Annotated in this window: 56 protein-coding genes and 2 pseudogenes (2 of these 58 running past the window's edge); 26 read left to right on the top strand and 32 right to left on the bottom strand. The window is 58.6% G+C overall.

Annotated elements, in window-relative coordinates:
* Both sbcC and sbcD read right to left on the bottom strand, forming a co-directional pair.
* Window positions 1-1,407: the 5' end (the start) of an exonuclease subunit SbcC gene (sbcC, locus tag ACR809_RS19850; protein ID WP_122051525.1), read on the bottom strand. The gene continues 1,731 nt to the left of window position 1, outside the view; only the first 1,407 of its 3,138 coding nucleotides appear in the window; its start codon is at window positions 1,405-1,407; its stop codon lies beyond the left edge, outside the window.
* Window positions 1,404-2,609 carry an exonuclease subunit SbcD gene (sbcD, locus tag ACR809_RS19845; protein WP_023284724.1) on the bottom strand — a complete coding sequence of 402 codons (1,206 nt, stop codon included), beginning with the start codon at window positions 2,607-2,609 and terminating at the stop codon, window positions 1,404-1,406. Before sbcD ends, sbcC begins: the two co-directional genes overlap by 4 nt.
* Before the next feature lie 182 nt (window positions 2,610-2,791).
* Here sbcD and phoB point away from each other — a divergent pair, with 182 nt between their 5' ends.
* The 5 genes from phoB to malZ all read left to right on the top strand — a co-directional run bounded on the left by phoB (window position 2,792) and on the right by malZ (window position 9,960).
* Window positions 2,792-3,481, top strand: coding sequence for a phosphate response regulator transcription factor PhoB (gene phoB, locus ACR809_RS19840; RefSeq protein ID WP_002890343.1), 690 nt, complete (start codon window positions 2,792-2,794; stop codon window positions 3,479-3,481).
* A gap of 21 nt (window positions 3,482-3,502) precedes the next feature.
* Window positions 3,503-4,798, top strand: a complete 1,296-nt coding sequence (gene phoR / locus ACR809_RS19835) for a phosphate regulon sensor histidine kinase PhoR (protein WP_002890344.1) — start codon at window positions 3,503-3,505, stop codon at window positions 4,796-4,798.
* A gap of 413 nt (window positions 4,799-5,211) precedes the next feature.
* Complete coding sequence (brnQ, locus tag ACR809_RS19830; protein ID WP_004144627.1) at window positions 5,212-6,531, top strand: branched-chain amino acid transporter carrier protein BrnQ; 1,320 nt, start codon at window positions 5,212-5,214, stop codon at window positions 6,529-6,531.
* A gap of 86 nt (window positions 6,532-6,617) precedes the next feature.
* Window positions 6,618-7,991 carry a proline-specific permease ProY gene (gene proY, locus ACR809_RS19825; RefSeq protein WP_002890348.1) on the top strand — a complete coding sequence of 458 codons (1,374 nt, stop codon included), beginning with the start codon at window positions 6,618-6,620 and terminating at the stop codon, window positions 7,989-7,991.
* Between the two features lie 151 nt (window positions 7,992-8,142).
* Window positions 8,143-9,960, top strand: coding sequence for a maltodextrin glucosidase (malZ, locus tag ACR809_RS19820; protein WP_122051524.1), 1,818 nt, complete (start codon window positions 8,143-8,145; stop codon window positions 9,958-9,960).
* On the opposite strand, the gene ACR809_RS19815 is transcribed toward malZ, so the two are convergent.
* Complete coding sequence (locus ACR809_RS19815) at window positions 9,957-10,859, bottom strand: LysR substrate-binding domain-containing protein (RefSeq protein WP_002890353.1); 903 nt, start codon at window positions 10,857-10,859, stop codon at window positions 9,957-9,959. The two genes, malZ and ACR809_RS19815, sit on opposite strands and share 4 nt — an antisense overlap.
* Before the next feature lie 266 nt (window positions 10,860-11,125).
* Between ACR809_RS19815 and ACR809_RS19810 the strand changes: the two genes are divergently transcribed.
* From ACR809_RS19810 to ACR809_RS19800, 3 genes are all read left to right on the top strand, one after another.
* The gene (locus ACR809_RS19810) at window positions 11,126-11,767 is read left to right on the top strand and encodes a hydrolase (protein ID WP_002890357.1); all 642 of its coding nucleotides are present in this window, start codon (window positions 11,126-11,128) and stop codon (window positions 11,765-11,767) included.
* 186 nt (window positions 11,768-11,953) lie between these two features.
* Entirely contained in the window at window positions 11,954-12,499 is a 546-nt protein-coding gene (locus ACR809_RS19805; RefSeq protein WP_122051523.1) for an antibiotic biosynthesis monooxygenase, read from the top strand.
* A gap of 24 nt (window positions 12,500-12,523) precedes the next feature.
* Window positions 12,524-14,392, top strand: coding sequence for an amidohydrolase (locus ACR809_RS19800; RefSeq protein WP_002890368.1), 1,869 nt, complete (start codon window positions 12,524-12,526; stop codon window positions 14,390-14,392).
* A gap of 58 nt (window positions 14,393-14,450) precedes the next feature.
* Here ACR809_RS19800 and fba read toward each other — a convergent pair whose 3' ends face one another.
* The 5 genes from fba to ACR809_RS19775 all read right to left on the bottom strand — a co-directional run bounded on the left by fba (window position 14,451) and on the right by ACR809_RS19775 (window position 18,517).
* Entirely contained in the window at window positions 14,451-15,305 is an 855-nt protein-coding gene (fba, locus tag ACR809_RS19795) for a class II fructose-1,6-bisphosphate aldolase (RefSeq protein WP_004218830.1), read from the bottom strand.
* Window positions 15,306-15,340: 35 nt separating this feature from the next.
* The gene (locus ACR809_RS19790) at window positions 15,341-16,303 is read right to left on the bottom strand and encodes a carbohydrate kinase family protein (RefSeq protein WP_002890372.1); all 963 of its coding nucleotides are present in this window, start codon (window positions 16,301-16,303) and stop codon (window positions 15,341-15,343) included.
* 65 nt (window positions 16,304-16,368) lie between these two features.
* The gene (locus ACR809_RS19785; protein ID WP_004151345.1) at window positions 16,369-17,760 is read right to left on the bottom strand and encodes a PTS ascorbate transporter subunit IIC; all 1,392 of its coding nucleotides are present in this window, start codon (window positions 17,758-17,760) and stop codon (window positions 16,369-16,371) included.
* Between the two features lie 20 nt (window positions 17,761-17,780).
* Window positions 17,781-18,068 (bottom strand): PTS sugar transporter subunit IIB, encoded by a 288-nt coding sequence (locus ACR809_RS19780; protein ID WP_002890376.1) that lies wholly within the window; start codon window positions 18,066-18,068, stop codon window positions 17,781-17,783.
* Between the two features lie 5 nt (window positions 18,069-18,073).
* Window positions 18,074-18,517, bottom strand: coding sequence for a PTS sugar transporter subunit IIA (locus tag ACR809_RS19775; protein WP_122051522.1), 444 nt, complete (start codon window positions 18,515-18,517; stop codon window positions 18,074-18,076).
* Between the two features lie 55 nt (window positions 18,518-18,572).
* Between ACR809_RS19775 and ACR809_RS19770 the strand changes: the two genes are divergently transcribed.
* Complete coding sequence (locus ACR809_RS19770) at window positions 18,573-18,740, top strand: hypothetical protein (RefSeq protein WP_014907982.1); 168 nt, start codon at window positions 18,573-18,575, stop codon at window positions 18,738-18,740.
* Between the two features lie 123 nt (window positions 18,741-18,863).
* Here ACR809_RS19770 and ACR809_RS19765 read toward each other — a convergent pair whose 3' ends face one another.
* Window positions 18,864-19,466, bottom strand: a complete 603-nt coding sequence (locus ACR809_RS19765) for a peroxiredoxin (protein ID WP_002890386.1) — start codon at window positions 19,464-19,466, stop codon at window positions 18,864-18,866.
* A gap of 127 nt (window positions 19,467-19,593) precedes the next feature.
* A complete protein-coding gene (gene acpH, locus ACR809_RS19760) occupies window positions 19,594-20,175 on the bottom strand; it encodes an ACP phosphodiesterase (protein WP_122051521.1) in 582 nt (193 codons plus the stop codon).
* A 74-nt stretch (window positions 20,176-20,249) separates the two neighbouring features.
* On the opposite strand from acpH, the gene ACR809_RS19755 reads away from it, so the two are divergent.
* The 8 genes from ACR809_RS19755 to ACR809_RS19720 all read left to right on the top strand — a co-directional run bounded on the left by ACR809_RS19755 (window position 20,250) and on the right by ACR809_RS19720 (window position 27,163).
* On the top strand, window positions 20,250-20,366 hold the full coding sequence (locus ACR809_RS19755; protein ID WP_004218831.1) for a hypothetical protein: 117 nt from the start codon (window positions 20,250-20,252) through the stop codon (window positions 20,364-20,366).
* A 64-nt stretch (window positions 20,367-20,430) separates the two neighbouring features.
* Window positions 20,431-21,495, top strand: coding sequence for a tRNA preQ1(34) S-adenosylmethionine ribosyltransferase-isomerase QueA (gene queA / locus ACR809_RS19750; RefSeq protein ID WP_002890390.1), 1,065 nt, complete (start codon window positions 20,431-20,433; stop codon window positions 21,493-21,495).
* 108 nt (window positions 21,496-21,603) lie between these two features.
* Window positions 21,604-22,731: a tRNA guanosine(34) transglycosylase Tgt gene (gene tgt / locus ACR809_RS19745; RefSeq protein ID WP_002890395.1), complete on the top strand. Its 1,128-nt coding sequence runs from the start codon at window positions 21,604-21,606 to the stop codon at window positions 22,729-22,731.
* A gap of 22 nt (window positions 22,732-22,753) precedes the next feature.
* Entirely contained in the window at window positions 22,754-23,086 is a 333-nt protein-coding gene (yajC, locus tag ACR809_RS19740; protein WP_002890398.1) for a preprotein translocase subunit YajC, read from the top strand.
* A gap of 26 nt (window positions 23,087-23,112) precedes the next feature.
* Window positions 23,113-24,960, top strand: a complete 1,848-nt coding sequence (gene secD, locus ACR809_RS19735; protein WP_002890400.1) for a protein translocase subunit SecD — start codon at window positions 23,113-23,115, stop codon at window positions 24,958-24,960.
* A 10-nt stretch (window positions 24,961-24,970) separates the two neighbouring features.
* Window positions 24,971-25,942 (top strand): protein translocase subunit SecF, encoded by a 972-nt coding sequence (secF, locus tag ACR809_RS19730; RefSeq protein ID WP_122051520.1) that lies wholly within the window; start codon window positions 24,971-24,973, stop codon window positions 25,940-25,942.
* 136 nt (window positions 25,943-26,078) lie between these two features.
* Complete coding sequence (locus tag ACR809_RS19725) at window positions 26,079-26,444, top strand: VOC family protein (RefSeq protein ID WP_002890404.1); 366 nt, start codon at window positions 26,079-26,081, stop codon at window positions 26,442-26,444.
* A gap of 23 nt (window positions 26,445-26,467) precedes the next feature.
* Window positions 26,468-27,163, top strand: a complete 696-nt coding sequence (locus tag ACR809_RS19720; protein ID WP_122051519.1) for a helix-turn-helix transcriptional regulator — start codon at window positions 26,468-26,470, stop codon at window positions 27,161-27,163.
* Between the two features lie 54 nt (window positions 27,164-27,217).
* Here ACR809_RS19720 and ACR809_RS19715 read toward each other — a convergent pair whose 3' ends face one another.
* The gene (locus ACR809_RS19715) at window positions 27,218-28,102 is read right to left on the bottom strand and encodes a nucleoside-specific channel-forming protein Tsx (protein ID WP_002890412.1); all 885 of its coding nucleotides are present in this window, start codon (window positions 28,100-28,102) and stop codon (window positions 27,218-27,220) included.
* Between the two features lie 298 nt (window positions 28,103-28,400).
* Window positions 28,401-28,940 (bottom strand): DUF3251 domain-containing protein, encoded by a 540-nt coding sequence (locus ACR809_RS19710; RefSeq protein WP_002890414.1) that lies wholly within the window; start codon window positions 28,938-28,940, stop codon window positions 28,401-28,403.
* A 147-nt stretch (window positions 28,941-29,087) separates the two neighbouring features.
* Between ACR809_RS19710 and nrdR the strand changes: the two genes are divergently transcribed.
* From nrdR to pgpA, 6 genes are all read left to right on the top strand, one after another.
* On the top strand, window positions 29,088-29,537 hold the full coding sequence (gene nrdR / locus ACR809_RS19705) for a transcriptional regulator NrdR (RefSeq protein WP_002890417.1): 450 nt from the start codon (window positions 29,088-29,090) through the stop codon (window positions 29,535-29,537).
* A gap of 3 nt (window positions 29,538-29,540) precedes the next feature.
* Window positions 29,541-30,644 (top strand): bifunctional diaminohydroxyphosphoribosylaminopyrimidine deaminase/5-amino-6-(5-phosphoribosylamino)uracil reductase RibD, encoded by a 1,104-nt coding sequence (ribD, locus tag ACR809_RS19700; protein WP_004144650.1) that lies wholly within the window; start codon window positions 29,541-29,543, stop codon window positions 30,642-30,644.
* Window positions 30,645-30,731: 87 nt separating this feature from the next.
* On the top strand, window positions 30,732-31,202 hold the full coding sequence (gene ribH, locus ACR809_RS19695) for a 6,7-dimethyl-8-ribityllumazine synthase (RefSeq protein WP_001021161.1): 471 nt from the start codon (window positions 30,732-30,734) through the stop codon (window positions 31,200-31,202).
* Between the two features lie 19 nt (window positions 31,203-31,221).
* A complete protein-coding gene (nusB, locus tag ACR809_RS19690; protein ID WP_002891356.1) occupies window positions 31,222-31,641 on the top strand; it encodes a transcription antitermination factor NusB in 420 nt (139 codons plus the stop codon).
* 71 nt (window positions 31,642-31,712) lie between these two features.
* Window positions 31,713-32,684 carry a thiamine-phosphate kinase gene (thiL, locus tag ACR809_RS19685; protein WP_004144652.1) on the top strand — a complete coding sequence of 324 codons (972 nt, stop codon included), beginning with the start codon at window positions 31,713-31,715 and terminating at the stop codon, window positions 32,682-32,684.
* The gene (gene pgpA, locus ACR809_RS19680; protein WP_004177266.1) at window positions 32,677-33,180 is read left to right on the top strand and encodes a phosphatidylglycerophosphatase A; all 504 of its coding nucleotides are present in this window, start codon (window positions 32,677-32,679) and stop codon (window positions 33,178-33,180) included. Before thiL ends, pgpA begins: the two co-directional genes overlap by 8 nt.
* A 45-nt stretch (window positions 33,181-33,225) precedes the next feature.
* Here the strand turns inward: pgpA and ACR809_RS19675 are convergent, their stop codons facing one another.
* From ACR809_RS19675 to xseB, 4 genes are read right to left on the bottom strand one after another with little or no spacing between them, the layout of a single operon-like run.
* The gene (locus ACR809_RS19675; protein WP_004147313.1) at window positions 33,226-34,200 is read right to left on the bottom strand and encodes an aldo/keto reductase; all 975 of its coding nucleotides are present in this window, start codon (window positions 34,198-34,200) and stop codon (window positions 33,226-33,228) included.
* Between the two features lie 60 nt (window positions 34,201-34,260).
* Window positions 34,261-36,123 carry a 1-deoxy-D-xylulose-5-phosphate synthase gene (dxs, locus tag ACR809_RS19670; RefSeq protein ID WP_004144655.1) on the bottom strand — a complete coding sequence of 621 codons (1,863 nt, stop codon included), beginning with the start codon at window positions 36,121-36,123 and terminating at the stop codon, window positions 34,261-34,263.
* An 18-nt stretch (window positions 36,124-36,141) separates the two neighbouring features.
* A complete protein-coding gene (gene ispA / locus ACR809_RS19665) occupies window positions 36,142-37,041 on the bottom strand; it encodes a (2E,6E)-farnesyl diphosphate synthase (RefSeq protein WP_004144656.1) in 900 nt (299 codons plus the stop codon).
* The gene (xseB, locus tag ACR809_RS19660) at window positions 37,042-37,284 is read right to left on the bottom strand and encodes an exodeoxyribonuclease VII small subunit (protein WP_122051518.1); all 243 of its coding nucleotides are present in this window, start codon (window positions 37,282-37,284) and stop codon (window positions 37,042-37,044) included. It abuts the gene before it with no gap.
* A 181-nt stretch (window positions 37,285-37,465) separates the two neighbouring features.
* On the opposite strand from xseB, the gene thiI reads away from it, so the two are divergent.
* A complete protein-coding gene (thiI, locus tag ACR809_RS19655) occupies window positions 37,466-38,914 on the top strand; it encodes a tRNA uracil 4-sulfurtransferase ThiI (RefSeq protein WP_004151340.1) in 1,449 nt (482 codons plus the stop codon).
* 66 nt (window positions 38,915-38,980) lie between these two features.
* Here thiI and ACR809_RS19650 read toward each other — a convergent pair.
* The 3 genes and pseudogenes from ACR809_RS19650 to panE form a co-directional block, all read right to left on the bottom strand.
* Window positions 38,981-39,457: pseudogene (locus tag ACR809_RS19650) on the bottom strand (SRPBCC family protein).
* Between the two features lie 50 nt (window positions 39,458-39,507).
* On the bottom strand, window positions 39,508-40,101 hold the full coding sequence (gene yajL, locus ACR809_RS19645; RefSeq protein WP_002891460.1) for a protein deglycase YajL: 594 nt from the start codon (window positions 40,099-40,101) through the stop codon (window positions 39,508-39,510).
* The gene (gene panE, locus ACR809_RS19640) at window positions 40,064-40,975 is read right to left on the bottom strand and encodes a 2-dehydropantoate 2-reductase (RefSeq protein ID WP_122051517.1); all 912 of its coding nucleotides are present in this window, start codon (window positions 40,973-40,975) and stop codon (window positions 40,064-40,066) included. Before panE ends, yajL begins: the two co-directional genes overlap by 38 nt.
* A 191-nt stretch (window positions 40,976-41,166) precedes the next feature.
* On the opposite strand from panE, the gene ACR809_RS19635 reads away from it, so the two are divergent.
* On the top strand, window positions 41,167-41,658 hold the full coding sequence (locus ACR809_RS19635; RefSeq protein WP_002891465.1) for a YajQ family cyclic di-GMP-binding protein: 492 nt from the start codon (window positions 41,167-41,169) through the stop codon (window positions 41,656-41,658).
* A gap of 42 nt (window positions 41,659-41,700) precedes the next feature.
* Here the strand turns inward: ACR809_RS19635 and ACR809_RS19630 are convergent, their stop codons facing one another.
* From ACR809_RS19630 to ACR809_RS19595, 8 genes and pseudogenes are all read right to left on the bottom strand, one after another.
* On the bottom strand, window positions 41,701-43,065 hold the full coding sequence (locus tag ACR809_RS19630) for an MFS transporter (protein ID WP_004144660.1): 1,365 nt from the start codon (window positions 43,063-43,065) through the stop codon (window positions 41,701-41,703).
* 159 nt (window positions 43,066-43,224) lie between these two features.
* Complete coding sequence (locus tag ACR809_RS19625; protein WP_117076830.1) at window positions 43,225-44,403, bottom strand: Gfo/Idh/MocA family protein; 1,179 nt, start codon at window positions 44,401-44,403, stop codon at window positions 43,225-43,227.
* Between the two features lie 331 nt (window positions 44,404-44,734).
* Window positions 44,735-46,099 (bottom strand): MFS transporter, encoded by a 1,365-nt coding sequence (locus tag ACR809_RS19620; protein ID WP_004144662.1) that lies wholly within the window; start codon window positions 46,097-46,099, stop codon window positions 44,735-44,737.
* Between the two features lie 10 nt (window positions 46,100-46,109).
* Entirely contained in the window at window positions 46,110-46,928 is an 819-nt protein-coding gene (locus tag ACR809_RS19615) for a sugar phosphate isomerase/epimerase family protein (protein WP_002891476.1), read from the bottom strand.
* A gap of 57 nt (window positions 46,929-46,985) precedes the next feature.
* Window positions 46,986-48,633: pseudogene (locus ACR809_RS19610) on the bottom strand (FAD-dependent oxidoreductase).
* Between the two features lie 10 nt (window positions 48,634-48,643).
* Entirely contained in the window at window positions 48,644-48,964 is a 321-nt protein-coding gene (locus tag ACR809_RS19605) for an NIPSNAP family protein (RefSeq protein WP_002891541.1), read from the bottom strand.
* 13 nt (window positions 48,965-48,977) lie between these two features.
* Window positions 48,978-50,654 (bottom strand): FAD-dependent oxidoreductase, encoded by a 1,677-nt coding sequence (locus tag ACR809_RS19600; RefSeq protein WP_094644802.1) that lies wholly within the window; start codon window positions 50,652-50,654, stop codon window positions 48,978-48,980.
* Window positions 50,651-51,472: a shikimate dehydrogenase family protein gene (locus ACR809_RS19595; RefSeq protein WP_122051516.1), complete on the bottom strand. Its 822-nt coding sequence runs from the start codon at window positions 51,470-51,472 to the stop codon at window positions 50,651-50,653. The genes ACR809_RS19600 and ACR809_RS19595 overlap by 4 nt, the downstream gene beginning before the upstream one ends.
* Before the next feature lie 152 nt (window positions 51,473-51,624).
* Here ACR809_RS19595 and ACR809_RS19590 point away from each other — a divergent pair, with 152 nt between their 5' ends.
* Window positions 51,625-52,383: an IclR family transcriptional regulator domain-containing protein gene (locus tag ACR809_RS19590; RefSeq protein ID WP_002891624.1), complete on the top strand. Its 759-nt coding sequence runs from the start codon at window positions 51,625-51,627 to the stop codon at window positions 52,381-52,383.
* Between the two features lie 39 nt (window positions 52,384-52,422).
* On the opposite strand, the gene ACR809_RS19585 is transcribed toward ACR809_RS19590, so the two are convergent.
* The 5 genes from ACR809_RS19585 to cyoB form a co-directional block, all read right to left on the bottom strand.
* A complete protein-coding gene (locus ACR809_RS19585; RefSeq protein WP_004178748.1) occupies window positions 52,423-52,755 on the bottom strand; it encodes a hypothetical protein in 333 nt (110 codons plus the stop codon).
* 249 nt (window positions 52,756-53,004) lie between these two features.
* Window positions 53,005-53,892 carry a heme o synthase gene (cyoE, locus tag ACR809_RS19580; RefSeq protein WP_002891629.1) on the bottom strand — a complete coding sequence of 296 codons (888 nt, stop codon included), beginning with the start codon at window positions 53,890-53,892 and terminating at the stop codon, window positions 53,005-53,007.
* Between the two features lie 11 nt (window positions 53,893-53,903).
* Window positions 53,904-54,233, bottom strand: coding sequence for a cytochrome o ubiquinol oxidase subunit IV (locus ACR809_RS19575; protein WP_002891634.1), 330 nt, complete (start codon window positions 54,231-54,233; stop codon window positions 53,904-53,906).
* A complete protein-coding gene (locus ACR809_RS19570; protein WP_002891635.1) occupies window positions 54,233-54,844 on the bottom strand; it encodes a cytochrome o ubiquinol oxidase subunit III in 612 nt (203 codons plus the stop codon). Before ACR809_RS19570 ends, ACR809_RS19575 begins: the two co-directional genes overlap by 1 nt.
* Window positions 54,834-55,933: the 3' portion of a cytochrome o ubiquinol oxidase subunit I gene (gene cyoB, locus ACR809_RS19565; RefSeq protein WP_002891638.1), read on the bottom strand. Its footprint extends 892 nt past the window's final position; the window shows 1,100 of its 1,992 coding nt (coding positions 893-1,992); its start codon lies off the right edge, out of view; the stop codon is at window positions 54,834-54,836. The genes ACR809_RS19570 and cyoB overlap by 11 nt, the downstream gene beginning before the upstream one ends.

Here is a 55,933-nt window from a genome sequence, read left to right as displayed (position 1 = left end):
TTGTTCCCGGCGCAGCGTCAGGGTAGCGTTAAGTTTTACCTGCTCCGCCTGCGCCTGCTGGACGCTCTCGGCGTTCTGGCGCAGACGCTTGCGCAGCAGCTGATGCTGCTCATGCAGGGAGATCAGGCGCTGGCGCAGCGGCCGCGATTGGGTTTGCTGTTCTATCGCTGCGGCAACGTCATCCGCGCTCAGGGTGAGAGGGCTGGCTGGCAGCGTGGCCAGCTTCTGGCGTAGCGCGGCCAGGCGGGTGCTCTGAGCCGTTAGCTGTTGTTTATCCCGCGTCAGTTGCGAGAATTGCGCTCGCCAGCCGGCGATCTCCTGACCCCATAAGCGGAAACGCTCATGGGCGGCCAGCCACTGCGCCAGATCGGCCAGTTCAGCCTGACGCTGCTGCTGAGCGCGCAAGGCGCCCTGGCGGATGCGCGTGCGCAGCGCCGTGCTGGCAAGTAAGCGAGCATTTACTTCACTGATCCGCTGCCGGGTTTGCGCCAGGCCTGCCGTCTGCTCCTGCTGGCGCTCCCACAGGGGACGCAGTTGGGCGGCGGGCTGGGCCAGCTCAAGCTTCGCCAGCGCCGGGGCGGCGTCCGCCAGCGCCTGGCGGGCCTGCTGCTGCCGGGTGGCGGCCTGCTGCTGCTGCTGCGCCAGCTCGTCGCGGCGGGTCAGCCACTGGAGCTGCTGCTGCTGGCTCTGCTGCTGGGCCAGCAGGGCTTTTTCTTCGTCAGTAAGTACCTGCAAACTTTCCTGCAGCGCCTGCTGCTGGGCCTCCGTCAACAGGACGATGCCCGCCGCCTGGGCTTCGAACTTCTCCAGCGCATGGCGAGCGGCTTTGTGCTGTTCGTAGACCATGGCTGAAATCTGGCCGTAGATTTCCGTGCCGGTCAGCTCCTCCAGCAGCTCCGCGCGATCGCTCGGCTTCGCGTTCAGGAAGGCGGCAAATTGCCCCTGGGAAAGCAGCATCGAGCGGGTGAAGCGGCCATAGTCGAGGCCGGTAAGCGTCGCGGTTTGCTCCAGCTTGTCCGAGACTTTATCGGCGAGGATTTTGCCGTCAGCGCAGCGCGCCAGCTCGACGCGGGGCGCCTGCAGATTGCCATCCGGCTGGTTACGGGCCCGGTTCTGGCTCCAGAAAGCGCGGTAGGCGATGCCTTTTACTTCAAACTCGACTTCCGCCAGACACTCGGCGGTATCGCGGGTCATCAGGTCGTTTTGCGACTGGGAGACTTTATTCAGGCGCGGCGTCTCATGATAGAGCGCCAGGCAAATGGCGTCGAGCAGCGTGGTTTTCCCGGCCCCGGTGGCGCCGGTAATGGCGAACAGGCCATTGCTGGCGAACGGCTCGGCGGTAAAGTCTATCTTCCATTCCCCTTTCAGGGAGTTGAGGTTTTTCAGACGCAGACTGAGGATTTTCATGCGTTTTCGTCCTCCGCGGTGAGCGTATGCACCGTATGGGCGAACAGCTCATGCAGCCGGGCGCGCTTCATCTCGTCAATTTCGGTCAGCGCCAGCCGGCGCTCGAATACCTCCTCCACCTTCAGTTCACTGAGCGTCTCCCGCTGGGCGTTGAGCAGTATTTTCTCGCGCTGCTCGCGGCTGCGGCGCACCAGCAGCACTTCCACCGGCAGATCCTCCGTTAGCGCCTGAATATGCCGTTGAATATCGTGCAGATAGTCCTCGGTGGTGATTTCGATATCCAGCCACACCGGCGGGTCCTGCTCGACGCCGCGCCACTGCTCCAGCTGGGCGGTGATGGCGGCCAGATCGCCTTTGATTACCGCCAGAGGCTGGGTCACGGGCACCTCCAGGGTTTCCACGGCGCTAAGTCGCCCCTCGCTAAAGCTCACCAGATGCACCGATTTCGCTTTGCCGGTTTCATCGAAGCTCAGCGGCAGCGGCGAGCCGCTGTAGCGGATATGCTCGCAGCCGCCGACCATCTGCGCCCGGTGAATATGGCCCAGCGCAATGTAGTCGGCAGGGGGGAAGTGTTGCGCCGGAAAGGCATCCAGTGTGCCGATGTAAATGTCGCGGACGGCATCGCTTTTGCTGGCGCCGACGGTGGTCAGATGGCCGCTGGCAATGATGGGCAGCGGCCGATCGCCGCGCAGCGCGCAGGCCTGCTGATACTGCTCCTGATAATAGTCGCTGATGGCGTGCAGCAGCAGCTGCTGTTTTTCCCGACCGGAGTGACCGGCCTGGCTGGTCACCAGCTCGCGCGGGCGTAAAAACGGCACCGGACAGAAGATGGCGCCCGGCGTGCCGTCGCGCAGCGGCAGCTCAATCGGCGCGTAGCCGGCGTTCGCCACCACGGTGGTGTGTAAGAAGGCGAGGATATCGCGGGATTCATTGAGCATCGCCACCGAGTCGTGGTTGCCCGCCAGCACCACCAGGCGACAGCCGGTCTGCTGCAACTGGACGACGAAACGGTTATACAGTTCGCGGGCGTAGCTCGGCGGCGAGCCGGTATCAAAAATATCGCCAGCCACGATAATGGCGTCGACTTCATGCTCCTGCGCGCGGTCCAGTAGCCAGGTAAGAAAAGCGTCGTGTTCGGCCGCGCGGCTTTTGCTGTAAAAATTCTGGCCCAGGTGCCAGTCGGAGGTGTGAAGGAGGCGCATAAATCTTCCCTAGCGAAAAAAGCATGGGCGGCAGTATACCACTTGTTAGTGAGGGGTAAGTCCGCGTCGTGCTTCAAAATACCCGATCATCAGACGGTCATTTTTTTCATAAATCTGTCACAAAAGTGACGCATAATGACGCCGCACTTCTATACTGATGGCTAAAAAACACAGGGTAAATAATGGCGAGAAGAATTCTGGTCGTTGAAGATGAAGCTCCAATCCGCGAAATGGTCTGCTTTGTTCTGGAGCAAAATGGCTTTCAGCCTGTCGAAGCGGAAGATTATGACAGCGCGGTGAATCAACTCAATGAACCCTGGCCTGATTTGATTCTCCTGGACTGGATGCTGCCGGGCGGTTCGGGGCTGCAGTTTATTAAACTGCTCAAGCGCGAGGCGATGACGCGGGATATTCCGGTAGTGATGCTGACCGCGCGTGGAGAAGAAGAGGATCGCGTTCGCGGCCTGGAAACCGGCGCGGATGACTACATCACCAAGCCTTTCTCTCCGAAAGAGCTGGTGGCGCGAATCAAAGCGGTGATGCGCCGTATTTCACCGATGGCGGTGGAAGAGGTGATCGAAATGCAGGGGCTGAGCCTCGACCCTTCATCGCACCGGGTAATGACCGGCGACAGTCCGCTGGATATGGGACCGACGGAATTTAAATTATTGCACTTCTTTATGACCCATCCGGAGCGGGTGTACAGCCGCGAACAGCTGCTGAACCACGTCTGGGGGACCAACGTTTATGTGGAAGACCGCACGGTGGACGTCCATATTCGCCGCCTGCGCAAAGCGCTGGAACACAGTGGCCATGATCGTATGGTGCAAACGGTTCGCGGCACGGGGTATCGTTTCTCCGCCCGTTTCTGAATTTTGACAGGAGTGTGACCCGTGCTGGAACGGCTGTCATGGAAAAGGCTGGCGCTGGAGCTCTTTTTAGCGTGTATTCCGGCCCTGATTCTGGGGGCGTTTGTGGGGCATCTGCCGTGGTTTTTACTGGCGGCAGTGACCGGTTTGCTGATCTGGCATTTCTGGAATTTGATGCGCCTGTCGTGGTGGCTGTGGGTGGACCGGAGCATGACTCCTCCGCCTGGCCGCGGCAGTTGGGAGCCGCTGCTGTATGGTCTGCACCAGATGCAGATGCGTAATAAAAAGCGTCGGCGCGAGCTGGGAAGCCTGATTAAACGCTTTCGCAGCGGGGCGGAATCGTTACCGGATGCGGTCGTCCTGACCACGGAAGAGGGGGCTATTTTCTGGTGTAATGGCCTGGCGCAGCAGATTCTAAACCTGCGCTGGCCGGACGACAGTGGCCAAAACATTCTTAACCTTCTGCGCTATCCTGAGTTCGCCAACTATCTGAAACAGCGCGATTTTTCAAAGCCGCTCAATCTGGTGCTGAATAACGCCCGTCATCTGGAAATTCGCGTGATGCCCTACAGCGACAAGCAGTGGCTGATGGTGGCGCGCGACGTGACGCAGATGCATCAGCTGGAAGGGGCGCGGCGGAACTTTTTCGCCAACGTCAGCCATGAGTTGCGCACCCCACTGACGGTGCTGCAGGGCTATCTGGAGATGATGCAGGAGCAGGTGCTGGAGGGGGCGACCCGAGAAAAAGCCCTGCACACCATGCGGGAGCAAACTCAGCGTATGGAAGGTCTGGTGAAGCAGCTGCTGACGCTGTCGCGTATTGAAGCCGCGCCGGCGCTGGCGATGAATGATCGCATCGACGTGCCGATGATGCTGCGGGTGGTGGAGCGCGAGGCGCAAACTCTCAGCCAGGAGAAACAGACGCTGATCTTCACCGTCGATGAGCAGCTCAAGGTGCTGGGTAATGAGGAGCAACTGCGCAGCGCCATCTCCAACCTGGTCTATAACGCGGTGAACCACACCCCGCCGGGGACCGAAATTCGCGTCAGCTGGCAGCGGACCCCGCAGGGAGCGCTGTTCAGCGTCGAGGATAACGGGCCAGGCATTGCGCCGGAGCATATTCCCCGTCTGACCGAGCGTTTTTATCGGGTGGATAAAGCCCGTTCCCGGCAAACGGGGGGCAGTGGCCTGGGACTGGCGATCGTCAAACACGCGGTTAACCATCATGACAGCCGGCTGGAAATCGACAGCACGGTGGGCAAGGGAACCCGCTTTAGCTTCCTGCTCCCGGAACGATTAATTGCCAAAAATGACGCCTGATCGACGCGCTGTCAGTTTATCTTGCCAATGACCAGCTTCAGCTGGTCATTTTCATTGGCAGTCGTTTTTTCTCGCCTATTTAATGAGCGCGCGCTGCTTTTTTGTTCGCATGATAAGCCACGGGTTTTCTATCAATATGGTAAATGATTCTGGTGTGAAAGACATAACCAGCATAATCATCTGCTTTTGCGATCGTGCCTTGCTTTAAAACGTTATAAGCGTTTAAATTGCGCCTGCGCAGTCGATGACAGACTGCTTTTGCGTGGTAATACCAAAAACAATTCTTTCCCACGCCGCTTCGGGAGCATATCTCGCTGAGTTTACCGGCAATGGCCGCTGTATCGTCCCTGAGAGGGGAGCGCGGTATTTTTCCATTTTTTTACAACACCACATCCACAGGCAGTAATGAATTTATGACCCATCAGTTAAAATCTCGCGACATCATAGCGTTGGGCTTTATGACCTTCGCGTTGTTCGTTGGCGCAGGCAACATTATTTTCCCTCCGATGGTTGGCTTACAGGCGGGCGAGCACGTCTGGACGGCGGCGATCGGCTTCCTGATCACTGCGGTGGGTCTGCCGGTGCTGACGGTGGTGGCGCTGGCGAAAGTCGGCGGCGGCGTTGAAAGCCTGAGCACCCCGATTGGTAAAGTGGCCGGTATCCTGCTGGCGGTGGTGTGCTATCTCGCGGTAGGACCGCTGTTCGCGACGCCGCGTACCGCGACCGTCTCCTTTGAGGTCGGTATTGCGCCGCTGACCGGCGACGGCCCGCTGCCGCTGCTGATCTACAGCGTTATTTACTTCGCGCTGGTGATTCTGGTCTCCCTCTATCCGGGCAAACTGCTGGACACCGTGGGCAATTTCCTTGCGCCGCTGAAAATTATCGCCCTGATTGTGCTGGCGGTCGCCGCCATCATCTGGCCAGCGGGCCCGATCAGCGACGCGCTGGAAGCGTATCGTACGGCGCCATTCTCCAATGGCTTCGTCAACGGCTACCTGACCATGGATACCCTCGGCGCGATGGTGTTCGGCATCGTGATTGTTAATGCCGCTCGCTCACGCGGCGTCAGCGAAGCGCGTCTGTTGACCCGTTATACCGTCTGGGCTGGCCTGATGGCGGGCGTCGGCCTGACCCTGCTGTATCTGGCGCTGTTCCGTCTGGGCTCTGACAGCGCTACTCTCGTGGATCAGTCCGCCAACGGCGCGGCGATCCTCCATGCCTACGTGCAGCACACCTTCGGTGGGGCGGGCAGTTTCCTGCTGGCGGCGCTGATCTTCATCGCTTGCCTGGTGACGGCGGTGGGCCTGACCTGCGCCTGCGCTGAGTTCTTTGCCCAGTATCTGCCGTTCTCCTATCGCACGCTGGTCTTTGTTCTCGGCCTGTTCTCCATGGCGGTCTCCAATTTGGGCCTTAGCCATCTGATCCAGGTATCGATTCCGGTGCTGACCGCTATCTATCCGCCGTGTATCGCACTGGTTGTATTAAGCTTTACCCGCAGTTGGTGGCATAATTCGTCCCGCGTTATCGCGCCGGCCATGTTTATCAGCCTGATGTTTGGTATCATTGACGGGATTAAGTCATCGGCATTTGCCGCGATTCTGCCGGACTGGACCGCGCGTCTGCCGCTGGCGGAGCAGGGCCTGGCCTGGCTGATGCCCACCGCCGTGATGACCATTCTCGCGGTGATCTGGGATCGCGCAGCCGGACGTCAGGTGACTTCCAGCGCGCATTAACCGGCGGTGAGGACAAGCGTTTAACCACGGGACTTCGGGTTCCGTGGTTTTTTATTTTTTGTGTTAAACGGCATTGAAAAACCACGATGGAAAGTAGTAACAAGCTTAAGCGCGGGCTAAGCACCCGGCACATTCGCTTTATGGCCCTGGGTTCCGCCATCGGCACCGGGCTTTTTTACGGCTCGGCCGACGCCATTAAAATGGCCGGACCCAGCGTACTGTTGGCCTACATTATCGGCGGCGTCGCGGCATATATCATTATGCGGGCGCTCGGTGAGATGTCGGTGCATAACCCTGCCGCCAGCTCATTCTCCCGCTATGCCCAGGAAAACCTCGGCGGGCTAGCGGGCTATATCACCGGCTGGACCTACTGCTTTGAAATCCTGATCGTCGCCATCGCCGACGTTACCGCCTTCGGCATCTACATGGGCGTCTGGTTCCCGACGGTGCCGCACTGGATCTGGGTGCTCAGCGTGGTGCTGATCATCTGCGCCGTCAACCTGATGAGCGTCAAGGTGTTTGGCGAGCTGGAGTTCTGGTTCTCGTTCTTCAAAGTGGCCACCATTATCATCATGATCCTCGCCGGGTTCGGCATCATTATCTGGGGGATCGGCAACGGCGGCCAGCCGACGGGGATTCATAACCTGTGGAGCAACGGCGGCTTCTTCAGCAACGGCTGGCTGGGAATGGTGATGTCGCTGCAGATGGTGATGTTCGCTTACGGCGGCATCGAAATCATCGGCATTACCGCCGGTGAGGCGAAGGACCCGGAGAAATCCATTCCGCGCGCCATCAACTCGGTGCCGATGCGCATTCTGGTGTTCTACGTCGGCACGCTGTTCGTCATTATGTCCATCTACCCGTGGAATCAGGTGGGAACCGACGGCAGCCCCTTCGTCCTGACCTTCCAGCATCTGGGCATTACCTTCGCGGCCAGTATTCTTAACTTCGTGGTCCTGACGGCTTCGCTGTCGGCGATTAACTCCGACGTGTTCGGCGTGGGCCGTATGCTGCACGGCATGGCTGAGCAGGGCAGCGCGCCGAAGGTGTTCGCTAAAACGTCGCGTCGCGGTATTCCGTGGGTGACGGTGATGGTGATGACCATTGCGCTGCTGTTTGCGGTATACCTAAATTACATCATGCCGGAGAACGTTTTCCTGGTGATCGCCTCCCTGGCCACCTTCGCCACGGTGTGGGTGTGGATTATGATCCTGCTGTCACAGATAGCCTTCCGCCGCCGTCTGTCGCCCGAAGAGGTTAAGGCGCTGAAATTCAAAGTCCCTGGCGGGGTGGTGACCACGGTGATCGGCCTGCTGTTCCTGGCCTTTATTATCGCCCTTATCGGCTATCATCCGGACACCCGCATCTCGCTGTACGTCGGTATGGCGTGGATTGCGCTGTTGCTGCTCGGCTGGGTTTTTAAGACCCGCCGTGAGCGCCGCCTGGCGCAGGCTCAGTAATCGACATCGCCCCGGTCAGCATCGCGCGGCCGGGGCGGCTTGCGGTCCCGCGTCCTCCCCCGTTATCCTCCCCCAAAAAGTTCTGAGATGATGAGTTCTGCGCCCGGCGGCTATGGCAAGGTGTGCCCATTCTGCACAATGAGGATTCACGATGTTGAAGGCATGGCACCTTCCGGTTGCACCCTTTATCAAGGTGCAACAGGACCGACTGTTTATTACTCTGTGGTTAAGCGGTGAGTCGCTGCCGCAGCGGATCACGCTGCGCGCGGAAGAGGATAACGAAGAGCTGTCGCTGCCGATGCAGCGGCTCCGCCAGGCGCCGCAGCCAGGCGTGGTGGCATGGCGCGGCGAAATCTCTCTCGCCAGCGGCCAGCCGCGCCGCCGCTACAGCTTTAAGCTGCTGTGGGCCGACCATCAGCGCTGGTTTACGCCACGAGGCTTCACCCGATTCCCGCCGGCCCGACTGGAGCAGTTCGCCATTGACCTGCCGGACGCCGGCCCGCAGTGGGTGGCCGATCAGGTGTTCTATCAAATTTTCCCCGATCGCTTTGCCCGCAGCGCCGCGCGTGACGCCGACCAGGATGCGGTCTATTACCATCACGCGGCGGGACGGGAGATTGTGCGCAAGGCGTGGGACGACCCGCTTACCGGCGAGGCGGGCGGGTCGACGTTCTACGGCGGGGATCTCGACGGCATCAGCGAAAAACTTCCCTACCTGAAGCAGCTCGGCGTAACAGCTCTGTATCTGAACCCGGTTTTCGCCGCCCCCAGCGTGCATAAATACGATACCGAGGATTATCGGCGCGTCGATCCGCAGTTTGGCGGCGACGCGGCGCTGCTCCGGCTGCGCCACAACACCCAGCGGGCGGGAATGCGCATGATCCTCGACGGCGTGTTCAACCATACCGGCGATTCCCATCCCTGGTTCGACCGTCACCAGCAGGGCAGCGGCGGCGCCGGCCACGATCCGGACTCCCCGTGGCGCGACTGGTTTACCTTCTCAGAGGAGGGGCAGGCGCACAACTGGCTGGGCTATGCCAGTCTGCCGAAGCTCGACTATCGGTCGACCAGCCTGGTCAACGAGATCTATGCCGGTGAAGACAGTATCGTACGCCACTGGCTGAAGGCGCCATGGAGCATGGACGGCTGGCGTCTTGACGTGGTGCATATGCTGGGCGAAGGCGGCGGGGCGCGGAATAACCTGCAGCATATCGCCGGCATTACCCAGGCAGCGAAGCAAGCGCAGCCGGAAGCTTTTGTCTTTGGCGAACATTTTGGCGACGCGCGCCAGTGGCTGCAGGCGGATGCCGAAGACGCGGCGATGAACTATCGTGGCTTCACCTTCCCGATCTGGGGATTCCTCGCCAATACCGATATCTCTTACGATCCGCAGAAAATAGACGCCCAGACCTGTATGGCGTGGATGGATAATTATCGCGCCGGGCTGTCGCATCAGCAGCAGCTGCGGATGTTCAACCAGCTCGACAGCCATGATACGGCGCGTTTTAAATCTCTTCTTGGCAAAGACGTAGCGCGCCTGCCGCTGGCGGTGGTGTGGCTGTTCAGCTGGCCGGGGGTACCGTGCATCTACTATGGCGACGAGGTGGGCGTGGATGGCAATAACGATCCGTTCTGCCGCAAACCGTTCCCGTGGGATCCGGCGCTGCAGGATACCCAGCTGCTGGCGTTGTATCAGCGGATGGCGAAACTGCGTAAGGCCCACCAGGCGCTGCGCTACGGCGGCTGTCAGGTGATTTACGCCGAGGATAACGTGGTGGTGTTTGTCCGCGTCTACAAACAGCAGCGGGTGCTGGTGGCGATTAACCGCGGGGAAGCCTGCGAGGTGGTTATCGAAGATTCCCCGCTGCTGAACGTGGCCGGGTGGACGCTGCAGGAGGGCGCCGGCGCCTTCCAGGACGGGGTGCTGACCCTCCCGGCCATCTCCGCCAACGTCTGGTCCGGCCGTTAATGGTAGAGCTGGCTCAGCAGGTCGCCGCGGAGGAGCGCCTCCCGCCACCAGCGCTGAGCCAGCCCATCATTCCCGCTGCGCCAGGCCATATAGGTAATATCCTTTTCCCGCCAGCAGGCGACGCTCTTCTCCACCAGACTGCCTTTTACCAGCCACGGGCGAGCGATATGGCGCGGCAGAAAGCCGCAGCCCAGCCCGGCGCACAATAGTTCGACTTTACTGGCGAAATCATCGACGCCGATTTGCGGCTGCTCGTCGAGGAGATTGCTGTTGAGCGGATGGCAATAGCGGGCGCTGTCGCGGATCACGATGGCCCGATGCTGGCTGAGCTGTTTATTGGCCAGTGGCTCCTTCGCCTGAGCCAGCGGGTGATGGGGGGCGACGACGAAGATGTTATCCAACGCGCCGAGGGTTTGCCATGACCACTCCGCGGAGGTGGGCGGCTCATTGATGGCGCCGAGGATAATATCCGCCCCATGATGGGTCAGCTCTTCCCACGAACCGGCGAGGGTGTGATGGCTGAAGTTCAGTCGCGTCTGTGGGTTTTGCGCGTAAAACTCGGCGATCAGCGGCAGCAGGGCCGAAAAGGGAAATGAGGCGTCAAGGGCGATGGCTAGCTCTCGCTCCCAGCCCGCGCTCAGCTGCTGGGCCTGCTTTTCCAGATCTCTGGCGGCACTTAAAAGCTGTCGCCCCTTCTCCAGCATCAGCCGCCCGGTATCGGTAAATTTTGCCCGATGGCCGGAACGATCCAACAGCACGATGTTCAGATCGCTCTCCAGCTTCTGGATCATATAGCTCAGAGCGGCGGGGGTTTTATACAGCGACTCCGCGGCGGTGGCGAAGGATCCGTGGCGGTCAAGGGCATCAAGGATCATCAAAACATCAAAGTTTACGCGCATATGAAGCTATCCATTAATTTGTTTTCTCTGTTGTACCTAAGCGCAATAATCAAAGCCAGTGAATAAATCAGAACAGTTTGGCGTAAAAATTTGATTAAAACAGGCGTGAATAAATCCTGGTCGCGGCAAAAAATATAAACCATAAAAAATCCTTAATAACTTGTTAGAAATAACTGGCTATACTCACCATGCTTTATCAGTCAGGATCCACACGACGCATTAACCATCATGTCATCTTTTTAACTAATTGATTGAGAAGGTATTTAATGTCTATTCGTGAACTGCTCGATCCCACTAATTCCGCGCTTATCTTTATTGACCATCAGCCGCAAATGTCCTTTGGCGTGGCGAATATCGATCGCCAAACCCTGAAAAATAACACCGTGGCGCTGGCGAAAGCGGGCAAAATTTTTAATGTACCGGTGATTTATACCTCCGTAGAGACCAAAAGCTTTAGCGGCTATATCTGGCCGGAATTATTGGCCGTGCATCCTGACGTCAAGCCGATTGAACGTACCTCCATGAACTCCTGGGAAGACGATGCGTTTGTGGCAGCGGTGAAAGCGACCGGCCGTAAAAAGCTGGTGATCTCCGCTCTGTGGACCGAAGTCTGCCTGACTTTCCCGGCGTTGATGGCGCTGGAGGCGGGCTACGAGGTCTATGTAGTGACGGATACCTCCGGCGGCACCTCTGTCGACGCCCATGAGCGGTCTATTGACCGGATGGTGCAGGCGGGGGCGGTGCCGGTGACCTGGCAGCAGGTGCTGCTGGAGTACCAGCGCGACTGGTCGCGCAAAGCGACCTACGATGCGGTAATGGACCTGGTGCGCGAACACAGCGGCGCCTACGGGATGGGCGTGGATTACGCTTATACCATGGTGCATGGCGCGCCGGAGCGTAAAGCGTAAATCACTCCATCCTTCAGGCTGCTGCGTTGTTGGCTGCGTTTGTCCGTCCCCAGCTACTGAATTTATTCAAGTTCACGGGGACGTGCCCGCCTGCCGCTTCAACGCAGCATGAAGGATGTTGTGTCAGATCATTTATGGAGAGTGGCAGGAGAAAACCGGCCATTTCCCTGAAGCAAGGAACTCGTCATGGCGCAGCAAAAATCGGTGACCCTGGTTATCAGCCATCTGCTCGATCCGCAACACAGCCAGCGCGACGAAGAGTGGCTCGGTAAAATTATGCCCATTGCGGCAGAATTTCCCGGCCATCTTGGGGCGAATGTGATCCGGCCCGCCGCAGGGCAGAATCTGTGGAGCGTCATAATCCGCTTCGATACCCTGGAGCACCTCTACGCCTGGACGCAGTCGGAAACCCGTCGGCAACTGGTGGCTGAGATTGCCCCACTGCTGACGGAAGGCGATCGGACTGAGGTGCGGACTGAACCGGCCTTCTGGTTTACCCCGCCGACGGTGAACGTACGCCAGCCGCGGCGCTGGAAACAGTTTCTGATCACCCTGCTGGTGATTTTCCCCAGCACCAACCTGGTGCCTGCGGTGACCGGCATGCTGCTGCCGTCGCTTAAGGGGAGCCTGCTGCTGCACCTCATCAATGATGCTTGTGTGGTTGCGCTGGTGGTCTGGTTCTGGATGCCCATCGTGACCCGCCTGTTTGCTGGCTGGTTGAAGAAAAACTGAGTCAGCCTCCTCAAGGAGTACGTTATGTCGCAAACTGCCACACTGATTCTGACCCACGGTCAGATTCATACTCTCGATCGTGCGAATCCCCTGGCGGAAGCCGTGGCCATCGCCGACGGAAAAATTGTTGCCACCGGAAGTCACGATCGGATCATGAGCTTTGCCGCCGAGGGGACGCAAATCGTCGATCTCAAAGGGCATACGGTGATCCCGGGCCTCAACGATTCTCACCTGCACCTGATCCGCGGTGGGTTGAACTACAACCTTGAGCTCCGCTGGGAGGGCGTCCCCTCGCTGGCGGATGCCCTGCGAATGCTGAAGGATCAGGCGGATCGCACGCCGTCCCCGCAGTGGGTGCGGGTGGTCGGCGGCTGGAGCGAATTTCAGTTCGCCGAGCGGCGGATGCCGACCCTGGAAGAGCTGAACGAGGCGGCGCCTGATACGCCGGTGTTTGTGCTCCATCTCTACGATCGCGCGCTGTTGAACCGTGCGGCGCTGAAAGCCGTGGGATATACCAAAGAGACGCCGGATCCGGCGGGCGGCGAGATCGTCCGCGATAGCCACGGCAACCCGACCGGGATGCTGATCGCCAAACCGAACGCCATGATCCTTTACGCTACGCTGGCCAAGGGGCCGAAGCTGCCGCTGGATCTGCAGGTGAACTCCACCCGTCAATTTATGCGCGAGCTGAACCGACTGGGGCTGACCAGCGCCATCGACGCCGGCGGCGGCTTCCAGAACTATCCGGAAGATTACGAAATTATCGAACAGCTGCACGCGAAAGATCAGATGACCGTGCGCATCGCCTACAACCTGTTTACTCAGCGGCCGAAGCAGGAGCTGGAGGATTTCGAACGCTGGACCGACATGCTGAAGCCGGGGCAGGGGACTGACTTCTATCGCGCCAACGGCGCCGGCGAGATGCTGGTATTTTCGGCGGCGGATTTTGAAGATTTCCTGCAGCCGCGGCCGGATCTGCCGCAAGGCATGGAGGATGAGCTGGAGCGGGTGGTACGCCATCTGGTGGAGCATCGCTGGCCGTTCCGCCTGCATGCCACCTACGATGAGTCCATCAGCCGGATGCTGGACGTGTTTGAGAAGGTGAACCGCGATATCCCGTTTAATGGCCTGCACTGGTTCTTCGATCATGCCGAGACCATTACCGAGCGTAACATTGAGCGGGTGAAGGCGCTGGGGGGCGGTATTGCGGTGCAGCATCGGATGGCCTTCCAGGGCGAATATTTTGTCGATCGCTACGGCAAAGAGGCGGTGAAACATACCCCGCCGGTAGCAAAGATGCTGGCGCTGGACGTGCCGGTGGGGCTGGGCACCGATGCGACCCGCGTCGCCAGCTATAACCCATGGACCGCGCTGTACTGGCTGGTCTCCGGGCGCACCGTTGGCGGGATGGCGATGTATGACGACGCCAACCGCCTGCCGCGCGATGTCGCGCTGGAGCTGTGGACGGCGGGCAGCGCCTGGTTCTCCAGCGAGCAGGGCAAGAAAGGCCGTCTGGCCGCCGGTCAGCTTGCCGATCTGGTGGTGCTGTCGAAAGACTACTTCAGCGTCGCGGAAGAGGAGATCAAAGGCATTGAGTCGGTGCTGACGGTGGTTGACGGCAAAGTGGTGTACGCCGCTGGTCACTTCTCGCCGCTGGCGCCGCCGCCGATCCCGGTGCTGCCGGAGTGGTCGCCGGTGGTGAAGGTCCCGGGCCATTACCGTTCCGCTCCGCCGGCGACGGCTAAAATCGGCGCCATGGTGCAGATGCACCAGTGCTGCGGTAGCTGTGGCGTCCACGGCCATCAGCATGATATTGCGCGTAAGTCGTCGATTCCGGTCTCTGACGAGCAGGCCTTCTGGGGCGTGCTGGGCTGTTCCTGCTTTGCTTTTTGATACCTGAAACCACCGCCCCGGCAGCGTCGGGGCGGTGGTTTCAGCCGCAGGCCCGGCGTCAATAGCGCTGCTCTGAGCCAAAGAGCGCCATGCGGCGGGCAATCATCTCGCGTACCGGCTGCAGTCCCTGGGCGATGACTTTCCGCGGATCGTTCACATCGTGCCCGGTGTCGGCGGCGAAAATTGCTTTCACCTGTTGGCACCAGGCGTACATATTTTCGGTATTAACGTTAATCTTGGCGGTGCCGCAGGCAATCGCCCGGCGCATATCCTCATCGGCAATACCGGTGCCGCCATGCAGCACCAGCGGAACCTTCACCTGCTCGGCAATGGCTTTCATCTCGGTAAATCCCAGTCGGGCTTTACCTTTATACAGACCATGGGTGGAGCCCAGCGCGGCGGCGAGGCAATCCACCTGGGTTTCTGTCACCAGGGTGTAGCACTCCTGCGGATCGGCGTAGATGACTTCGGAATTGACAATGCCGTCTTCACTGCCGGCGATGGTCCCCAGTTCGGCCTCCACAGAGATACCTTTGCTGTGCGCCAGCGTCACCAGGTGGCGGGTAATGGCCAGGTTTTCCCTGAACGGCAGATGCGAGCCATCGAACATAATGGAACTGAAGCCGGCGGCGATCGCCGCTTCGCAGGCCTCCCGGGAGGTGCCATGATCCAGATGCAGCGCCACCGGAACATCAATATGCAAATACTCCATGGCGTTAACCACGATGTCATGAATACATTTTAACCCGAGCATATGCTTAACCGTGCCGCCGGACACCCCCAAAATAACCGGTGAGCGGCACTGCTGGGCGGTGCTTAATACGGCGCCGACCCATTCCAGATTATTAATGTTGAACTGACCGACGGCGTAGCCGTCCCGCAGGGCATGCTGAAGCATGTCCTTCATCGACACTAACATATTCACCTCTTGATATTTATTAAATGCAGTTATTCTTCAAAATATTGCGTTAAGTTTCTCTCGTAGCTATTTAACGAGTGGTGGACGACCGCCAGGTCCGGCATCGATTCCCGAACCCCTTTTTTCTCAATAGAAATGGCGGCGGTCAGGCTGGCAAATAAAATAATGTTATCGATATGCCATGAGTAATGGACGCCATAGGTGAAGGCGCCGTGAAATACATCCCCGGCGCCGGTGGTATCAACGGCATTGCACAGCCAGGACGGGACGATCTGCAGCATACCGCTTTTTAAAAAAGCGCAGCCTTTTTCGCCAAGGGTAATAAATGCTTCACCGCGGCAAATTTTATTCAACTCAATCAGGGCCGCTTTAATTTCTGCTTCGGTGCTCAGCGAGCGATAGCTCATATAATCGCGGGCGAAATGTTCGCTCACTACAAAATAGTCAGTCCAGGCCGCCAGTTTAATATTGCTGGCGCGCAGTGACCCGCCGTCCATCACGACCCTGGCGTTGGGCAGTTTCTTAATTAAATATTCACTGATTTCCGCCTCATGGCCGTCAATTAAAATGGTAACCGGCTCCTCGCTGGCAATCAGTCGCTCGGCGAGGTCGTCCAGTTTGAGCTTTTGCTCGTAGGTCAGGGAAGGCGGCGTTTGCATCTTGCGGGTAATAATTGTCCGCGAACCCGTTAAGCGATTGACCAGCACCGAGGCCAGCGGGGTGATCATGTCATCGGAGAAAACCACCTGGCTGGTATCCACCCCCGCCTCGGCAAACTCATCGATAATGCGCTGACCGTAAAGGTCCTGCTGCAGATGACCAATGTAATAAACCTCCTCGCCCCATAATCCCAGCAGCCAGGCCGCATTGGCCGCCGGACCGCCGCCGCTTTCAATAAAATCATGACAAAAGTTTTTGGTATTCTCCTGGGGCCATTCATTGAGAAAGAAAAACTGATCGAAACAAGCAAATCCAATGGACAAAATAGCCATAACCACTCCTGATTATTTGTCAGCGGCGGAAAGCGTGGCCCTCCCGCCGGGAAAAATGACCTCGCTTATTCATTTTTCTGCTTCGCCGTCAGCTCCTCATAGCTGAGCGTGTTGCCCACCACCTGGACGTGACGGAAGCAGAAAGGCGCCAGCAGCGCGACGAGCAGCGCCAGACAAATCAGATAGATAGTGATCTGACCAAACTGGGTGAACGCATTCCCGATAATGATGCCCCATACCGCGAAGTCGAAATCGGCGAAGGTGCTGTTTTCAAACCCGAGGTTGCCGAGCGCCGGCAGCAGCATCGCCGGCAGGAAGGCGAGGAAGATCCCGCCGATAAAGGAGGCGATGATACATCCGCGCTTCCCCCCCAGTTTGTCGGCGAAGACGCCGGACGTGCCGCCGCAGAAGAAGTGCGGGACCATGCCGGGAATAATCAGCGCCATGCCCAGCCCGCCGAGCAAGAGCATCCCGACCAGCCCGCCCACAAAGGAGCTGATGAATCCCACCACCACCGCGGTGGGGCTAAAGGTGAAGAACACCGCGCAGTCAACGGCCGGGATGGAGTCCGGGATCAGCTTCTGGCTGATGCCCTGGAACGCCGGCACCAGATCGCCGAGGATCAGCCGCACGCCGTTATAGACAATGGCTACGCCAACGGCGAACTGCAGACCGGTCAGCACCGAGAAGATCAGCATGTTTTGGTCGGTGATGGTGCTCAGGTACGCCGACCCGGCGACAGCGCTGCAGACAAAGTAGATAACAAACATCACGATACCGGTGGTGACCGTGGTATCGCGCAGAAAGCCCCACTTTTCTGAAATTTCGGTATCGGCGAAGGAATTTGCCGGATTGCCGGTCCGGCTGGCGATCCATGCCGAGAGGTAGTAGCCGAGAGAGCCGAAATGGCCCATGGCGATCCCGCCGTCTTCGGTTACCTGCCTGGTGTAACGCTGACCGATGGCCGGGGAGATGGCCGACCATGAGCCCAACAGGAATCCACCGATCAGGATCAACATCCAGCCCTGGAACTCCGCTGCCTGCAGAACGGCGGAGAACAGGCAGGCGAGAAAGAACGAATGATGGCCGGTCAGAAAGATATATTTATACTTGGTACAGCGGGCGATAATCAGGTTGAAAATAAAGCCTAACAGCAAAATACTCATGGTTTCCACGCCCAGCATCTTCTGGGCGACGGAGACAATGGCTTCATTGTTCGGAATAACGCCGCGGATATTAAATCCGGCCTCGATAATACCGCCCAGCGGATTGAGATTGGCAACGATAACGCCTGCCCCAGCGCTCAACATCAAATAGCCTAAAATCGGCTTCAATGTGCCGGTAAGCAGTTTATTGCCAGGGGAGCGCAGCGCCACTAAACCAACAAAGGCGATAAGCCCCATTAAAAAGGCGGGTTGACTGAATATTTCCGTTAAGAAACTAAGAATAGCCTGCATGGTCGTTCCCTCTATGCTGATTAAGAGTGAGTCGCAGCAATTTTCATCAGCGCGTCGGTAATATCCTCGGCGATCTTCGCTTTATGGACGTAGCTGCGAATGATGGCGACATGACAGTGGGCCGGAAATTGATTTGCCAGTTCTTTGATCGTGACGTAAAGGTCGGCTTTTTCCCCGACGGCGTTAGCAAAATCGACCGAGGCGACGTCCGCTTTGATACCTAATTCGTCACAAATCTTTTTCACATTATTCGCAGCCATCAATGAGCTGCCAATACCGTTACCACAAACCGTTCTGATAACTAACATAATGACTACTCCATTTGTTTTTGAATGAAATGTAAGACTGAATTAACGTCATTTTCCTGCTGAAGAAAGGTCACAATATCTGACTCGATCAGCGAGGCTATCAGTTGGATCATTTTGATATGACTGTCAGCATCGGCGCCGGCGATCGCGATGACCACGGAAACCGGATCGAACTCATCGTGGCCGAAGGAGATTGGCGTGGCGGTGGTGACAAGTGAGAACCCGGTCTGTAATGCCCCTTTTTCCGGCCGGGCATGCGGCATGGCAATCCCGTCATCTATCACGATGGCGGCGCCAAAATCTTCATATACCGTCAGCATCTCGGTGACATATTCGGCACTGCAAATCTGGCGCCTGGCAAGTAATGAACCCGCCAGTTCGATGGCCTCTTCCGCACGGGAAATATTCTGCTTAAGGGCGATTAACAACGGGTCAAAAATAATTTCCATCCTCAGCTCCTGAACGTATTCCTGTTCCTGAGTTAAATCATGACCAAATACATTGATGAAAATGATGGATGAGATCACATCCGCGGTTTTAAATATTGATGGGGATCACATCGACGGCAAAGTACCGGCAGAAAACGATATAAATAATTTATATGTTTTTCAGGCTGTTATGAAGGCTTTGTATTTTGACGCTGAAATTTGCCAGAGAAAAAGTGAGAGGTAGAGCGAATTTTTTCGCCAGAAGTGTATCGCTGGTCACAAATATCGGCGGGTCATTTTCTTAAATTTTGACGCCGCTAACAAAAAAGGCCCGCCTGAGCGAGCCTTTTATTAAAACGCGTGCCGATTACAGGCTGGAAACGTTTTCGGTCAGGTATTTTGCAACGCCTTCCGGAGAGGCGGCCATACCTTCTTTTCCTTTTTCCCACTGCGCCGGGCAGACTTCGCCGTGCTCTTCGTGGAACTGCAGGGCGTCTACCATACGCAGCATTTCGTCGATGTTACGGCCCAGCGGCAGGTCGTTAACCACCTGATGACGAACGATGCCGTTGGCGTCGATCAGGAAGGAGCCGCGCAGCGCTACGCCTTCGTCCGGATGCTCAATACCGTAAGCTTTCTGGATTTCACGTTTGATGTCAGCAACCATCGCGTATTTAACCGGGCCGATACCGCCCTGGTCTACCGGGGTGTTACGCCATGCGTTGTGCACGAACTCGGAGTCGAAGGAAACGCCAACCACTTCCACGCCGCGTTTCTGGAATTCTTCGTAACGTTTGTCGAACGCGATCAGCTCAGACGGGCACACGAAGGTGAAGTCCATCGGCCAGAAGAACAGAACGGTAGGTTTACCGTTGGTGTGCTGTTTGAAATTGAATTTCTCAACGATCTCACCATTACCCAGCACAGCGGCTGCAGTAAAATCCGGCGCTTGACGAGTGACCAGAACCATTTGATTCTCCTGTAATTACTAAGGTTATTTGGAACGCAACGCGGGCAAGTATAGAGCCTGCCCGGCAATAACACAAAGAGGCGCTAACAATCGTTCAGCCAGCTTTTACCTATCAATGACGTGGCTATTACAGCTGTTTGTTTTCTGCCAGGCGCATCATCTGCGGATAAAAGCGCCAGAACTGCGTCTCCAGACGGTCGTAATGGGTATCCAGATCCTGCCAGGAGTCGCGTAGCGCCTCGAGACGTGGACGGCGGCTGGCCATGCCGTTCAGCACGCGCTGAATAAAATCCATTTCCCGATAGCGCTCCAGCCAGCGCTCCGACCACAGATATTGATTGAGATTGACGAAGCGGGGCGGCGAGTCGGGCAGGATGGGGACGATCTGCCGCTCGGCGTAGCGTACGAACTCGTCCAGCGGCAGGTCAGGGGAGAGCTGCACCCAGTGCTGGGACAGGAAATGATCCCACATGACGTCGAGGGTGATGGGGGCGACGCGGCGGGTCTGCGGGCGAAACCACTCCCGCGCCTCTTTGACTTCCGCCAGGTTGTCAGTCATCACGTCAATCCGCCGATGCATAAAGATGCCGTCGATGATCTCCGCCGGATAGTCGCCCTGCGGGTTGCCGCGCACGAAGTCGGCCATCAGGTTGCCGGGCAACGAACTGTCGGCGAGATGGGCCAGGTGCAGGTGGGCGAGAAAATTCATAAAACGACATCCTTTAAATACGAGCGGGCAGGTGGAAACACCGATGTTGCGCTGAACGGCGCCTCGGTGGCCGAATGGCATGCTGTCTGGCCGCGCGCGGCACCTTTGCCACCGGTAAGGCATTCGGTTGCCGCATGGCGGCATTCGGAATGATTTGGAATATAGATTATGTCATTCATCCGGAGGGGTAAAGGTTGCAGCCAGACCGCCCCGGCACTAGACTACCCGCCTCTTTATTCAGTCTGAGTTACCGTCATGCGCGTTACCGATTTTGCTTTTGAACTACCCGAATCTCTGATCGCCCACTATCCGATGCCTGAGCGCAGTAGCTGTCGCTTGCTCTCCCTGGACGGGCCGACGGGCGCGCTGACGCATGGCACCTTCACCGACATTCTCGATAAGCTTAATCCCGGCGATCTGCTGGTGTTTAACAACACCCGGGTGATCCCGGCGCGTCTGTTCGGTCGTAAGGCCAGCGGCGGCAAGATTGAAGTGCTGGTGGAGCGGATGCTGGATGATAAGCGCATCCTGGCCCATATTCGCGCCTCAAAAGCGCCGAAGCCGGGCGCCGAGCTGCTGCTGGGCGATGACGAAAGTATTAAGGCCACGATGCTGGCGCGCCACGGCGCGCTGTTTGAAGTGGAGTTTAACGACGAGCGCCCGGTGCTGGAGATCCTTAACGGGATCGGTCATATGCCGCTGCCGCCCTATATTGACCGCCCGGACGAAGACGCCGACCGCGAGCTCTATCAAACCGTCTATGGCACCAGGCCGGGCGCGGTAGCCGCCCCGACCGCCGGTTTGCATTTCGACGAACCGCTGCTGGACAAACTGCGCGCCAAAGGCGTTGAGATGGCGTTTGTCACCCTGCATGTGGGCGCGGGCACCTTCCAGCCGGTGCGCGTCGACAGCATTGAAGAGCACACCATGCACTCCGAATATGCCGAAGTGCCGCAGGAGGTGGTCGATGCGGTGCTGGCGGCGAAAGCGCGCGGCAACCGCGTGATCGCGGTGGGCACCACCTCGGTACGTTCGCTGGAGAGCGCGGCGCAGGCGGCGAAAGACGCGCTGATCGCGCCGTTCTTCGACGATACGCAGATTTTCATCTACCCGGGTTATCAGTACCAGGTGATCGATGCGCTGGTGACTAACTTCCATCTCCCTGAATCCACACTGATTATGCTGGTGTCGGCGTTTGCGGGTTATCAGCACACCATGAACGCCTATAAGGTGGCGGTTGAGCAGAAATATCGCTTTTTTAGCTACGGGGATGCGATGTTTATCACGTACAATCCGCAGGCTATTTCTGAGCGTCCCTGAAAAGGCCGGTACGCCGGCTTGTAGACGCCATAACGCATTTTTTAGCTACGGAATCATTCCGTGGCGAGTATGAAAACGTCGGACTGTTTTTCTGACGCAGGAGCAAGCATGAAATTTGAACTGGATACCACCGACGGTCGCGCCCGCCGCGGTCGCCTGGTGTTTGAGCGCGGCGTGGTGGAAACACCGGCCTTTATGCCCGTTGGCACCTACGGCACCGTCAAAGGGATGACGCCGGAAGAGGTGGAAGCCACCGGCGCGCAGATTATTCTCGGCAACACCTTCCACCTGTGGCTGCGCCCGGGTCAGGAGATCATGAAGCTGCACGGCGATCTGCACGATTTTATGCAGTGGAAAGGACCGATCCTGACCGACTCCGGCGGTTTCCAGGTGTTCAGCCTTGGCGATATCCGTAAGATCACCGAGCAGGGCGTCCACTTCCGCAATCCGATCAACGGCGATCCGATTTTCCTCGATCCGGAAAAATCGATGGAGATTCAGTACGATCTCGGCTCTGACATCGTGATGATCTTCGACGAATGTACGCCGTACCCGGCGGACTGGGATTACGCCAAGCGCTCAATGGAGATGTCTCTGCGCTGGGCGAAGCGCAGCCGCGACCGTTTCGATAGCCTTGGCAATAAAAATGCGCTGTTCGGCATTATTCAGGGTAGCGTTTACGAAGATTTACGCGATATCTCGGTGAAAGGTCTGGTAGAGATTGGCTTTGATGGCTACGCTGTCGGCGGTTTGGCGGTTGGTGAGCCGAAGGAAGACATGCACCGTATTCTGGAGCACGTCTGCCCGCAGATCCCGGCCGATAAACCACGATACCTGATGGGCGTCGGGAAGCCGGAAGATCTGGTGGAAGGGGTACGTCGCGGTATCGATATGTTCGACTGCGTCATGCCGACGCGCAACGCGCGTAACGGCCACCTGTTCGTCACCGACGGCGTGGTGAAAATCCGCAACGCGAAGCACAAAAGCGATACCGCACCGCTGGACGCCGAGTGTGATTGCTATACATGTCGCAATTATTCACGCGCTTACTTGCATCACCTCGACCGTTGCAACGAAATATTGGGCGCGCGTCTCAATACCATTCATAACCTGCGCTACTATCAGCGTTTAATGGCTGGTTTACGCAAGGCTATCGAAGAGGGTAAATTAGAGAGCTTCGTGACCGATTTTTACCAACGTCAGGGGCGCACCGTGCCTCCTTTGAACGTTGATTAATTTTAATAATGAGGGAATTTCAATGAGCTTTTTTATTTCTGATGCGGTAGCGGCAACGGGTGCACCGGCGCAGGGCAGCCCGATGTCTCTGATTCTGATGCTGGTGGTGTTCGGTCTGATTTTTTACTTCATGATCCTGCGTCCACAGCAGAAGCGCACCAAGGAACATAAGAACCTGATGAACTCCATCGCCAAAGGTGATGAAGTGCTGACCAACGGCGGTCTGGTCGGTCGCGTGACCAAAGTAGCGGAAACTGGCTACATTGCTATCGCGCTGAACGATACCACTGAAGTGGTTATCAAACGTGACTTCGTTGCTGCCGTTCTGCCGAAAGGCACCATGAAGGCGCTGTAATCTAACTTTTCCCAAAGGGAACTGCCGTGTTAAACCGTTATCCTTTGTGGAAGTACGTCATGCTGGTCGTCGTCATTGTCGTCGGCCTGATCTATGCGCTTCCCAACCTGTATGGTGAGGATCCGGCTGTTCAAATCACTGGCGCGCGCGGCGTCGCCGCCAGTGAGCAAACGCTGATCCAGGTCCAGAAAACTTTACAAGAAGAAAAAATAACCGCGAAGTCTGTGGCACTGGAAGAGGGCGCTATTCTTGCGCGCTTCGACACCACTGATACCCAGCTGCGCGCGCGCGAAGCGCTGCTTAACGTGCTGGGTGACAAATACGTCGTGGCGCTGAACCTTGCTCCGGCAACCCCACGCTGGCTGGCGGCGCTCTATGCCGAGCCTATGAAGCTGGGTCTTGATCTGCGCGGCGGCGTGCACTTCCTGATGGAAGTCGACATGGACACCGCGTTAGGCAAACTGCAGGAACAGAACATCGATAGCCTGCGCAGCGAGCTGCGCGACAAAGGCATTCCTTACGCGACCGTGCGTAAAGAAGACAACTACGGTCTGAGCATCGTCTTCCGCGACAGCGCGGCGCGCGACCAGGCTATCTCTTATCTCAGCCCTCGCCATCGCGATCTGGTTATTTCCTCTCAGGGTGACAACAGCCTGAAAGCGGTGATGACCGATGAGCGCCTGAAAGAAGCCCGTGAGTACGCGGTTCAGCAGAACATTAATATCCTGCGTAACCGTGTGAACCAGCTGGGCGTCGCCGAGCCGCTGGTTCAGCGTCAGGGCGCTGACCGCATCGTGGTTGAGCTGCCGGGTATCCAGGATACCGCGCGTGCGAAGGAAATCCTTGGCGCGACCGCGACCCTCGAGTTCCGTCTGGTCAATACTAACGTGGACCAGTCCGCCGCCGCCTCTGGCCGCGTGCCGGGCGACTCGGAAGTGAAGCAGACGCGTGAAGGCCAGCCGGTAGTGCTGTACAAGCGGGTGATCCTGACCGGGGACCATATCACCGACTCGACCTCCAGCATGGATGAGTACAACCAGCCGCAGGTCAACATCTCGCTGGACAGCGCGGGCGGTAACATCATGTCTAACTTCACTAAGGACAACATCGGCAAGCCGATGGCGACCCTGTTCGTGGAGTATAAAGACAGCGGTAAGAAAGACGCTAACGGTCGCGCTATCCTGGCGAAAGAGGAAGAGGTGATTAACATCGCCAACATCCAGTCGCGTCTGGGTAACAGCTTCCGTATCACCGGTATCAGCAATCCGAACGAAGCGCGTCAGCTGTCGCTGCTGCTGCGTGCCGGCGCGCTGATTGCGCCGATTCAGATCGTCGAAGAGCGGACTATCGGCCCAACCCTGGGAATGCAGAACATCAAGCAGGGTCTGGAAGCCTGTCTGGCCGGTCTGGTGGTCTCTATCCTGTTCATGATCCTCTTCTATAAGAAGTTCGGCCTGATTGCTACCTCGGCGCTGATTGCCAACCTGATACTGATTGTCGGCATTATGTCCCTGATCCCGGGGGCGACGCTGACCATGCCGGGCATCGCGGGTATCGTGTTAACCCTGGCGGTGGCGGTCGATGCTAACGTTCTGATCAACGAGCGTATCAAAGAAGAGCTGAGCAACGGGCGTACCGTTCAGCAGGCGATTGACGAAGGTTATCGCGGCGCGTTCAGCTCGATCTTCGACGCCAACGTGACGACGCTTATCAAAGTGATCATCCTGTACGCGGTCGGTACCGGTGCCATTAAAGGGTTTGCGATTACCACCGGTATCGGTATCGCGACCTCAATGTTTACCGCTATCGTCGGCACCCGTGCCATCGTGAACCTGCTGTACGGCGGCAAGCGCGTTAAAAAGCTGTCTATCTGAGGAGTGCGTTGTGGCACAGGAATATACTGTTGAACAATTGAACCACGGCCGTAAAGTCTGGGACTTTATGCGCTGGGACTACTGGGCCTTCGGCATTTCAGGTTTTCTGCTGATTGTGTCGATCGCCATCATCGGCGTTCGCGGGTTTAACTGGGGGCTCGATTTCACCGGCGGTACGGTGATTGAAATTACCCTTGAGAAACCGGTCGATCTGGACCAGATGCGCGATTCCCTGCAGAAAGCGGGCTTTGAAGAGCCGCAGGTGCAGAACTTTGGCAGCAGCCGCGACATCATGGTACGTATGCCGCCGGTGCATGACGCCAACGGCAGCCAGGAGCTGGGCAGCAAGGTCGTGACGGTGATTAACGAATCGACCAGCCAGAATGCGGCAGTGAAGCGTATTGAGTTTGTCGGCCCGAGCGTCGGCGCGGACCTCGCGCAAACCGGCGCCCTGGCGCTGATTGCGGCGCTGGTCTGTATCCTGATCTACGTCGGCTTCCGCTTCGAATGGCGTCTGGCCGCCGGGGTGGTTATCGCCCTGGCGCACGACGTGGTGATCACCATGGGCGTGCTGTCGCTGTTCCATATCGAGATCGACCTGACCATCGTGGCCTCGTTGATGTCGGTTATCGGCTACTCGCTGAACGACAGTATCGTGGTATCGGACCGTATCCGTGAAAACTTCCGTAAGATCCGCCGCGGTACGCCGTATGAGATCTTTAACGTGTCGTTGACCCAGACGCTGCACCGTACCTTGATCACCTCTGGTACCACTTTGATGGTGATCCTGATGCTGTTCCTGTTCGGCGGCCCGATTCTGGAAGGCTTCTCGCTGACCATGCTGATCGGTGTTTCCATCGGTACGGCTTCCTCTATCTACGTCGCCTCCGCGCTGGCGTTGAAGCTGGGCATGAAGCGCAAGCATCTGATCCAGCAGAAGGTTGAGAAAGAAGGGGCGGATCAGCCGTCTATTCTGCCGTAATAGAGTTCAGTTGAGATAAAGCAATCCCGGCCCTTGCGGCCGGGATTTTTTTGCCCGCGACAAAACCTGCTGACAGTATGCTGTCAGGAGCCCTCCCATACACTGCCTCTGAACTCACTAACGAGCAGGAGGAAGTATGAATAACGTGATTAACTGGTTTGAAATTCCGGTCGCCGATATGGATCGCGCCGTCGCGTTTTATGAGCCGGTGATGCAAGTGTCGCTGCGTCGCGAAACCATGGACTGCGCCGAGCTGGCGGTGTTCCCGCATCAGGATCCGGCCCCCGGCGGCGCGCTGGCCAAATTTGAAGGTATCGCGCCCTCGGCGCAGGGCGCTATTATTTATCTGCATACTGATCATCTTGCCGCCACGCTGGAGCGCGTTGCCTCGGCGGGTGGGGCCTGTGTCTTCGGCCCGCTGACGCTGCCGAATGATATTGGCACCATCGCCCTGTTTACCGACAGCGAGGGCAACCGCGTCGGCCTGCACCAGCCGGCTTAACCTTAACTTTTGTGAAGTGAGACATGACCCGACGCGCCGACCGTTTATTTCAGATTATGCAGATCCTGCGCGGCAGGCGGCTCACTACCGCCGCGCTGCTGGCGGAGCGGTTGGGCGTGTCGGAGCGTACCGTCTATCGCGATATTCGCGATCTCTCCCTCTCCGGCGTACCGGTGGAGGGCGAAGCGGGCAGCGGCTACCGGCTGCTGGCGGGCTACGATCTGCCGCCGCTGATGCTGACCACCAAAGAGTCCGAGGCGCTGATCGCTGCGATTCGGCTGCTGAAAACCTGGGGCGGTGAGGCGCTGTCGCAGTCGCTGGAATCCGCCCAGGAGAAGATGCTGGCGATCCTGCCGGAGGCGCGTCGGCGCCAGGCGGAGCAGACTCGCCTGTTTGCCCCTGACCTTGGCGCGCATCGCTATGCTAAAACCCATTTTGACGTCATTCATCAGGCGGTCTCCGGCCAGCAGGTGCTGCAGCTGCGCTATCAGGATGAGACAGGCCGGGTGACCGAGCGCGACGTGCTGCCCCTGGGGCTGTTTTTCTGGGGCGAACGCTGGCTGTTGGTGGCCTGGTGCGAACTGCGCAATGATTACCGCAATTTTCGCCTCGATCGTTGCCTGGAGGTAAGCGCGACCGAACGTCGATTCAGCGAGTGCGCCGACCGCTCGTTAAGCGATTTTCTGCGCAAGGTCCGGTGCGAGGTGCGGGAGAAATAAAAAAGCCCGGGCAGCAGGAGCTGCGGCCCGGGCGCTGTCTTGCTGTATCAGCAATCAGAAGTTGTAGCCGACCACGAAGTAACCACCCCAGCCGGTCGAGCGAACGCTGAACGGACCATCGCCGAAGTTCAGCTTCGCATCATCAGCCCACTGGCCGCCGTTATGGAAGTAACGGGCGACGATAGAGTAGTGCCAGTGCGCGTAGTTCAGCGCCAGGATGTGGCTGGAGGCGATAGAGTTGCTGGTGCGCGCGTGCTTCCCGTTCAGATCGTAGAAGTTGTCATCGCCGAGGTCAGAACCCCAGTCGAAGTTGGTGAAGCCGATGTAGCTCAGCGAACCGCCCCACAGGTCGGTCAGCGGCACAAAGTATTTCACTTTGAAGCGATAGCCGTCCCATTCGTTTTCGTTGGAGGCGCCGTAGTTCTGCCACTGGTACTTGGCGTAGACGTTCAGCGACAGGCTCATTGGCAGGCCGGTATCGATATCGGTACCCAGACCCATATACCAGGTGCTCTGCTCCTGGGAGTCGTTGCGGCCCATATCGTAGATATAGTTGTTGGCGAAATACCATTCTTTGAACGGCCCGAAGCTCAGGTCGGTATTGGTCAGCTTATCGATAGAGAAACGCGGTTCGATCTCCATAAACAGCGGGGAACCTTTGTTCCAGATACCTTTTGCCGTGCTGTTGCCGCCGAAGAATACCGGGGCATCAATATAGCCGTAGAAATCAAACCAGTCTTTTTTGGCGAACGCTTCGTATTCCAGGTAGGTATCGTTACGGATCTGCGGTCCAAAACGGGTGTGGTAGCTGCCCACCACGTTAACACTCTGGTGCCACCAGTCAGACAGATACTGCGGTTTGTCGTTTTCTGCCGCGCCCGCGGCAAAAGTAGTGGAGAGCGCCACAACCGCACCCGCTGCCAGTAATGTTTTTTTCATAGTAATGCCACTGTTTAAATTGAGCCTGAAGGCGTTAAAAGAAGTGCCGAAGCGTTTCTAAATATTTCGTCTTTCTGTGGGGGTCTATTATAGGAATCATTGCTCACAAAAATACGTGTTGTTTCACATAACCAGAACATGCGTAATCGATTGCGTTCACGATTCTATGCATTTCTTGACAAAATGCTACTGAAAATCGCGCTGCAGAACGATTTCTAATGAACTCTTGCGAAAAGTTGTAAGTGGATAAGAACGACGGGGCAGGACGTAGCCGGGCGGGGCAGGCCCGGCTGAAGGCTTACTGGGCGGCGGCGGGCTGGATATCGTGTACGCGAATAAAACCGACTTTATCTGGCGTTACATTGAGGCGCAACGGGATATCGACATCGCTGGGGGCGAGGGTGCTGGCCGGCGCGCTAATCAGCTGATCCTGAACATTGACTTCCTGATAGCTATGGGTGGTGCCGGTGATCTGTCCGGAAGCGACGGTGGCGGTAAAGGCCGGCAGCGGATCGTTGGATTCGCCCTGAATGCGTAAGGTCAGGCGTGACCCATCGCCATCCGGGGTAATACTGCCCACCGACATGCGCAGGGTGCCGATCTGGCTCTCCAGCCGCGCCGGGGTCTTGGCCTCCGGCAGCAGATAGACGCCGCGGGTGGATTTGGCGTTCAGCGCGTTTTGCTGGGTGATTTTGATCGTTTGCTGGTTGAGCTGGGTCATCTCCTGGCTTAGCGTACTCACGCTCTGGTGCATCTGGCGGATTTCGCTTTGCTGGGCGCAGGCGGTCAGGGTGAACAGGCAGCCCGCGATGGCGAGCTTCAGGTAACGTCTTGTCATGGTCAGGATTCCGTTTACAGAGGATGCTTAATGGTAGCCAAACCGGCCTCATCTCCCATAGATCCTTTGTCTCAAAAGCTCTTTCTTTGTAGTCCGGTCACTTCGCGGTAAACTACTCTTCAGTTTAACTACCTGTCAGGACGCGCTATGCATTGCCCTTTCTGTTTCGCCGTGGATACCAAAGTGATCGACTCTCGTCTGGTGGGGGAAGGCTCTTCCGTGCGTCGCCGTCGGCAGTGCCTGGTCTGTAACGAACGCTTTACCACCTTCGAAGTGGCGGAGCTGGTGATGCCGCGGGTGGTGAAGAGTAACGATGTGCGCGAACCCTTCAACGAAGACAAGCTGCGCAGCGGGATGCTGAAAGCGCTGGAGAAACGTCCGGTTAGCGCCGACGACGTGGAAATGGCGGTCAACCATATCAAGACTCATCTGCGCGGCACCGGCGAGCGCGAAGTGGCCAGCAAAATGATCGGCAACCTGGTGATGGAGCAGCTGAAAAAGCTGGATAAAGTCGCCTATATTCGCTTCGCGTCGGTCTATCGCAGCTTCGAAGATATTAAAGAATTCGGCGAAGAGATCGCCCGCTTACAGGACTAAGCCATGCAGGACGAAATGTACATGGCGCGTGCGCTGAAGCTTGCCGCGCGCGGTCGCTTTACTACCCATCCTAACCCTAACGTCGGCTGCGTCATTGTGAAAGACGGCGAGATCGTCGGCGAGGGGTTTCACTATCGCGCCGGCGAGCCGCATGCTGAAGTGCACGCCCTGCGCATGGCTGGCGAAAAGGCGCGCGGCGCCACCGCCTACGTCACTCTTGAGCCCTGCAGCCACCATGGCCGTACGCCGCCATGCTGCGATGCGCTGATTGCCGCCGGCGTCAGCCGCGTGGTCGCCGCGATGCAGGATCCGAACCCGCAGGTGGCGGGGCGCGGTTTGTATCGCCTGCAGCAGGCCGGCATTGAGGTCAGCCATGGGCTGATGATGAACGAAGCGGAAGCGCTGAATAAAGGCTTTCTGAAGCGGATGCGCACCGGTTTTCCCTGGGTGCAGCTGAAGCTGGGCGCCTCGCTGGACGGCCGCACGGCGATGGCCAGCGGCGAAAGCCAGTGGATCACCTCCCCGCAGGCGCGACGCGACGTGCAGCGTCTGCGCGCCCAGAGCCATGCCATCCTGACCAGCAGCGCCACCGTGCTGGCGGACGATCCGGCGCTGACCGTGCGCTGGCAGGAGCTGAGCGCCGATACCCAGGCGCTTTATCCCGAAGAGAATTTGCGCCAGCCGCTGCGCGTCGTCATCGACAGCCAGAACCGCGTCACGCCTGAGCATCGTATTGTGCAGCAGGCGGGGGAAACGCTGTTTGCCCGCCTGCGCGCCGATGAACGGCAGTGGCCGGAAAGCGCCCGCACGCTGCTGGTTCCGGAGCATAACGGCCATCTCGATCTGGTGCTGCTGATGATGCTGCTCGGCAAACAGCAGATCAACAGCGTCTGGGTTGAGGCAGGGGCCACGCTTGCCGGGGCGCTGCTGCAGGCGGGTCTGGTCGACGAGCTTATCGTCTATATTGCGCCTAAACTGTTAGGCAATGCGGCGCGTGGATTATGCGCGCTGCCGGGGCTTGAAGAGCTGAGCCAGGCCCCGCATTTTAAATTCAATGAGATACGTCAGGTTGGCCCGGATGTCTGCCTGCATTTAACCACTGCGTGAGGCTTTCCTGATTATTAGGAAGCAGCGCTCAGAATAATATGATAAAATCCGCCCCCCTTGCGGGGCACATGAACCCGAAGGAAGAGTATGAACATTATTGAAGCTAACGTTGCTACCCCGGACGCTCGCGTCGCCATCACCATTGCGCGTTTCAACAACTTTATCAATGACAGCCTGCTGGAAGGCGCGATTGACGCCCTGAAACGCATTGGTCAGGTAAAAGATGAAAACATCACCGTCGTTTGGGTTCCAGGCGCGTATGAGCTGCCGCTGGCGGCTGGCGCACTGGCGAAAACCGGTAAATATGACGCGGTGATCGCGCTGGGGACGGTGATTCGCGGCGGTACCGCCCACTTTGAATATGTGGCAGGCGGTGCCAGCAATGGCCTGGCGCATGTCGCTCAGGACAGCGAAATCCCGGTAGCCTTTGGTGTTCTGACCACTGAAAGTATTGAACAAGCCATTGAGCGCGCTGGCACCAAAGCCGGTAACAAAGGCGCAGAAGCTGCGCTGACCGCGCTGGAAATGATTAACGTATTGAAAGCCATCAAGGCCTGATTTTTGTAAGGGGAATTCCGTGAAACCTGCTGCTCGTCGCCGCGCCCGTGAGTGTGCCGTTCAGGCGCTCTACTCCTGGCAGTTGTCCCACAACGACATCGCTGATGTCGAATACCAGTTCCTGGCGGAACAGGACGTAAAAGATGTTGATGTTCTGTATTTCCGCGAACTGCTGTCCGGAGTGGCGACTAACAGCGCGTACCTCGACGGCCTGATGAAGCCCTACCTGTCCCGCCAGCTGGAAGAGCTGGGCCAGGTTGAAAAAGCGGTGCTGCGTATCGCGCTGTTTGAGCTGTCCAAACGTGATGACGTACCGTATAAAGTGGCCATCAATGAAGCTATCGAACTGGCGAAAACCTTCGGCGCTGAAGATAGCCACAAGTTCGTTAACGGCGTGCTGGACAAAGCGGCTCCGGTAATTCGTCCCCACAAGAAGTAAACTGCAGGCCGGGTTTTGCGAGGGTCGCCTCGCAGCCCGGCCTTATTTATTATTTTGCTGAGGCATAACGTATGGCATGCGGCGAATTCTCCCTGATTGCCCGTTATTTTGATCGCGTTAAAAGCGCCCGCCTTGATGTTGAAACCGGCATCGGCGATGACTGCGCGCTCCTGCATATTCCCGAGAAAAAAACGCTGGCAATCAGCACCGACACCCTGGTGGCGGGCAATCACTTCTTACCCGATATCGACCCGGCCGACCTCGCTTATAAAGCGCTGGCGGTGAACCTGAGCGACCTCGCGGCGATGGGCGCGGAGCCGGCGTGGCTCACGCTGGCGCTGACCTTGCCGGAGGTGGATGAAGTCTGGCTGGAAGCCTTCAGCGACAGCCTGTTTGTCCAGCTGGACTATTACGATATGCAACTGATTGGCGGCGACACTACCCGTGGCCCGCTCTCCATGACGCTGGGTATCCACGGCTTTGTGCCGCCGGGACGCGCCATGAAACGCGCTGGCGCGAAGCCGGGGGACTGGATCTATGTTACCGGCACTCCGGGAGACAGCGCCGCCGGTCTGGCGGTACTGCAGAATCGTCTAACGGTGGATGAACCGTCTGACGCCGACTACCTGCTGGCCCGTCATCTGCGGCCGATGCCGCGCGTGCTGCAGGGCCAGGCGCTGCGTGACCTGGCGACATCGGCTATCGATCTCTCCGACGGCCTGATCTCCGATCTGGGCCATATTCTCAAAGCCAGCGGCTGCGGCGCGCGCATCGATCTCGATGCCATGCCGTACTCCGATGCGATACTGCGCCAGGTGGAGCCCGAGCAGGCGCTGCGCTGGGCGCTCGCCGGCGGGGAAGATTACGAGCTGTGCTTTACCGTACCGGAGCTGAACCGCGGGGCGCTGGACGTGGCTCTTGGCCATCTTGGCGCGCGTTTTACCTGTATCGGACAGATTGCGCCGGAGAGCGAAGGGCTGCAGTTTATCCGCGACGGTAAGCCGGTCGCGCTTGATTTAAAGGGATACGATCACTTTGCGTAGTCGAGACGAGGCGCTTAGCCGCCTGAGTATGCGTAATCCGTGGCATCTGCTGGCGACCGGCTTTGGCAGCGGCTTAAGCCCGGTGGTGCCGGGGACGATGGGCTCGCTGGCGGCGATCCCGTTCTGGTATCTGATGACCTTTCTCCCCTGGCAGCTTTACTCGCTGGTGGTGATGATGAGCATCTGTATCGGCGTCTATCTGTGCCATCGCACGGCCAAAGATATGGGCACCCATGACCACGGCAGCATCGTCTGGGACGAGTTCGTCGGGATGTGGATCACCCTGATGGCGCTGCCGACCCTGGACTGGCAGTGGGTGGCCGCCGGCTTCGTGATTTTCCGTATCTTCGATATGTGGAAGCCGTGGCCGATTCGCTGGTTTGATCGCAATATCCACGGCGGAATGGGGATTATGGTCGACGACATCGTCGCCGGCGTGATCTCCGCTGGCGTGCTGTACGTCATTGGCCATCACTGGCCCATCGGTCTGCTTTAACCGCCTCTCCCCGGCAACGCTACGCTGCCGGGGAAACCACGCCCTTCACTTAAATCCCACCACCGGATGCGGCTGATACGGCGCCTCCAGCTTGTCGATCTGTTCCGGGGAGAGCGTCAAATCCACCGCCTGCAGCAGATCATCGAGCTGTTCCTGACGCGACGGGCCGATAATCGGCGCGGCGACGCCGGGTTTGCTTAACAGCCAGGCGAGGGCGACCTGGGCGCGGCTGGCGTCGAGTTCTTCCGCCACGTCCGCGAGATTCCCGGCGATCTGCGCATCGTTTTCTTCACTGGCGCTGTACAGCGATTTGCCGAACTCATCTGAGACCAGCCGGGCGGTGGTCTCACCCCAGGGGCGGGTTAGCCTGCCGCGCGCCAGCGGACTCCATGGGATCACCGCTACGCCGTTACGTTGGCACAGGGGCAGCATCTCATTCTCTTCTTCCCGGTAAATCAGGTTGTAGTGATCCTGCATGGTAACGAAGCGCGCCCAGCCGTTCTGCTGCTGGAGCGCCAGCGCCTGGGCAAACTGTCGGGCATGCATGGACGAGGCGCCGATATAGCGCGCTTTGCCGGCTTTCACCACCTCGTCCAGCGCTTCGAGCGTCTCTTCAATCGGGGTGGTATAGTCCCAGCGGTGGATCTGCAGCAGGTCGACATAGTCCATCCCGAGACGGCGCAGGCTGTCGTCGATGGAGCGCAGGATCTGCGCCCGGGAAAGTCCTTCCGCCAGATCGCCGACCTGGTGATACACCTTGGTGGCGACAACCACCTCGTCGCGGCGGGCAAAGTCGCGCAGGGCGCGGCCAACGATCTCTTCGCTGCTGCCGTCGGAGTAGCTATTTGCGGTATCGAAGAAGTTGATGCCGCCTTCAATGGCGTGCTGGATAAGCGGGCGGCTGCTCTCTTCCGGAAGCGTCCAGGCGTGCCTGCCGCGGTCCGGCTCGCCGAAGGTCATGCAGCCGAGGCAGAGTCGGGAAACACGTAAGGCAGTATCACCGAGGGGGATATAGTGCATAGTGCGCTCCTGCTATTCATCAAGGGTATCCCTTAAGCATAGCAGGAGCGGAAGGGGCAATTATGCCAGCCAGTCGCGGATTTTGGCTTCAATACCGGCGGCATCAAGGCCGAGGTCGGCGCGGATCTCTTCCTGAGTGCCCTGAGGAATAAAATAATCCGGCAGGCCAATATTGAGCACCGGTACCGCCCGGCGGTGGGCCATCAGCACTTCGTTCACGCCGCTGCCGGCGCCGCCCATGATGGCGTTCTCTTCCAGCGTCACCAGCGCGTCGTGCTCGCCGGCCAGCTGGAGGATCAGCGCGGTATCCAGCGGCTTCACAAAGCGCATATCCACCAGGGTGGCGTTGAGTTTGTCCGCTACTGCCGCGGCTTCCGGCAGCAGGGTGCCAAAGTTGAGGATCGCTATTTTCTCGCCCTGACGTTTCACCACCCCTTTGCCGATCGGCAGCGATGCCAGCGGCTCGAGCGTCGCGCCGGTGCCGCTACCGCGCGGATAGCGCACCGCGCAGGGGCCGTCGCTGTAGTGGTAGCCGGTGTACAGCATCTGGCGACATTCATTTTCATCGCTCGGGGTCATTACCACCATATCCGGAATACAGCGCAGGAAGGAGAGATCGAACGCTCCCTGATGCGTCTGGCCGTCTGCGCCGACGATCCCGGCGCGGTCGATAGCAAATAGCACCGGCAGCTTCTGGATAGCCACATCATGGATCACCTGATCGTAGGCTCGCTGCAGGAAGGTGGAGTAGATCGCCACCACCGGCTTGTAGTCGCCAATCGCCAGCCCGGCGGCGAAGGTGACCGCATGCTGCTCGGCAATGGCGACGTCAAAGTACCGATCGGGGAATTTCTTCGAAAACTCCACCATCCCTGAACCTTCGCGCATCGCCGGCGTGATCGCCATCAGCTTGTTGTCTTTGGCCGCCGTTTCACACAGCCAGTCGCCGAAGATTTTCGAGTAGGAAGGGAGGCCGCCGCTGCTTTTGGGCAGTACGCCGCTGGTATGGTCGAATTTTGGCACCGCATGGAAGGTGATCGGGTCTTTCTCGGCGGGCTCATAGCCGCGGCCTTTTTTGGTCATAATATGCAGGAACTGCGGGCCTTTCAGGTCGCGCATGTTCTTCAGCGTGCTGACCAGACCGAGCACGTCATGGCCATCCACCGGGCCAATGTAGTTAAAGCCCAGCTCTTCAAACAGCGTGCCCGGCACCACCATCCCTTTGATATGCTCTTCGGTACGCTTAAGCAGCTCTTTAATCGGCGGCACCCCGGAGAAGACCTTTTTGCCCCCTTCGCGCAGGGTGGAGTAGAGCTTACCGGAGAGCAGCTGCGCCAGATGATTGTTCAGCGCGCCGACGTTCTCGGAAATCGACATTTCATTGTCATTCAGCACCACCAGCAGGTCGGGTTTGATATCCCCGGCGTGGTTCATCGCCTCAAACGCCATGCCGGCGGTGATCGCCCCGTCGCCAATGACGCACACCGCGCGCCGCTGCTTATCCTCTTTCGCGGCGGCGATAGCCACCCCGATACCCGCGGAAATGGAAGTGGAGGAGTGACCGACGCTCAGCACGTCATACTCGCTTTCACCGCGCCACGGGAAGGGATGCAGGCCGCCTTTCTGACGAATGGTGCCGATTTTGTCCCGGCGACCGGTCAGAATTTTATGCGGGTAGGCCTGATGGCCGACGTCCCAGATCAGGCGATCGAACGGCGTGTTATACACGTAGTGCAGCGCCACGGTCAGTTCCACCGTGCCGAGGCCAGAGGCAAAGTGACCGCTGGAACGGCTGACGCTGTCCAGTAGATAGCGCCGCAGCTCATCACATAGCTTCGGCAGGCTCTCTTTTGGCAACAGGCGCAACTCCTGGGTGGAATCTACCAGCGCCAGGGTCGGGTATTTGGCAATATCAAAACTCATCAGAGACTCATTTTTTGTTTATTTATCGCGCTGAATAATGTAATTCGCGAGCGCTTCCAGTGCCGAAGTATCCAGAGATTGTGCGGCCAGCTCATCTAACGACCGGCGGGCATCAGCGATCAGGTCGTGCGCTTTCTTCCGGGCTTGCTCAAGACCCAGGAGGGCGGGATAGGTGCTTTTACCCAATTGCTGGTCGGCACCCTGACGTTTGCCAAGGGTCGCAGTATCCCCTACCACGTCGAGAATGTCATCCTGGACCTGGAAGGCAAGACCGATATTTTCCGCATAGCGATCCAGCGCGGGCAGGGCGGCGCGGCCGCGTTCGCCGGCGCTCAGGGCTCCCATCCGGACGGCGGCGCGGATCAGGGCGCCCGTTTTATGGCGATGGATACGCTCCAGCGCCTGTAAATCAACCTGCTGTCCCTCGGCCTGCAGATCCAGCGCCTGGCCGCCGCACATGCCCGCCACGCCGCTGGCCTGCGCCAGTTCGGAAACCATCGCCAGCCGGTCCCGGTCAGGAACGTCGACCATCGGCGCATCACTCAGTATAGAGAACGCCAGCGTTTGCAGGGCATCTCCCGCAAGAATTGCGTTGGCTTCGCCAAATTTAATATGGCAGGTCGGCAGGCCGCGGCGCAGATCGTCATCATCCATCGCCGGCAAATCATCATGCATCAGGGAGTAGGCATGAATGCATTCGACCGCCGCGGCAGGAGCATCCAGCGTGGTACGGCACACGCCGAACATCTCGCCGGTGGCGTAGACAAGGAAGGGACGCAGGCGTTTACCGCCTAACAATGCGCCATAATGCATCGCTTCCACCAGCGGAGTGTTCTGAAAGGGCTGCGGGGCGATGAAACGGCGCAGCGCTTCGTTTGCCTGTTCCACACAGGCCTGCAATTGTTGCGGGAAATCCATTTATTCAGCGTCCGGCGTAAAAGGCGTGATCGGGGAATCTTCACTATCCGCCAGCAGGATCTGCACGCGCTGTTCGGCCTTCTGCAGCTGACTTTGCCCCTGGCGCGCCAGCTGTACGCCGCGCTCAAATTCGCTTAGCGCTTCCTCTAACGGCAAATCGCCGCTTTCCAGACGGTTAACGATCTGCTCCAGTTCGCCCAGAGCAGTTTCAAAGCTGGCCGGGGCCTCATTTTTCTTTGGCATAGTGAATGTAGACTCTTGTTATGTCGCGACGGCAATACCGGGTATGGTAACGAAGTCACGCGTGTAAGCAAATAACGCGCAATGGTGATATACTCCGCGCCCAGGATGCAGGCACCGGTGTGCGCTGCTTTACAACTTTTGCTTATAGCCCCGTCGGGCTTGCCAACGAACTATTGTCGCTATGAAGTTTATCATTAAATTGTTCCCGGAAATCACCATCAAAAGCCAATCTGTGCGGTTGCGCTTCATTAAAATCTTAACCGGGAACATTCGTAACGTTCTCAAAAACTATGATGAGACGCTGGCCGTCGTCCGTCATTGGGATCATATCGAAGTTCGCGCGAAAGATGAAAATCAGCGCCCGGCTATTCGCGATGCGCTGACCCGTATCCCCGGCATCCACCATATTCTGGAAGTCGAAGACGTGCCGTTCACCTCGCTGCACGATATTTTCGAGCAGACGCTGCCGCTGTGGCGCGAGGCGCTGGAAGGCAAAACCTTCTGCGTGCGAGTGAAGCGTCGCGGCAAACATGAATTCACCTCAATTGAAGTGGAACGCTACGTCGGCGGCGGTCTGAATCAGCATATTGAAACGGCGCGCGTGAAGCTGACCGACCCGGACGTCACCGTCAATCTCGAGATTGAAAACGATCGCCTGCTGCTGGTGAAAGGCCGCTATGAAGGCATCGGCGGTTTCCCGATCGGCACCCAGGAAGATGTGCTGTCGCTGATCTCCGGCGGCTTTGACTCCGGCGTCTCCAGCTACATGCTGATGCGCCGCGGCTGCCGCGTTCATTACTGCTTCTTTAACCTTGGCGGCGCCGCCCATGAGATTGGCGTCCGCCAGGTTGCGCATTATCTGTGGAACCGCTTCGGCAGCTCACACCGCGTTCGCTTTGTGGCGATTAACTTTGAGCCAGTAGTCGGCGAAATCCTTGAAAAAGTGGACGACGGCCAGATGGGCGTCGTGCTCAAGCGCATGATGGTCCGCGCCGCGTCAAAAGTCGCGGAACGCTATGGCGTGCAGGCGCTGGTCACCGGCGAAGCGCTCGGCCAGGTCTCCAGTCAGACCCTCACTAACCTGCGCCTGATCGATAATGTCTCCGATACTCTGATCCTGCGCCCGCTGATTTCGCACGATAAAGAGCACATCATCGACCTGGCGCGTGAGATCGGCACGGAAGATTTTGCCCGCACCATGCCGGAATATTGCGGCGTGATCTCCAAGAGCCCGACCGTGAAGGCGGTGAAGGCGAAGATTGAAGCGGAAGAAGAACACTTCGATTTCAGCATCCTTGATAAAGTGGTGGAAGAGGCGAGCAATATCGATATCCGCGAGATCGCCCAGCAGACGGAAGAGACGGTGGTGGAAGTGGAAACCGTGACCGGCTTTGGCGCCAACGACGCGATCCTCGACATTCGCTCCATCGACGAGCAGGAAGACAAGCCGCTGAAGGTCGAGGGGGTTGAGGTTGTTTCCCTGCCGTTCTACAAGCTAAGCACCAAATTTGGCGATCTCGATCAGAGCAAAACCTGGCTGCTGTGGTGCGAGCGCGGGGTGATGAGCCGTCTGCAGGCGCTTTATTTGCGCGAGCAGGGCTTCAGCAACGTGAAAGTGTATCGCCCGTAACAGGTTGTTATGATGCAAAAGGCCTTCCCTAATGGAAGGCCTTTTTACTATTGGCAGGGGAGTGTATTAGCGCAGGGTCAGCGCCAGGTCATTGAGCTGATCGATGACGATATTCCAGCCCTCGAAAAATCCCATCTGCTCATGCTGCTCGCGGGTTTCATCATCGGCATGCAGCACTGTAGCCGTATAGCGACACCCGCCCTGTTCATCGGCAAAGGTGATGATGGCCGTCATCGCGAAGGGGGAAACGGCGGGGCGATAATCCGCCGTCAGCATCGAGGTCATGACGATTTTTTGTTGCGGGATAACTTCAAGAAAACAGCCGGGGTTATCGCTGCGTTCACCGTCAGACCCGTGCATCACGGTGTGAAAGGCCCCGCCGGCGCGAAAATCAAAGGCCAGAACCTCGGTTTGCCAGGGCTTAGGGCACCACCAGGTTCGGAGTAATGCCGGGTCGGCTCACGCGCGCCACAGGGCTGGGGCGGGCGCGCTGAGCAGGCGGCTGATTACAAGATCGCGAGAATCGGTTGCGCTCCGGGACATGCTGCGACTCCTCAGGAAAAGGGGAGCCAGCCCGCGGCGCGGACCGGCTATCAGGCTTCGTAGTAATTATAGATGCCAGCGGCCATCACCAGCTGTGAGGCGACCTCATACGCTTTCTCGCGCCCCACCAGCAGATCGATCATTTTCAGGGCGAAATCAATCGAAGTCCCCGGACCCTGGCTGGTTAACAGATTCACCCGCGGATCCCAGACCACTCTTTTATCCTGCCACTGCTCGGCGGGGATATGTTCCTTCAGCGCCGGAAAACCGGTCATGTTGCCGATCGGGAACAGATTATGGGGTACCAGCACGGTCGCCGGGGCGGCGCAGATGGCGGCCACAATGCGCCCAGAGAGATGAAACTGGCGGACGGTTTCCACCAGTAGCGTGCTGTCGCGGAAGCACTCTGCGCCCTTGATACCGCCCGGGAGGACGATGATATCGAAATCACCATCGGCCACCTCGACCAGCGGCGCATCCGCCAGCAGTTTGACGCCGCGCGAACAGACGATGGTCAGGCTGCCGTCGCTGGCGACGCTGGCGGTGGTCACCTTTACTCCGCCGCGGACCAGCAGGTCGATAGTGGTGACCGCTTCGGTCTCTTCGCTACCAGGGGCGAGGCAAATCAGTGCCGACGCGCTCATATTCATTCTCCTTACGCTTGATCAATTCAAATAAGCGGGCGTTTTCCGGTACGGCGACGCCGTGGGCGCGGGCGCGGTTGAGCAGAAAACCGGTGATGTAGTCGATCTCTGTATGCCGCTGGGCGCGAACGTCCTGCAGCATGGAAGAGATATTTTCTGCCGTACTTTCAATTACCTGTTCGACATAAAATAGCAGGTTTTCCGCCGAGGTATGAATACCTTCGCGCTCCATCACCGCCGCCACCTCGCGACAAATGGCCGCAACTTCCTGCGTATAGTCGCGCAGATCGCCGTTTTTACACCCTTTGAGCGCGGTCAGAGGGTTAATCACGCAGTTAACCGCCAGCTTGCGCCAGATGGCCGAGTGGATATTGTTATGCCAGGCGACATCCGGCAGCACGCTCTGCAGAACTTCTGCGAGATAGCTGTAGTCCCCCTCGTAGCTTTTTGCCGGTCCGATATGCGTGGTGCCCTGGGCAACGTGGATGATGACATTCCCATCGCGCCGCGCCGCCTGGGTCGTGGAGGCCAGCAGCAATGGCTGTTTCACGCCGCGCAGCTCCTCGACGGTGCCCATGCCGTTATGAATCAGCACAATTGGCGTGGCGTCCGACAGGATCCCGGCCAGGTGCTTTACCGCATTCGACACCTGCCAGGCCTTTAAGGTGACGATCAGCAGCTCGCTGCTGGCGAGAAAATCGGGGTCGTTGGCCGTCAGCGATTCGTTGAACACTGAGCCATCGGTTTCAATGACGTTGACGCTACAGAATGGCTGCGGTACGCGCAGCCAGCCCTGGACTTCATGTCCCTGTTTGTACAACGCGGTCAGCCATAGTTGTCCCAGCGCACCGCATCCCAGTACGGTTACTTTCATTGTTCCTCCTCATCTGCCGCTATCCCAGGCGCTGATGGCTAAAGTCTATCTCGTCGCTTTTCGCATCGTCGGACATCACGGGGAAAATAGCGCGAGCGTTGCGTAATCAGCTAAGCTTCCGGGATAACAAGTTGAGTTATGCCGCGTTGCAGGTATTATGCAACGCAAAAGAAACGGAAGGAGAGGAAAAGATGCCATCTTTCGATATTGTCTCTGAAGTTGATCTTCAGGAAGCCCGTAACGCGGTGGACAACGCGAGCCGCGAAGTCGAGTCGCGTTTTGATTTTCGTGGCGTTGAAGCCACTTTTGAATTAAACGACGCCAACAAGACCATTAAAGTGCTGAGCGAGTCTGACTTCCAGGTGAACCAGCTGCTGGATATCCTGCGCGCCAAGCTGCTCAAGCGCGGCATTGAAGGCACCTCCCTCGACGTACCGGAAGATATCGTGCACAGCGGTAAAACCTGGTTTGTTGAAGCGAAGCTGAAGCAGGGCATTGAAAGCGCGGTGCAGAAGAAGATCGTTAAACTGATCAAAGACAGCAAGCTGAAAGTGCAGGCCCAGATTCAGGGTGAAGAGATCCGCGTGACCGGTAAGTCCCGCGACGATCTGCAGTCGGTGATGGCGCTGGTGCGCGGTGGCGATCTGGGACAGCCGTTCCAGTTCAAAAACTTCCGCGACTAAGGCGGCGGGCAGACAGCAAAAAGCGGGGAATTCCCCGCTTTTTTATACCCCTTTGATGAGCTGCTCTATCTCGAAGCGGTTGGTGACCTTGCTGTCGATTTTGATATACACCGAACGCTCCTCGGGTACCACCAGCGCCTGATGAACCCCGCTGGCGCTCAGCAGACGCGCCTGCAGCGCGCTGTCGACCACCACGCCGTCCGGCACCTCCACCCGCAGGCTGCTGACGTACGGCGGCTCGCTCATGGTGCTGGCCACCAGCAGCCACAGCATCGCCAGCAGGGCGCCCAGCAGAAACACGGTTTGCGAATCAAAGAAACCATCGACCCAGCCGCCAAGCGCGCCGCCAATCGCCACGCCGAGAAACTGGCTGGTGGAGTAGACGCCCATCGCGGTGCCTTTGTAGCCCGCCGGAGACTCCTTGCTAATTAGCGACGGCAGCAGCGCTTCCAGCAGGTTAAACGCCAGGAAGAAGAGCTGAACGCCCGCCACCAGCTCCCAGAAGTAGCCTCCGGCGCCCCAGAGGACAATTTCCGCAATCAGCAGGATGGCGACGCAGAGCAGGAAGACGCGCTTCATCTTGCGCTTCACTTCGGCGTAGATGATAAACGGCACCACCGAGATGAACGAGATAACCATGGTGACCAGGTAAATCTTCCAGTGCTCGGCAGCCGGGAAGCCGGCGGCCTCCAGTTGTCCGGGCAGGGCGACAAAAGTGGACATCAGCATAATGTGCAGGCACATGATGCCAAAGTTAAGCTTCAGCAGGCGCGGCTCCGCCAGCACCTTGCTAAAGCAGCCCTTCACCATCCCGGATTCGCGGTTAAGGACATGGTTATGGCTGTTGGGCACCACCCACAGGGTGAGCAGGATGCCGACGGTCGCCAGGATGGCGATCATCCAGAATAGCGCGTGCAGACCCAGCTGGTGGGTGACAATCGGCCCCAGCACCATGGCGATGGCGAAGGTGACGCCGAAGCTGACGCCGATAAAGGCCATCGCTTTGGTGCGGTTCTGTTCGCGGGTGAGATCGGACAGCAGGGCCATAACCGCGGCGGCGATGGCGCCGGAGCCCTGCAGGGCGCGGCCAAGAATGATGCCCCAGATGGAGTCGGTGAGCGCGGCGATGACGCTGCCGAGCACGAAGATAAGCAGGCCGCCGACGATCAATGGCTTACGGCCAATACGGTCAGATAACAGTCCGAAGGGGATCTGGAACACCGCCTGCGCCAGGCCGTAGATACCGATCGCCAGGCCAATCAGCGCTTCACTGGCACCCTGCAACGCCATGCCATACGTGGTCAGAACCGGCAGGACCATAAACATGCCAAGCATGCGCAGGGAGAATACTGTCCCCAAACCCCAGGTCGCGCGCAGTTCCCCTGGCGTCATTTTGTTATCGTTCATTACCACCTCAATATAAAAACTGCGCCTAGTGTAGCGGCGGGGGGTAAGAAGCGTAAATAAATGTTTGTTTAACAGATATTACGGGGCTGTTGCGCGATGCGACAAGTTGGTAAAAATCAATAAACCAGTGGAGGGGGACTCCACTGGCGAGGGGGAAAATTAAGGTAAAGTAAAGTCAACCCACTGGCTGCCAGCGTCAGCCGATTTGACGCACTGCTCTACCCAATAGACGCCGTGCAGCCCGGCTTCGACGTCCGGATACCAGAAGTCTTGCAGGAAGGCGCGATCGTCGCGATCCGTGGCGTCAATCGCCTGCGCATAGCGGCGATAGAGGTTGGCCCAGGCTTCGAACAGCCCTTCCGGATGGCCGCCGCCAATGCGGTCATCCGCTAGCGCGTTCGGCGACAGGTAGGGCATCCCACGTTCCAGAATGCGCGCCGGCTCGCCCTGCACCTCATAGCTGAGCTGGTTAGGATGCTCATCCCACCATTCGATGCTTGCTTTTTCGCCGACGATGCGCACTTTTTGCGAGTGCATGGCGCCGCTGTTGACCGCGCTGGTCCACATCGAGCCAACCGCGCCGTTGTCATATTCCATCAGGACAAAGGCGTTATCTTCCAGCGGCGCGCGGGAGGGAACAAAGCTCTGACGGGAGCACATCAGCCGTTTGATATTGAGCTGCGGCGCCATGGTCTCGGCGACAAACAGCGGATGGGTGGCCAGATCCCCAAGCACATAGCTGGGCCCGGCAAACTTCGGCGTTACTCGCCAGCGGGTGGATTCTGCCTGCAGCTCGACGGCCTGGTTATGGAAGCCGTGGGCGAATTGCATGTTAACGATGCGGATCTCGCCGAGCAGTCCATCGGCAATCATCTGCCGCGCCTGCTGGATCATCTGATAGCCGGCATAGCCGTAGGTGACGCCGACGATTTTGTTCTGTTTTTTGCTCAGATCCACCAGCTCGCGCGCCTCTTCGGCGGTAAAGCAGAGGGGCTTTTCGCAGATAACGTGGAGTCCCGCCTCCAGCGCCGCTTTGGTGATGGCGAAATGGGTATTGTTCGGGGTGGTGACCGAGACGACCTCGATCCCGTCAGGGCGCTGCGCCTCTTCGCGAAACAGGGTCTGGTAGTCGGCGTAGCAGCGCTCCGGCGCGATGCCCAGTTGCTCACCGAACGCGCGCCCGCGCTCGGCATCGACGTCAAGCGCGCCGGCCAGCAGGGTATAAACATTGTCACGCAGCGCCGCACAGCGGTGGCTGTAGCCGATCTGACTGGTTTCCCCGCCGCCGACCATGCCCCAGCGCAGGGAACGGGATAAGGGTTTCAGGCCGTTTAACATGGTGCTCTCCTTTTTGAAATCATTAGCACTCTGAGGCGCTCAATGCCGACGCCTGCGGCAACGCGCATCCGGATAGACTGACTTCAACTTAAGGAAATGTTTTTTCTGTTTCAATTGTGTTGTGGAATTTATTTTCCATATATGCGAGGGGGATCGAATTAGCGATAGTTTCTTTTGCGCTTGGTTGAAAAGGTGAGGGCGGGATATCGCATGCCGGAGTCGTCCAGATTGTTGCGGGCGTTTTTTCGTTTCAACAAAATATGAAATAAATTTTCTTTGTTAGCTGCTGAAGGCGGTGCAATCCGCCGATTGCACCGGGGACCAGATGCCGCTATGACGCTCCGCGCACAGACGCGGGGGAAGTTGAAGCGACGGCAGGATGACCGGCCGCAAAGATGCCCTTCGCCGCCAGGCCTGCGACGGTGAGGGCTGCCGGGATACCGAGGATCAAAAAGACGCTTTCAAAGGGCAGGTTGAGCGCCATCATCTCGGCGCCGGCAAAGGCGCTGAGAATGGCGCCGATGCGCCCGACGCCGTGCATCCAGCTGGATCCCGTCGCCCGCGCCTGCGTAGGGTAGTAGCGGGCGGAGAGGGCGTTCATGCCGGTATTGGCGCCGTTCAGGCAGGCGCCGCTGATAAACGCCAGCATACAGAGCAAGGCAAAGCTGCCCGCGGCGTAGCCCATCGCCATGGTGAACAGGCCGCCAACGGCGTAGATTATCCCCAGCGCGCGATGGGGGTTGATCCTGTCCATCAGCCAGCCGGCAAACAACGAGCCGAGGGTGCCGCCCGCCTGGTAGATCGCCGTCATGATGGCCGCCTGGCTAACGGTCATCCCTACCGCTTTAACCAGCGTTGGCAGCCAGCTGCCGAGGATATAGACCAGGAACAGCCCCATAAAGTAGACCAGCCATAGCATCAGCGAGCCGAAACCGTACTGGCGGGAGAGGACAATGCGCATCGCGTTGCCGGCCGCTGGCTGCGCCGGTAGGATAAACCTCACATTGTCGCTGATTTGTCCGGGATAGAGACGGTTAAGAATGGCGCGTATGCGCGCCGCGGGCGCTTGTTTGATCACCAGAAAACGAACCGATTCCGGCAGCAGCCAGATGAGCAGGGGGGCAAACAGCAGCGGCAGAATACCGCCGAGCGCCATCAGTGAGTGCCAGCCAAACTGGGGGATCAGCCACGATGCCGAAAATCCTCCCGCCGCCGCACCGAAGGTGAAGCCGCAAAAGATGACGGTGATAATAAATGAACGCTGGCGTTCCGGGGCGTATTCCGACACCAGCGTCCCGATATTCGGCATCGCGGCGCCCAGCCCGAGGCCAGTCATAAAGCGAAAGAACATCATCTGTTCTACGTTGTGCGAGAAGGCGGTGGCGATGGTCCAGAAACCGAAGAAGAAAACGCTGTTGATGATGATTTTCTTACGTCCCAGCCAGTCGGCGAGCGGGCCGGAGAAAATCGCCCCCAGCGCGAGGCCGATCAGCGCGGCGCTGATCACCAGACCCAGCTGGTGGTTGCTTACCCCCCATTCCAGCTTTAGCGTCGGGGCGATAAAGCCCATGATCGCGATATCAAAACCATCGAGAGCGATGACGCAAAAGCCGAGAAATATAATCAGCTTCTGAAATCGGCTCAGCGGGTTACGATTTATTAACTCTCTGACATCCAGGCGTTGAGTCTGTGTCATAGCGTATTCCTTATGCGCAGGCGCGCAGGTAGGGCTGCGCGGCATCGAACAGTAACTGCGCCCGCTGAAGAGGCGGCAGGGCGCCTTGCTCGCCGTCAAGCGGCACTTCGAGAGAGACCGGCAGGGTCGCCGGCAGGGCCGACATCAGACCATGCAGATCCAGACCGCCTTCCCCCGGCACGTTGCGCGCCGAGCGGGCCTGGCGGATAAGTTCCTGCTCGCTCTCCGGCCTCTGCGCCGCGCCATCGCAGAGTTGCATATAGTTGAGATGATGCGCGGGCAGGCTGGAGAGGGCGGCGAGCGATTCTCCCGCGCGCCAGAAATGGAGAGCGTCCACCAGAATGCCGATATCTTCCCGCCCGCTGGCGGCGATTAGTGCTTGCGCTGCGGCGATGTTGCGCAACTGGGTCCAGGGCATCGGCTCAAGATTCATGGTCAGCCCAAATGGACGACCGGCCGCGGCGAGGATGGCGAGGTTGTCAGCGCTGCGCTGAAGGTTGTCATCATTGCCGGCGACTAACACCTGTCCGGCGCCAAGACGCGCGGCGGTCTCCATAAAACGCTGCAGCCGATCGTCGAGGGTAAACCCGGGGGTCAGGCGGACGATCTCCACGTCCGACACGCGGATGCCAGTTTCCATCAACGCGGCGAGCGTCGCCCGGACGGCCGGGGTATCGCCCAGCATGTCGTAGTCCGGGTCGGTCGGTGTGGCGGGGAGCAGTCGCAGTCCAACGTGGGTAAAACCGGTTCTGGCCGCAATCCGCACCTGTTCGGGGGGAGGGACATCGAGCAGGGTCAGCGCGGCGAGCGATAGGGTACGCTTGTTCATAAAGGGCTCCGGTACAGTTGCAGGTGAAGAGAGTTAGGGTGCATCCATTCGTGGAAATCAAACTATGTTATTGTTTATATTTGTTTTTTCTGCCAGATTTTTACCCACCAGATAGCCGAAGGTCATGGCGGGCCCGAGGGTGATCCCTCCGCTGGGGTAATAGCCGCGCATCACGCTCGACATGTCGTTGCCGATGGCGTACAGACCCGGTATCGGCTGCTGCTGTTCATCCAGCACCCGGGCGTGTTCGTCGGTTTGCAATCCGCTGAAGGTGCCCAGCGAGCCGGGCAGAATGCGCACCGCGTAGAACGGCCCTTCGCGCAGCGGTCCGAGCGTCACCTGATGGTCACCCTGGGCGCGGTTATAGGCTGATGCCCCGCGGTGAAAATCGACGTCTTCGCCAGTGCTGGCGAAGTGGTTAAAGCGTTCAACGGTTTCCGCCAGCGCATTGGCGTCGATAGCGCACTGCTTCGCCAGCTCCGCCAGGGTGTTTCCTCGCTGCAGATAGCCGGTACGCAGCCAGGCGGTGGGGGTGAACGGGAACGGTCTGGCGTGGCCCAGGCCGTAGCGACGCAGCGTACGACGATCGGCCAGCAGCCACGCCTGTGGCGTGTCGCCCGCGGGTGTGGCCGCCAGCAGGGCGGCGATAACGTCATGATAAGAGTCGGCCTCGTTAACAAAACGTTTGCCGTTGGGCAGAACGGCGATCACCCCGGGTTTGGCGCGCTCCACCAGATGAGGAAACATTAGCTGCTGGCCGCTGGCCAGAGTGACGCGGGACACCGGCGCCCAGGCCAGCGGGTGGCGCAGGGAAGTGTCGAACTGGCCGCCGACGGATTCGCCAAGCCTGATCCCCTCGCCCTGATTGTCCGGCGGTGCGGCGGAGAAATGGCCGTAACCCTCCGCCGCGTGGGGCACCACCTGCGCCAGCTTCGACGTGAATCTCCCCGCCGTCGCTGCGCAACACCGCGCCGGACACGCCCGGCGGACCCTGCAGCAGCCGGACCACCGGGGCATTGAGCTGAAAACGCACGCCGGCGTCGAGGGCGGATCGCAGCAGACGGGCGACCAGCGCATTGCCATTGACCAGATGCTGCCCCCGTCCGGCGCGTAGCCGCTGCCAGCCGTGGCGCAGCAGGCGGCGGGCAGCATACAGCGCGGAGCGCGGCGAGCGGGTGGCATTGAAAAAATGCGCCATATCCGCGCCGCCGGCGATGCCCATCCCGCCCAGGCTAATGGTTTCCAGCGGCGGACGCAGGCGATGGAGCCAGTCGCCGAGCAGGCGGCCATCGTAGGGTTGCGCGGTGACCGACCGCCCACCGTTCGCCGCACCCGGCGACGGGTGAAAGTCCGGCATGGCGCTGCCCGAGAGAAACTGCACCGCCGTCCGCTGATGGAAAAATTCCACCATCTCCGGCCCGTAACGCAGGAAGGTTTGCAGACGAATATCGGCGGCTTCGCCCCCCATCTCATGCTGCAGATAGGTCAGCGGCGCGTCGGCTGCTTCGTCGATGCCCTCCGCCCGCGCCAGCGGGTTGCGGGGGATCCACAGCCAGCCGCCGGACCAGGCGCTGGTTCCGCCGAGCACTGACGCTTTCTCCGCCACCATGACGCTGGCGCCGTGCATCGCCGCAGTCACCGCGGCAGAGAGCCCCGCGGCGCCGGAGCCGACCACCAGCACATCCACCTTCACAGGCCCGCTCATGTTGGACTCCTTACTGCAGAGGTGAAAAAGCGGTGGGGCGCATCAGCACCGACTCGAGGCGTTCCACGGCGGCCAGTTCGCGATTTTTACGCGAGAAGGTCTGCCAGCGTTCGTCCTGGGCCATCCGCGCGCGGCGCACCAGACGATCGTCCAGGCTTTCATAAGCCCAGATGTGCACTACCTGATTGACCACGCCGATCTCGGTAAAAAAGAAGCCGATTAGCTGGCCGAGATGGTCGGTTTGCACCGCCAGGGCATCGCTTTGGTACAGCGCCAGCCAGTCGGCCATTTTCAGCGGATTGATGGTGTACGTGCGTTTTTCGTAGATCATGATGTTTTCCTGATTAGTGGGTGGAGTGTTGTGCCAGATGGCAGGCGGCGAGATAGCCAAACGTCAGCCCCGGGCCGAGGGTGATGCCGGGGCCCGGATAGGTGCCGGCCATCAGCGAATCCATGTCGTTTCCCACCGCGTACAGCCCCGGGATGGGGTTTCCTTGGGTATTGACGACCTGGGCATCGGCGGTGGTGACCAGGCCCCGTGAGGTCCCCAGATCGCCGGTATAAAGTTTGATGGCATAGAACGGCGCGCTGAGCAGGGGGGCATTACAGGCGTCAGGCTGATGGCCCGGATCGCCCATCGCCCGGTTATAGCTGTTGCCGCCTTTAGCAAATTCCCGATCCACGCCCTGCGCGGCGTCGCGGTTGTAGCGGGCTACCGTCTCGCTCAGGGTTTGGGCATCCAGACCAAGCTGTTGCGCCAGCGCGGCCAGGGTATCGGCTTTGTGCAGATAGCCGGCGGCGACCAGGGCGTCATTATTGACCGGCGCCGGGCGCGCCAGTCCGAGGCCATAACGCTTCATCGCCTGGGCGTCGCAGAGTAAAAAACAGGGGGCATTTTCCGCTGCATCCTGCATTGCGCTGGCGAAATGGTGATAGGAACTGGACTCGTTGACGAAGCGTACCGCCCGCTGATTGACGGCAATCACGCCCGGTTTTGCGCGATCGGTTACCAGATGGGGGAAGCGCTCCTCGCTGCCGTCGGCCCGGGTCAGCACCGATACCGGCGCCCAGAAAAAGTTGGATGGCCGATCGGCTCCCTCGCGAGCGTTAAGCGCCGCCGCGAGACGCAGCGCGGCGCCATCATTGGCCGGCGGCGACATGGTGAAGTGTTCGCGGGTGTGCGGCCGATAGCGCGCCGCCAGCGCGCCCGCGGCGAAGCCGCCTGCTGCCAGCACCACCCCGCGGCGGGCGTGCAGCGTCTCTTTTTGCCCCTGATACTCAATCTCCACCCCGCGGACCGCGCCTTGCGCTTCGCACAGCGTCAGAACATTGACATTCAGCCGCAGGTTCATGCCTTTACGCAGCGCCGTAGTCGCCATGCGGGCAATCAGCGCATTGCCCATCGCCAGGCGGGTACCGCGAGGGTACTTCACCCGGTCGCGGGCATAGCGCAGCAGCAGCCGGGTGCAATGGGCCAGGGAGCGCAGCGAGCGGCGCATGTCGAGAAAATGTTGAATATCGACGCGGTTGACCATCATCCCGCCAAACAGCAGCATCCCCGGCGGCGGCGAACGCAGGTCGCGAAACGCGTCCCCCAGTTCACGGCCGTCATACTCCACCACCTCCAGCGCGCGCCCGACGTCGACTGCGCCGGGTTCATCCGGATAGTAATCGGGCGAGAGCGGACGCAGGCTGTACTTTACTGCCCCCTCACGCTCGAGAAAGGCCAGCGCCTCCCGCCCGGCGCTGACAAACGCTTCGGCGAGATCTTCACGGTACTGGCCCTCGCCGATAATGGTTCGCAGGTAGGTTTTCATCGCCTCGGCGCTACCGCTTTTGCCCTCGGCGCGCGCCTGGTCGGTATCGTGCAGCCACACGGCGCCGCCGGAGATGGCCGAGGTGCCGCCGAACTGGCCGGCTTTCTCCAGCATCAGCACCGACAGCCCTTTACAGCAGGCGGTGACCGCGGCGGCAAAACCGGCCGCGCCGCTGCCGATGACGATCACATCCCAGCTCTTCATGCCGCCGCTCCCTGCGCCTGCGGGATGGCGCCGATAAACTGGCCCATCAGCCTCATCTGCGCCAGCGCCATTTCCGGCCCGGTCTGTACTTTGCAACCACGGGCGGCGGCGAAAGTGAGCAACGGCGTCATCACCGGGGCGGTGACAACGTCGGCCACATGAGTGGCGCTGTCGAGCGTATCCAGAAGCGCCTGCGGTAGAGGCAGCTCATCAAATCCGGCCATGCCGGCCGGTGAGCCATTAACCAGTAGATCGAGGCCGTAAAGGGTGTCTGGCAGCGCGCTCAGTTGCACCGCCGGAAAGGCCTCAGCCAGAAGGTCATGCAGGCGCTGCCGGGTGGCCGGGGTTTGATCGTGCAGGGCCAGCCGACGGATCCCCGCCTCGCACAGTCCCCAGGCGATGGCGCTGCCGACGCCGCCGCAACCGGAGAGCAGCGCCTGCTTACCTGCCGGCTGAAAACCCTGCGCCTCGGCGGCGAGCTGAAAGCCGACGCCGTCCAGCATATCGCCCTGCAGGCGGCCATCCGCCAGCTTGCGGATCACATTGACGGCGTTGAGTCGGCGGGCGCGCGGCGTGAGGTCGTCGACCAGCGCGGCGGCGCGTTGTTTATGCGGCACCGTCACCAGCACGCCGGTCATGTTCTGCCAGCCGCGCAGGGCGTTGAGGTAGGCGGCCACCGCGTCCGGGACGATATCCAACGGGATCATGACGCTGTCCATGTGCTGTTCGGCAAAGTAGCGGTTGAAGTTATCCGGTGATTTCACCTGGGCGATCGGATGACCAATCACGGCGACAACCTGGGTAGTTCCACTGACCATTTCAAACCTCATTTGTTAAATGAATGTTGTGAAAGTATTTCAGTGGAAGCTGGGAGCGACAACGCAGAATTCGGACATGTCGGTTGTTAATCGCACGAACGCTGCGATAATCGCAGGAAATCGATAATGATGTTGCAAAAATGTGAGCGAATATGCAAAACACCATTCATCCACGCGATCTGATCGTCGGTTTACAAAAAGGGCTGGCGCTAATTCAGCTTTTTTCCAAAACCTGCCCAAAGCTCACCGTCGCCCAGACGGCGAAAATGAGCGGCCTGACGCAAAGCGCCGCGCGACGTTTTCTGCTGACGCTCCTGCATGAGCGATATCTGCAAACCGACGGGCGCTATTACTGGCTTACCCCAAAGACGCTGCGGCTTGGCCAGGCCTATGTCGATTCGGCGCAGTTTCCTCGCATGGTACGGCCGATTGTCGAATACATTGCCAGCCGGACCGAAGAGCACGCCTCGGTGGGGGTGGTGGATGAAGATGAACTGGTCTATATCGCCCGCAGTCGGCATACGCCGTTCAACTCTACGTCGGTGCGGCTTGGGGAGCGGGTGCCCATTTTCTGTACCGCCGGGGGGCGATTGTGGCTGGCTTCGCTGCCGGAAGCAGAGTGTGAGACCGTCCTGCAGCGCATAACCCGGGAACAACGTACCCCCTATACGGTGACCGATATTGCGTCGCTGATGGAGAAAATCGCCCAGGTACGGCGCCAGGGATACGCCACTATTGAGCAGGAGTTTGAGATTGGCATGCTGGTGCTGGCGGTGCCGTTAACCGACAGGGAAGGGACCTGGTGGGGGGCGCTGAGTCTGACCAGTCATCAATCGCGCACTTCGCTGGAAGCGTTATGCCGCGATCACCTCGATCTGCTCTACAGCGCGCAGGCGATGCTGGTGGGTTAAACAGGGCAGCCAGTGGCGCTGCCCTAAGATAGACGTCGCTTAGGCCGACGCTTTGGTCAGAAAGGTGTTCCAGTCGCTGGCCGCGTTATTCACGAAAGTATTCCAGCTGTTGCCGGCGGTGTTAACAAAGCTTCCCCAGTTTTCCTTTCCGGCGGTCACAAAGGTTTCCCAGTTTGACTGTCCGGTCAGGAAGGAACCAAACGCCATCGCGCTGTCGCCGACGAAGGAGGCAAATGCGGTGCCGGAGGTCAGAACAAAAGAGGTGAAGCCGACGCCAGAGTTGGCGACAAAGCTGGCGAAGCCGCTGGCTGCGCCGAACAGATTAAAGCCACCGGAGATATACTCCATTTCGTTCAGTGTTAACTCTTTCATTGCAATTCCTTGTAGTGATTATTTCCCAAAGGGGCAAGAGCCCCGGCGAAAGGTAGCATCGCAGGACCGTGCGGCGCGAGTGATGCCCGGTGTGTGCTGGCTCAATTTTTCCTCATTTTTTGATATGAAAGATAGCGGGAAAGCGTCGGAAGAGGGGAGGGAAGTATGAAATGAGAAAGAAAGCGATGATGAAACAGGAAAGAAAAAGCCCCGTAAATACGGGGCTTTAGATCGTACGGGAGTGCGTAATTATCTCACGTAAGCCAGCAGACTATGTGAATCCGGCACCATAAAGTCAACGGACATCATCACGGACAGCGCGGTGATGGCGACGATAGAAAAGACGAACAGCTTACGCGCCCAGACTTTATCATCGGCCACTTTATAGCCACGCAGCGCCATGCCCAGCCACCAGACGCTGACCGCTGCCGCCACGACCAGGTATTTATACCCGGCGTAGCCGCCCAGCGAGAGCATCAGGGTTGCCACGGCAAAGGCGACGATGTACAGCGTAATATGGTTTTTGGCGACCGAAATGCCTTTCACCACCGGCAGCACCGGAATATTCGCCGCCTGATAATCCTTAAAGCGGAAAATCGCGATGGCGTAGGAGTGAGGCATCTGCCACAGGCTAAAGATAGCCAGTAGGATCGCCGCACCGCTGTCGAAATCACCGGTGACCGCGCAGTAGCCAATCACCGGCGGCGCAGCGCCGGAGAGTGAGCCAATCAGCGTGCCGTAGACGGAGTGGCGTTTCATGTACAGGCTGTAGACGCCGACATAAACCACGAACCCCATCACCCCCAGCCAGCAGGCCAGCGGGTTAGCGCCGAACCACAGCAGCATGAAGCCAGCAATACCCAGCAAGGTGGCGTACACCAGCGAAGCTTCTGGCGAGATCAGCCCTTTGACCAGCACCCGGTTTTTCGTCCGTTCCATCTTACGATCGATGTCCCGGTCGATGTAGTTGTTGAATACACAACCCGAGGCGACCACCAGGGATACTCCAAGGAGCGTCCAGACGAACAGCGGATAGTCGATGTGGCCTTTGGAGGCCAGCAGGAAACCGCCGATCACGGAGATCAGGTTGCCAAAAATAATGCCTGGTTTCGTTACTTGCAGGTATTGCTTAAACATACTCGCCGCTCTTAGTGCATCATCATGTTGTAGTTCAGGTTCCACATAATCCAGATGGAGCCGACAACCACGATCGCAATGATGATTACGGTGAAGATAAATGCGGTCAGGTTCCAACCTTCATCGGACTTGCTGTTCATATGCAGGAAGTACACGAGGTGTACCACGATCTGCACCACAGCGGTCACCAGAATGGTGCCAAGGATAACCGCATGCGAGGCGGAGCCACTCATCACCATGGCGAACGGAATGACCGTCAGGATGATGGACAGGATAAATCCTGTCATGTAGCTCTTCACGCTGCCGTGAGAAGCGCCGCTATGATCGGTAGAATGACTCATTACATCGCCCCCATCAGATAGACAACCGAGAACACGCAGATCCACACGACGTCCAGGAAGTGCCAGAACAGGCTCAGGCACAGGATACGCGTGCGGTTAGTGCTGGTCAGGCCACGACGTGAAACCTGGAACATCAGCACCGCCATCCAGATAAGACCGGAGGTCACGTGCAGACCGTGGGTGCCGACCAGCGCGAAGAACGCGGACAGGAAGCCACTACGATCCGGACCAAAGCCTTCCATGATCAGGTGATGGAATTCATAGATTTCCATCCCGATGAATCCGGCGCCAAACAACCAGGTCAACGCCAGCCAGGAAACCACCTGGCTTTTGTTGTTTTTGTACATGGCGATAGCCGCCATGCCGTAGGTGATGGAGCTGAACAGCAGCAGTGCGGTTTCAACCAGAACGAACGGCAGTTCGAAAATATCTTTGCCCGTCGGTCCGCCGGCCGTGCCGTTCACCAGAACGGCATAGGTAGCAAACAGCGTAGCGAAGATAATGCAGTCGCTCATCAGGTAGATCCAGAAACCGAATACCTTCATCGGTCCTGTATCATGGTGCCCGTGTTCATGCGCGTGGGCAGTATGCGCAAGAGTATCAGTTGCCATTTTTCAGCCCTGCTTTGTTAATCTCATCGAAATGCTGTTTTTCCAGTTTTTCGACTTCTGCAACCGGTACGTAGTAATCCACGTCCTCGTCAAAGCTCTTAATAATCCAGGTCGCTACGATGCCGATGAAGCTGGCGATCGCCATCCACCAGATATGCCAGATCATGGCGAAACCAAATACCGTAGCGAAGGCGGCAATCACGATGCCGGCGCCGCTGTTTTTCGGCATATGAATTTCTTCATAGTGAGCAGGCTGTTTGTACGCTTCACCTTTCTCTTTCATTTCCCAGAAGGCATCACGTTCGTGAACCTGAGGAACGATAGCGAAGTTGTAGAACGGCGGTGGAGAAGAGGTTGCCCACTCCAGCGTACGGCCACCCCACGGGTCACCGGTCAGGTCACGGTTCTGATCGCGGTCGCGAATAGACACGTAGAACTGAATCAGCTGGCACAGAATACCGCAGGCGATCAGCGCCGCACCGCAAGCTGCAATAACCAGCATCGGGTGGAACTGCGGATCGATCTGCTGGCTCAGACGACGGGTCATACCCATGAAGCCCAGCACGTACAGCGGCATAAACGCCACGAAGAAGCCGATGATCCAGAACCAGAAAGCGCGTTTGCCCCAGGTTTCGTTCAGGGTGAAGCCAAAGGCTTTCGGCCACCAGTAGGTCAGACCTGCGAAGCAACCGAACACTACGCCGCCGATGATAACGTTATGGAAGTGCGCAATCAGGAACAGGCTGTTGTGCAGAACGAAGTCCGCGCCCGGTACCGCCAGCAGCACGCCGGTCATCCCACCTACGGAGAAGGTCACGATAAAGCCGATAGTCCACATCATCGCCGAGTTGAAGACGATGCGACCCTGATACATGGTGAACAGCCAGTTGAAGATCTTAACCCCGGTCGGGATCGCGATAATCATGGTAGTAATACCGAAGAAGGCGTTTACGTTCGCGCCAGCACCCATGGTGAAGAAGTGGTGCAGCCAAACGATGAACGACAGAACGGTAATACAGACGGTTGCCCATACCAGAGAGGTGTAACCGAACAGACGCTTACGCGAGAAGGTCGCGGCGATTTCGGAGA

Source organism: Klebsiella sp. CD33 (assembly GCF_051992865.1).
Classification (GTDB): domain Bacteria; phylum Pseudomonadota; class Gammaproteobacteria; order Enterobacterales; family Enterobacteriaceae; genus Klebsiella; species Klebsiella pneumoniae.
Note: the sequence above shows the minus strand (reverse complement) of the source record. Positions and strands in the feature narration are given on the sequence as shown.

Coding starts and splice junctions, on each gene's coding strand:
- sbcD (WP_023284724.1), bottom strand. CDS start 2,609: ATGCGCCTCCTTCACACCTCCGACTGGCACCTGGGCCAGAATTTTTAC.
- phoB (WP_002890343.1), top strand. CDS start 2,792: ATGGCGAGAAGAATTCTGGTCGTTGAAGATGAAGCTCCAATCCGCGAA.
- brnQ (WP_004144627.1), top strand. CDS start 5,212: ATGACCCATCAGTTAAAATCTCGCGACATCATAGCGTTGGGCTTTATG.
- proY (WP_002890348.1), top strand. CDS start 6,618: ATGGAAAGTAGTAACAAGCTTAAGCGCGGGCTAAGCACCCGGCACATT.
- malZ (WP_122051524.1), top strand. CDS start 8,143: ATGTTGAAGGCATGGCACCTTCCGGTTGCACCCTTTATCAAGGTGCAA.
- ACR809_RS19815 (WP_002890353.1), bottom strand. CDS start 10,859: ATGCGCGTAAACTTTGATGTTTTGATGATCCTTGATGCCCTTGACCGC.
- ACR809_RS19810 (WP_002890357.1), top strand. CDS start 11,126: ATGTCTATTCGTGAACTGCTCGATCCCACTAATTCCGCGCTTATCTTT.
- ACR809_RS19805 (WP_122051523.1), top strand. CDS start 11,954: ATGGCGCAGCAAAAATCGGTGACCCTGGTTATCAGCCATCTGCTCGAT.
- ACR809_RS19800 (WP_002890368.1), top strand. CDS start 12,524: ATGTCGCAAACTGCCACACTGATTCTGACCCACGGTCAGATTCATACT.
- ACR809_RS19790 (WP_002890372.1), bottom strand. CDS start 16,303: ATGGCTATTTTGTCCATTGGATTTGCTTGTTTCGATCAGTTTTTCTTT.
- ACR809_RS19785 (WP_004151345.1), bottom strand. CDS start 17,760: ATGCAGGCTATTCTTAGTTTCTTAACGGAAATATTCAGTCAACCCGCC.
- ACR809_RS19780 (WP_002890376.1), bottom strand. CDS start 18,068: ATGTTAGTTATCAGAACGGTTTGTGGTAACGGTATTGGCAGCTCATTG.
- ACR809_RS19775 (WP_122051522.1), bottom strand. CDS start 18,517: ATGGAAATTATTTTTGACCCGTTGTTAATCGCCCTTAAGCAGAATATT.
- ACR809_RS19770 (WP_014907982.1), top strand. CDS start 18,573: ATGAAAATGATGGATGAGATCACATCCGCGGTTTTAAATATTGATGGG.
- ACR809_RS19765 (WP_002890386.1), bottom strand. CDS start 19,466: ATGGTTCTGGTCACTCGTCAAGCGCCGGATTTTACTGCAGCCGCTGTG.
- acpH (WP_122051521.1), bottom strand. CDS start 20,175: ATGAATTTTCTCGCCCACCTGCACCTGGCCCATCTCGCCGACAGTTCG.
- ACR809_RS19755 (WP_004218831.1), top strand. CDS start 20,250: ATGGCATGCTGTCTGGCCGCGCGCGGCACCTTTGCCACCGGTAAGGCA.
- queA (WP_002890390.1), top strand. CDS start 20,431: ATGCGCGTTACCGATTTTGCTTTTGAACTACCCGAATCTCTGATCGCC.
- tgt (WP_002890395.1), top strand. CDS start 21,604: ATGAAATTTGAACTGGATACCACCGACGGTCGCGCCCGCCGCGGTCGC.
- yajC (WP_002890398.1), top strand. CDS start 22,754: ATGAGCTTTTTTATTTCTGATGCGGTAGCGGCAACGGGTGCACCGGCG.
- ACR809_RS19725 (WP_002890404.1), top strand. CDS start 26,079: ATGAATAACGTGATTAACTGGTTTGAAATTCCGGTCGCCGATATGGAT.
- ACR809_RS19720 (WP_122051519.1), top strand. CDS start 26,468: ATGACCCGACGCGCCGACCGTTTATTTCAGATTATGCAGATCCTGCGC.
- ACR809_RS19715 (WP_002890412.1), bottom strand. CDS start 28,102: ATGAAAAAAACATTACTGGCAGCGGGTGCGGTTGTGGCGCTCTCCACT.
- ACR809_RS19710 (WP_002890414.1), bottom strand. CDS start 28,940: ATGACAAGACGTTACCTGAAGCTCGCCATCGCGGGCTGCCTGTTCACC.
- nrdR (WP_002890417.1), top strand. CDS start 29,088: ATGCATTGCCCTTTCTGTTTCGCCGTGGATACCAAAGTGATCGACTCT.
- ribD (WP_004144650.1), top strand. CDS start 29,541: ATGCAGGACGAAATGTACATGGCGCGTGCGCTGAAGCTTGCCGCGCGC.
- ribH (WP_001021161.1), top strand. CDS start 30,732: ATGAACATTATTGAAGCTAACGTTGCTACCCCGGACGCTCGCGTCGCC.
- thiL (WP_004144652.1), top strand. CDS start 31,713: ATGGCATGCGGCGAATTCTCCCTGATTGCCCGTTATTTTGATCGCGTT.
- ACR809_RS19675 (WP_004147313.1), bottom strand. CDS start 34,200: ATGCACTATATCCCCCTCGGTGATACTGCCTTACGTGTTTCCCGACTC.
- dxs (WP_004144655.1), bottom strand. CDS start 36,123: ATGAGTTTTGATATTGCCAAATACCCGACCCTGGCGCTGGTAGATTCC.
- ispA (WP_004144656.1), bottom strand. CDS start 37,041: ATGGATTTCCCGCAACAATTGCAGGCCTGTGTGGAACAGGCAAACGAA.
- xseB (WP_122051518.1), bottom strand. CDS start 37,284: ATGCCAAAGAAAAATGAGGCCCCGGCCAGCTTTGAAACTGCTCTGGGC.
- thiI (WP_004151340.1), top strand. CDS start 37,466: ATGAAGTTTATCATTAAATTGTTCCCGGAAATCACCATCAAAAGCCAA.
- yajL (WP_002891460.1), bottom strand. CDS start 40,101: ATGAGCGCGTCGGCACTGATTTGCCTCGCCCCTGGTAGCGAAGAGACC.
- panE (WP_122051517.1), bottom strand. CDS start 40,975: ATGAAAGTAACCGTACTGGGATGCGGTGCGCTGGGACAACTATGGCTG.
- ACR809_RS19635 (WP_002891465.1), top strand. CDS start 41,167: ATGCCATCTTTCGATATTGTCTCTGAAGTTGATCTTCAGGAAGCCCGT.
- ACR809_RS19630 (WP_004144660.1), bottom strand. CDS start 43,065: ATGAACGATAACAAAATGACGCCAGGGGAACTGCGCGCGACCTGGGGT.
- ACR809_RS19625 (WP_117076830.1), bottom strand. CDS start 44,403: ATGTTAAACGGCCTGAAACCCTTATCCCGTTCCCTGCGCTGGGGCATG.
- ACR809_RS19620 (WP_004144662.1), bottom strand. CDS start 46,099: ATGACACAGACTCAACGCCTGGATGTCAGAGAGTTAATAAATCGTAAC.
- ACR809_RS19615 (WP_002891476.1), bottom strand. CDS start 46,928: ATGAACAAGCGTACCCTATCGCTCGCCGCGCTGACCCTGCTCGATGTC.
- ACR809_RS19605 (WP_002891541.1), bottom strand. CDS start 48,964: ATGATCTACGAAAAACGCACGTACACCATCAATCCGCTGAAAATGGCC.
- ACR809_RS19600 (WP_094644802.1), bottom strand. CDS start 50,654: ATGAAGAGCTGGGATGTGATCGTCATCGGCAGCGGCGCGGCCGGTTTT.
- ACR809_RS19595 (WP_122051516.1), bottom strand. CDS start 51,472: ATGGTCAGTGGAACTACCCAGGTTGTCGCCGTGATTGGTCATCCGATC.
- ACR809_RS19590 (WP_002891624.1), top strand. CDS start 51,625: ATGCAAAACACCATTCATCCACGCGATCTGATCGTCGGTTTACAAAAA.
- ACR809_RS19585 (WP_004178748.1), bottom strand. CDS start 52,755: ATGAAAGAGTTAACACTGAACGAAATGGAGTATATCTCCGGTGGCTTT.
- cyoE (WP_002891629.1), bottom strand. CDS start 53,892: ATGTTTAAGCAATACCTGCAAGTAACGAAACCAGGCATTATTTTTGGC.
- ACR809_RS19575 (WP_002891634.1), bottom strand. CDS start 54,233: ATGAGTCATTCTACCGATCATAGCGGCGCTTCTCACGGCAGCGTGAAG.
- ACR809_RS19570 (WP_002891635.1), bottom strand. CDS start 54,844: ATGGCAACTGATACTCTTGCGCATACTGCCCACGCGCATGAACACGGG.